This is a genomic window from Pseudochelatococcus lubricantis, assembly GCF_042432495.1.
GTDB classification, from domain to species: domain Bacteria; phylum Pseudomonadota; class Alphaproteobacteria; order Rhizobiales; family Beijerinckiaceae; genus Pseudochelatococcus; species Pseudochelatococcus lubricantis.
Genome location: NZ_JBHLXC010000024.1, coordinates 1 through 57671, shown reverse-complemented (window position 1 = coordinate 57671; position 57671 = coordinate 1). Strand labels below are relative to the sequence as shown.

47 protein-coding genes and 2 tRNA genes (1 of these 49 running past the window's edge) are annotated in these 57671 nt (G+C 66.3%); 27 read left to right on the top strand and 22 right to left on the bottom strand.

Annotation, left to right across the window (positions count from 1 at the left end):
• The 4 genes from ACFFJ7_RS19475 to ACFFJ7_RS19460 all read left to right on the top strand — a co-directional run.
• On the top strand, positions 1 to 1684 hold the 3' portion of the coding sequence (locus tag ACFFJ7_RS19475; RefSeq protein WP_377594630.1) for a hypothetical protein. It extends 1628 nt beyond the left edge of the window; 1684 of the gene's 3312 nt are visible here — the last part of the coding sequence; its start codon lies beyond the left edge, outside the window; it ends in the stop codon at positions 1682 to 1684.
• A 35-nt stretch (positions 1685 to 1719) separates the two neighbouring features.
• The gene (locus ACFFJ7_RS19470) at positions 1720 to 3036 is read left to right on the top strand and encodes a hypothetical protein (protein ID WP_377594628.1); all 1317 of its coding nucleotides are present in this window, start codon (positions 1720 to 1722) and stop codon (positions 3034 to 3036) included.
• Positions 3037 to 3059: 23 nt separating this feature from the next.
• The gene (locus tag ACFFJ7_RS19465) at positions 3060 to 5834 is read left to right on the top strand and encodes a phospholipase D-like domain-containing protein (RefSeq protein WP_377594626.1); all 2775 of its coding nucleotides are present in this window, start codon (positions 3060 to 3062) and stop codon (positions 5832 to 5834) included.
• A gap of 160 nt (positions 5835 to 5994) precedes the next feature.
• Positions 5995 to 6936 carry an IS630 family transposase gene (locus ACFFJ7_RS19460; RefSeq protein WP_377594624.1) on the top strand — a complete coding sequence of 314 codons (942 nt, stop codon included), beginning with the start codon at positions 5995 to 5997 and terminating at the stop codon, positions 6934 to 6936.
• A 152-nt stretch (positions 6937 to 7088) separates the two neighbouring features.
• Here the strand turns inward: ACFFJ7_RS19460 and ACFFJ7_RS19455 are convergent.
• The 3 genes from ACFFJ7_RS19455 to metX all read right to left on the bottom strand — a co-directional run bounded on the left by ACFFJ7_RS19455 (position 7089) and on the right by metX (position 9131).
• Positions 7089 to 7165: transfer RNA gene (locus ACFFJ7_RS19455), tRNA-Arg, on the bottom strand.
• A gap of 118 nt (positions 7166 to 7283) precedes the next feature.
• Positions 7284 to 7958, bottom strand: coding sequence for a methionine biosynthesis protein MetW (gene metW, locus ACFFJ7_RS19450; RefSeq protein WP_166955999.1), 675 nt, complete (start codon positions 7956 to 7958; stop codon positions 7284 to 7286).
• A gap of 6 nt (positions 7959 to 7964) precedes the next feature.
• Positions 7965 to 9131 (bottom strand): homoserine O-acetyltransferase MetX, encoded by a 1167-nt coding sequence (gene metX, locus ACFFJ7_RS19445; protein WP_377594621.1) that lies wholly within the window; start codon positions 9129 to 9131, stop codon positions 7965 to 7967.
• A 310-nt stretch (positions 9132 to 9441) separates the two neighbouring features.
• On the opposite strand from metX, the gene ACFFJ7_RS19440 reads away from it, so the two are divergent.
• The 3 genes from ACFFJ7_RS19440 to ACFFJ7_RS19430 all read left to right on the top strand — a co-directional run bounded on the left by ACFFJ7_RS19440 (position 9442) and on the right by ACFFJ7_RS19430 (position 12528).
• Positions 9442 to 10320 (top strand): chorismate mutase, encoded by an 879-nt coding sequence (locus ACFFJ7_RS19440; RefSeq protein ID WP_377594619.1) that lies wholly within the window; start codon positions 9442 to 9444, stop codon positions 10318 to 10320.
• 92 nt (positions 10321 to 10412) lie between these two features.
• Positions 10413 to 11525, top strand: a complete 1113-nt coding sequence (gene hisC, locus ACFFJ7_RS19435; RefSeq protein WP_166955993.1) for a histidinol-phosphate transaminase — start codon at positions 10413 to 10415, stop codon at positions 11523 to 11525.
• Positions 11518 to 12528, top strand: a complete 1011-nt coding sequence (locus tag ACFFJ7_RS19430; RefSeq protein ID WP_377594616.1) for a prephenate/arogenate dehydrogenase family protein — start codon at positions 11518 to 11520, stop codon at positions 12526 to 12528. The genes hisC and ACFFJ7_RS19430 overlap by 8 nt, the downstream gene beginning before the upstream one ends.
• On the opposite strand, the gene ACFFJ7_RS19425 is transcribed toward ACFFJ7_RS19430, so the two are convergent.
• The 6 genes from ACFFJ7_RS19425 to hemB form a co-directional block, all read right to left on the bottom strand.
• Complete coding sequence (locus tag ACFFJ7_RS19425) at positions 12522 to 13652, bottom strand: DUF2125 domain-containing protein (RefSeq protein WP_377594614.1); 1131 nt, start codon at positions 13650 to 13652, stop codon at positions 12522 to 12524. The genes ACFFJ7_RS19430 and ACFFJ7_RS19425 overlap by 7 nt on opposite strands.
• Before the next feature lie 402 nt (positions 13653 to 14054).
• On the bottom strand, positions 14055 to 14798 hold the full coding sequence (locus tag ACFFJ7_RS19420; RefSeq protein WP_377594612.1) for a lysophospholipid acyltransferase family protein: 744 nt from the start codon (positions 14796 to 14798) through the stop codon (positions 14055 to 14057).
• Between the two features lie 73 nt (positions 14799 to 14871).
• A complete protein-coding gene (locus ACFFJ7_RS19415; RefSeq protein WP_246225450.1) occupies positions 14872 to 15588 on the bottom strand; it encodes a YdcF family protein in 717 nt (238 codons plus the stop codon).
• A gap of 12 nt (positions 15589 to 15600) precedes the next feature.
• Positions 15601 to 16605 carry a cell division protein FtsX gene (locus ACFFJ7_RS19410; protein ID WP_343042628.1) on the bottom strand — a complete coding sequence of 335 codons (1005 nt, stop codon included), beginning with the start codon at positions 16603 to 16605 and terminating at the stop codon, positions 15601 to 15603.
• Positions 16606 to 16618: 13 nt separating this feature from the next.
• Complete coding sequence (ftsE, locus tag ACFFJ7_RS19405; protein WP_281351176.1) at positions 16619 to 17278, bottom strand: cell division ATP-binding protein FtsE; 660 nt, start codon at positions 17276 to 17278, stop codon at positions 16619 to 16621.
• A gap of 270 nt (positions 17279 to 17548) precedes the next feature.
• Positions 17549 to 18607, bottom strand: a complete 1059-nt coding sequence (hemB, locus tag ACFFJ7_RS19400) for a porphobilinogen synthase (RefSeq protein ID WP_166955984.1) — start codon at positions 18605 to 18607, stop codon at positions 17549 to 17551.
• A gap of 267 nt (positions 18608 to 18874) precedes the next feature.
• On the opposite strand from hemB, the gene ACFFJ7_RS19395 reads away from it, so the two are divergent.
• The 13 genes from ACFFJ7_RS19395 to ACFFJ7_RS19335 all read left to right on the top strand — a co-directional run bounded on the left by ACFFJ7_RS19395 (position 18875) and on the right by ACFFJ7_RS19335 (position 31770).
• The gene (locus ACFFJ7_RS19395; RefSeq protein ID WP_377594609.1) at positions 18875 to 19390 is read left to right on the top strand and encodes a DUF6163 family protein; all 516 of its coding nucleotides are present in this window, start codon (positions 18875 to 18877) and stop codon (positions 19388 to 19390) included.
• A 202-nt stretch (positions 19391 to 19592) separates the two neighbouring features.
• Positions 19593 to 20867 (top strand): L,D-transpeptidase family protein, encoded by a 1275-nt coding sequence (locus ACFFJ7_RS19390; RefSeq protein ID WP_377594607.1) that lies wholly within the window; start codon positions 19593 to 19595, stop codon positions 20865 to 20867.
• A 342-nt stretch (positions 20868 to 21209) separates the two neighbouring features.
• Entirely contained in the window at positions 21210 to 22517 is a 1308-nt protein-coding gene (glyA, locus tag ACFFJ7_RS19385; protein ID WP_377594605.1) for a serine hydroxymethyltransferase, read from the top strand.
• A 12-nt stretch (positions 22518 to 22529) separates the two neighbouring features.
• The gene (gene nrdR, locus ACFFJ7_RS19380; RefSeq protein ID WP_377594603.1) at positions 22530 to 23066 is read left to right on the top strand and encodes a transcriptional regulator NrdR; all 537 of its coding nucleotides are present in this window, start codon (positions 22530 to 22532) and stop codon (positions 23064 to 23066) included.
• Positions 23050 to 24201, top strand: coding sequence for a bifunctional diaminohydroxyphosphoribosylaminopyrimidine deaminase/5-amino-6-(5-phosphoribosylamino)uracil reductase RibD (ribD, locus tag ACFFJ7_RS19375; RefSeq protein WP_377594601.1), 1152 nt, complete (start codon positions 23050 to 23052; stop codon positions 24199 to 24201). Before nrdR ends, ribD begins: the two co-directional genes overlap by 17 nt.
• Positions 24201 to 24854 (top strand): riboflavin synthase, encoded by a 654-nt coding sequence (locus ACFFJ7_RS19370; RefSeq protein ID WP_166955973.1) that lies wholly within the window; start codon positions 24201 to 24203, stop codon positions 24852 to 24854. The genes ribD and ACFFJ7_RS19370 overlap by 1 nt, the downstream gene beginning before the upstream one ends.
• Positions 24855 to 24901: 47 nt before the next feature.
• Positions 24902 to 25390 carry a 6,7-dimethyl-8-ribityllumazine synthase gene (ribH, locus tag ACFFJ7_RS19365; RefSeq protein ID WP_377594599.1) on the top strand — a complete coding sequence of 163 codons (489 nt, stop codon included), beginning with the start codon at positions 24902 to 24904 and terminating at the stop codon, positions 25388 to 25390.
• Positions 25390 to 25854 carry a transcription antitermination factor NusB gene (nusB, locus tag ACFFJ7_RS19360; RefSeq protein WP_377594597.1) on the top strand — a complete coding sequence of 155 codons (465 nt, stop codon included), beginning with the start codon at positions 25390 to 25392 and terminating at the stop codon, positions 25852 to 25854. Before ribH ends, nusB begins: the two co-directional genes overlap by 1 nt.
• 53 nt (positions 25855 to 25907) lie before the next feature.
• The gene (thiL, locus tag ACFFJ7_RS19355; protein WP_377594595.1) at positions 25908 to 26939 is read left to right on the top strand and encodes a thiamine-phosphate kinase; all 1032 of its coding nucleotides are present in this window, start codon (positions 25908 to 25910) and stop codon (positions 26937 to 26939) included.
• 184 nt (positions 26940 to 27123) lie between these two features.
• The gene (locus ACFFJ7_RS19350) at positions 27124 to 29247 is read left to right on the top strand and encodes a sodium-translocating pyrophosphatase (RefSeq protein WP_377594593.1); all 2124 of its coding nucleotides are present in this window, start codon (positions 27124 to 27126) and stop codon (positions 29245 to 29247) included.
• Between the two features lie 261 nt (positions 29248 to 29508).
• Positions 29509 to 29584 (top strand) — tRNA-Lys (locus tag ACFFJ7_RS19345).
• Positions 29585 to 30113: 529 nt separating this feature from the next.
• Positions 30114 to 30545 (top strand): hypothetical protein, encoded by a 432-nt coding sequence (locus ACFFJ7_RS19340; protein ID WP_166955964.1) that lies wholly within the window; start codon positions 30114 to 30116, stop codon positions 30543 to 30545.
• Positions 30538 to 31770, top strand: coding sequence for an HlyD family secretion protein (locus ACFFJ7_RS19335; RefSeq protein ID WP_166955962.1), 1233 nt, complete (start codon positions 30538 to 30540; stop codon positions 31768 to 31770). Before ACFFJ7_RS19340 ends, ACFFJ7_RS19335 begins: the two co-directional genes overlap by 8 nt.
• Before the next feature lie 45 nt (positions 31771 to 31815).
• Here the strand turns inward: ACFFJ7_RS19335 and ACFFJ7_RS19330 are convergent, their stop codons facing one another.
• The 6 genes from ACFFJ7_RS19330 to ACFFJ7_RS19305 all read right to left on the bottom strand — a co-directional run bounded on the left by ACFFJ7_RS19330 (position 31816) and on the right by ACFFJ7_RS19305 (position 37599).
• Positions 31816 to 32940 carry a DUF2218 domain-containing protein gene (locus ACFFJ7_RS19330; protein ID WP_377594591.1) on the bottom strand — a complete coding sequence of 375 codons (1125 nt, stop codon included), beginning with the start codon at positions 32938 to 32940 and terminating at the stop codon, positions 31816 to 31818.
• A 366-nt stretch (positions 32941 to 33306) separates the two neighbouring features.
• The gene (locus ACFFJ7_RS19325; RefSeq protein ID WP_377594589.1) at positions 33307 to 33774 is read right to left on the bottom strand and encodes a host attachment protein; all 468 of its coding nucleotides are present in this window, start codon (positions 33772 to 33774) and stop codon (positions 33307 to 33309) included.
• A gap of 57 nt (positions 33775 to 33831) precedes the next feature.
• Complete coding sequence (locus tag ACFFJ7_RS19320) at positions 33832 to 34383, bottom strand: HPF/RaiA family ribosome-associated protein (protein WP_377594586.1); 552 nt, start codon at positions 34381 to 34383, stop codon at positions 33832 to 33834.
• Between the two features lie 100 nt (positions 34384 to 34483).
• A complete protein-coding gene (locus tag ACFFJ7_RS19315; RefSeq protein WP_377594584.1) occupies positions 34484 to 35149 on the bottom strand; it encodes a ceramidase domain-containing protein in 666 nt (221 codons plus the stop codon).
• 57 nt (positions 35150 to 35206) lie between these two features.
• The gene (locus tag ACFFJ7_RS19310) at positions 35207 to 37138 is read right to left on the bottom strand and encodes an FUSC family protein (protein ID WP_377594583.1); all 1932 of its coding nucleotides are present in this window, start codon (positions 37136 to 37138) and stop codon (positions 35207 to 35209) included.
• Entirely contained in the window at positions 37135 to 37599 is a 465-nt protein-coding gene (locus tag ACFFJ7_RS19305; protein WP_166955954.1) for a MarR family winged helix-turn-helix transcriptional regulator, read from the bottom strand. The genes ACFFJ7_RS19310 and ACFFJ7_RS19305 overlap by 4 nt, the downstream gene beginning before the upstream one ends.
• Before the next feature lie 198 nt (positions 37600 to 37797).
• Between ACFFJ7_RS19305 and mprF the strand changes: the two genes are divergently transcribed.
• The 3 genes from mprF (at position 37798) to ACFFJ7_RS19290 (ending at position 43677) form a co-directional block, all read left to right on the top strand.
• The gene (mprF, locus tag ACFFJ7_RS19300; RefSeq protein ID WP_377594580.1) at positions 37798 to 40416 is read left to right on the top strand and encodes a bifunctional lysylphosphatidylglycerol flippase/synthetase MprF; all 2619 of its coding nucleotides are present in this window, start codon (positions 37798 to 37800) and stop codon (positions 40414 to 40416) included.
• A gap of 34 nt (positions 40417 to 40450) precedes the next feature.
• Positions 40451 to 41872 (top strand): AcvB/VirJ family lysyl-phosphatidylglycerol hydrolase, encoded by a 1422-nt coding sequence (locus tag ACFFJ7_RS19295; RefSeq protein ID WP_377594578.1) that lies wholly within the window; start codon positions 40451 to 40453, stop codon positions 41870 to 41872.
• An 89-nt stretch (positions 41873 to 41961) separates the two neighbouring features.
• Complete coding sequence (locus ACFFJ7_RS19290) at positions 41962 to 43677, top strand: ABC transporter ATP-binding protein (RefSeq protein WP_377594575.1); 1716 nt, start codon at positions 41962 to 41964, stop codon at positions 43675 to 43677.
• 67 nt (positions 43678 to 43744) lie between these two features.
• Here ACFFJ7_RS19290 and sigJ read toward each other — a convergent pair whose 3' ends face one another.
• Together sigJ and ACFFJ7_RS19280 are read right to left on the bottom strand one after the other, a co-directional pair.
• Positions 43745 to 44638: an RNA polymerase sigma factor SigJ gene (gene sigJ, locus ACFFJ7_RS19285; protein ID WP_377594572.1), complete on the bottom strand. Its 894-nt coding sequence runs from the start codon at positions 44636 to 44638 to the stop codon at positions 43745 to 43747.
• Positions 44639 to 44664: 26 nt separating this feature from the next.
• Entirely contained in the window at positions 44665 to 45096 is a 432-nt protein-coding gene (locus ACFFJ7_RS19280; RefSeq protein ID WP_377594569.1) for a carboxymuconolactone decarboxylase family protein, read from the bottom strand.
• A gap of 58 nt (positions 45097 to 45154) precedes the next feature.
• On the opposite strand from ACFFJ7_RS19280, the gene ACFFJ7_RS19275 reads away from it, so the two are divergent.
• A complete protein-coding gene (locus ACFFJ7_RS19275; protein WP_377594566.1) occupies positions 45155 to 45301 on the top strand; it encodes a hypothetical protein in 147 nt (48 codons plus the stop codon).
• Between the two features lie 12 nt (positions 45302 to 45313).
• Here the strand turns inward: ACFFJ7_RS19275 and ACFFJ7_RS19270 are convergent, their stop codons facing one another.
• The 4 genes from ACFFJ7_RS19270 to ACFFJ7_RS19255 all read right to left on the bottom strand — a co-directional run bounded on the left by ACFFJ7_RS19270 (position 45314) and on the right by ACFFJ7_RS19255 (position 51159).
• Positions 45314 to 47407: a copper-translocating P-type ATPase gene (locus tag ACFFJ7_RS19270; RefSeq protein WP_446686894.1), complete on the bottom strand. Its 2094-nt coding sequence runs from the start codon at positions 47405 to 47407 to the stop codon at positions 45314 to 45316.
• A 79-nt stretch (positions 47408 to 47486) separates the two neighbouring features.
• Positions 47487 to 48986, bottom strand: coding sequence for a multicopper oxidase family protein (locus ACFFJ7_RS19265; protein ID WP_377594563.1), 1500 nt, complete (start codon positions 48984 to 48986; stop codon positions 47487 to 47489).
• A gap of 149 nt (positions 48987 to 49135) precedes the next feature.
• A complete protein-coding gene (locus tag ACFFJ7_RS19260) occupies positions 49136 to 49552 on the bottom strand; it encodes a hypothetical protein (RefSeq protein ID WP_377594560.1) in 417 nt (138 codons plus the stop codon).
• Between the two features lie 71 nt (positions 49553 to 49623).
• On the bottom strand, positions 49624 to 51159 hold the full coding sequence (locus tag ACFFJ7_RS19255; RefSeq protein ID WP_377594557.1) for an MFS transporter: 1536 nt from the start codon (positions 51157 to 51159) through the stop codon (positions 49624 to 49626).
• A gap of 178 nt (positions 51160 to 51337) precedes the next feature.
• Between ACFFJ7_RS19255 and ACFFJ7_RS19250 the strand changes: the two genes are divergently transcribed.
• A complete protein-coding gene (locus ACFFJ7_RS19250; protein ID WP_377594554.1) occupies positions 51338 to 52237 on the top strand; it encodes a LysR family transcriptional regulator in 900 nt (299 codons plus the stop codon).
• 7 nt (positions 52238 to 52244) lie between these two features.
• On the opposite strand, the gene ACFFJ7_RS19245 is transcribed toward ACFFJ7_RS19250, so the two are convergent.
• Positions 52245 to 55679, bottom strand: coding sequence for an acyl-[ACP]--phospholipid O-acyltransferase (locus tag ACFFJ7_RS19245; RefSeq protein WP_377594552.1), 3435 nt, complete (start codon positions 55677 to 55679; stop codon positions 52245 to 52247).
• A gap of 140 nt (positions 55680 to 55819) precedes the next feature.
• On the opposite strand from ACFFJ7_RS19245, the gene ACFFJ7_RS19240 reads away from it, so the two are divergent.
• On the top strand, positions 55820 to 56404 hold the full coding sequence (locus tag ACFFJ7_RS19240) for a TetR/AcrR family transcriptional regulator (protein WP_166955935.1): 585 nt from the start codon (positions 55820 to 55822) through the stop codon (positions 56402 to 56404).
• A 164-nt stretch (positions 56405 to 56568) separates the two neighbouring features.
• Complete coding sequence (locus ACFFJ7_RS19235) at positions 56569 to 57210, top strand: DNA-3-methyladenine glycosylase family protein (RefSeq protein WP_377594549.1); 642 nt, start codon at positions 56569 to 56571, stop codon at positions 57208 to 57210.
• The last annotated feature ends 461 nt before the right edge of the window (positions 57211 to 57671 follow it).

The following is a 57671-nucleotide window of genomic DNA, read 5'->3' as shown; positions in this document are numbered from 1 at the left end:
CAAAAGCCAGCCCACCTTCAGCAGTACGCCGGTCGAGGAGAAGGCCGATGCTGGGGCTAGGCGTATTGGCAGGCGAAGGCTGCATCGGATCTATGCCGGGATCGAGCGAACGACTTGGCTGGGCAGGAGTTCGCCCGATGGGCGGTGCTTCACATTCAATCGGGACCTGAGGCGTTTCGTCATGACCCTCGTCGCTGCGGTGCCAGAAGATCGCGCGCTTCATGAACGCACGCATGAGGCTCTGCTCGCCTATCATGCGCGCCGCCGCGATCCGCTCGATTGGGCGCTGGCCTTTTTCCATCGCAGTGTCCTCGGTCGCGAAGCCACGCTTCCGCGTGGGAACAAGGCGCTCACGATCTTGCGTGCTCTGGTCGACCAGTTCCCAGAGGATATTGCGGACGTTGTGGTGTCCGAGATTGACGCGTTGCTGCTTTCGCGCCAGCGCACGTCGATGCAGGAGCGCGCCCTCGCTGAACCATCGGGCGACCATGATGGTCCGACCGAGGTCATGAAATGGCTGGAGGGCGCGGTAACGCCAACCGCATTCGAAACCGTGCAGGTTGTTTCCAGCGACCCGCGAACAGGTGACAGGGACTGGCGTTTCCACCTCGAAGGCCGTCTGGGGAAGCCGGGACAGGGCGACCAGTTGGTCGGAGACGACCGGGCGGCCGAGGCCCTGGCGATGTATCGCGAGCGGCCGACACGCGAACCGGGCTTGCCGCCGACCTTCGTGATCCAGGCGCTGGCGGATCTGGGCCAGTGGGACGGCGGTGACGTCGATGTCCAGGCCATCGTTACGGAGGTTTTGCATACCCTCTCGCCGCGTAACGTCAACGCCGGGATCGAACGCGCCTACTGGCTAACCCGCTACGCCCTGCAGCGTGACCCTGGCAAGCTGTTGCCTGCGCATGTCGAACTGCTCAATAAGTGCGTCAACTATCTCAAGGGGCCTGGGCTTGCGACGTTTCCCCCGCTGCTGGCGGTGGTGGAAGCTCTATCCGGCGAGAGGATTTTGCCTTCCCGGATGATTACCAGCGTTCAGGGGAATGAGGGCGAGGGCCGCATCTATCTGGCGCGACGGCAAAGGATGAGCCGCGAACTTGCGGCGGGTCTGTTCGCGGTCACCCAGCATGACTGGCTCAATCGCGTCCTCCAGACTCGTGCTCTGCCGAATGCGGATGCCCTTGCGGGCATTCAGCGGCAGCTCAACGACTTGCACGGGCAGCCGATCGCGATGGTCAATCAGCAATTCCTCCGGTTCCGCCAAGCCTTCGACGTCCAGTGGAATGGTGACGACATGCCCGCCGGCGTCCTTTTGCTGCGCGGCATGACGGCCGAGTTCCTGCGTCCCCTGCGCGAAATGCTTGCGGGTGTCGCGGCAGAGAAGGGCGTGGAGACGCTGCGCCCGTCCATCGACCGGACGATTGCTGCGATGACGATCCGTCCGGCGGAGATGGAACCGGCCGTTTTCCATGAACGGCTCGCGGCGAATCCGCGAGCCTGGCTCAGCGCCTTCATCAGTTATGCCGATCGCTCGCGCCTACTGCCGATCTTCTGCGAGGATATCGCGGCCATCTTCGGCAATACGGGCGATGCCGGCAGCAACCCTGCGCGCGTCGCGCGATCCTTTCTCGCTTGGGACAAGGCTCTAGGCGGACCCAGTGATTGGCGATTGATCAGATAGTGAATTGAAGCAATCAAGCTTGAAAGGAGTGGAGCATGGCAAAGGCAGAAGATGTCGATTCTATCGTCGACGATGAAGACGGTCACACCGATCCGTGCATGTTGTTCGAACCGGCGCTTGAAGATGACGGTGTCATCGAGGAGGCTCTGCGGCCCTGGCGACCGGCCAACTCGCTCATCTCCCTGCGTGCTGCAATCAATGCCGCCTATCCCGGGCGGTCTACGAAGAGCGACGGTATAGTTGGGGATGCCGCGCATCAGTCGCGCGCCTCGGATCATAATCCCTGGGTAACCGATGGCGCCAGAGGTGTGGTGACAGCGATCGACATCACCCACGATCCCGCCTCGGGCTGCGACGCCGGACGGATCGTAGAAGCGCTGCGCGCGAGCCGCGACAAGCGCATCAAATATCTCATTTGGAACCGGCGGATTGCGAACGCGTCTGCCATCGGCGGCGTGGCGCCATGGACCTGGCGGTCCTATACGGGCAAGAACCCGCACGATCACCATTTCCACCTTTCGGTGAAGCCGGACAAAGCGTTCTATGACGATGAGAGCGTCTGGACAGTCCAGAGAATGGAAGAAGCGCTCGGCGACGGCCCGGCGGCAGATACCGATACCGATATCCTACGCGCTCTTGAGGCACTGGGGGCCAGCATCGATCCTGATGCGCCCGCGCTGCCGCAACTCGATGCTATCCAGGACGCGCTGACCCAGCTCCAGGCGAACCATCATGCCGTCTGGCCCCGCGCGGAGATTGAGGGCGTTGCGGCGGAAGCGCCAGCTTTCAGCTTCGAGACGCTGAAAGCCGGATATGAGACGCTATTCGCCCGGGCGCGTATTCTCGACAATTGGAAGGGAACGGTCGCCTGGTATGTGGCGAAGATCCGAAAAGGCCGCGCGCGCTATGAGGCGGTTGCTGAGAAGAGCGGAGTGCCCTGGTGGTTCATCGCCATCGTTCACGGCATGGAAGCGAGTTTCAGTTTCACTGGGCATCTCCACAATGGCGATCCACTTGCAGCCCGGACGGTCCAGGTCCCCAAGGGGCGGCCGAAAGTTTGGAACCCGCCGAGCGACTGGAACAGCAGCGCGCTTGACGCCTTGGAGATTGAGGGGTTCTTCCACCAGCCCGACTGGAGCCTGGCACGTGTCCTCTACCGTTTCGAGGGATTCAACGGCTACGGCTATCATGCGCTGGGCATCAACTCCCCGTATTTGTGGAGTTTTTCGGACCAGTGGACCAAGGGCAAATTCGTCGCTGATCACAAGTTCGACCCCAATGCGGCGTCCAAGCAATGCGGCGCGGCCGTGATGCTGCGCGCGCTGGTCGATGCCGGTGACGTGCAGATCTGACAGGAGACAAGAGGGGACAGGCGATGAGCAGCGAGGAAACACCTTCGATCGGAAGCCATTTGCGTGGCCTGCTTGGCGCCGCAGAGATCGGGTCGGGCGCTATGGCGGAATCAGCCGGGGTGGTCGAAGAGGCGGCGCGCGTCGCAGCGGCCAACTATGTCCCCTATGCCGTGCCCCCGGAAATGTCCGCCGACGAGGTCGCAAGCGTCGCACGCAAGGCGGTCGCCGACGAGCAATTAGACGCGCGCGAGGGCTTCATCGCAGAGGCGATCATCCTGCCCGACCTCCGGCCCGCCATCGACATCGTCTCGGGTGATTTCACGATCGATCACCCAGCATGGATGGACTACGTCGCAGGCACCCCGGCGCATGCCAATTTCGTCCGGGCGATCCCGTCTGTCGGTCGGGTCGAGCTGCCCGGCAATCCGGGCATTGCCTATGGTGGTACCTGCTTCGTCGTCGGCGACGGCCTTGTCATGACCAACCGCCATGTTGCGCAGCTCTTCGCCAGCGGCCTAGGTGCGAACGGGCTCGCCTTCCTTCCGGGGATCGATCCAGGGGTCGATTTCCTGCGAGAGGTGGGCAGTCCGCCGGGAGGTCTGCTGCGGTTCCGCAAGATGGTTATGATCCATCCCTATTTCGACATGGCGCTGGTCGAGGTCGGCGGGCTCGAAGGCCATGATTCGTTGTGGTTCGCTGCTGTCGAACCGGACGCCGCACGCCCGCGCCGGATCGCCGTCGTCGGCTATCCGGCGTTCGATCCCCGCAACCGCGCTGATGTTCAAGACAAGGTCTTTCGCGGGCTCTACAACGTCAAACGCTTTCAGCCTGGCCTCCTCAACGGTCGCCGCGACGTGGACAGTTTCGGCAAGATGCTGAGCGCAGGGTGCCATGACAGTTCGACGCTGGGCGGCAATTCGGGGTCAGTGCTCATCTGCGCGGACAGCGGCGATGTCGTCGGCCTGCATTTTGCTGGGATCTACAAGGATTCCAACTTTGCCATTTCCGCCGCCGATCTGGTGCGCGACGCACGGGTCATCGATGCGGGCGTCAACATCCGGGGCGGTGGCCAGTCCGCCTATGGCCCCTGGAGCGAGTGGTGGCGAAGCGTGGCCCCACGGGAGGATACAGCCTCTGTTGCGGCGGCGGCGGTCCCAGCGACAGCCGTCTCATCGTCCGCGATCGCTGCACTTCAAGTGCCGGAAGGAAGCGGATCAGTAACAATTACGGTGCCTTTGCAGATCACACTGTCGTTCGGTGCGCCTTTGCCTGCCCCTATCGCGCATAAGCAGGAATCTCTGTCGCTCTACGAGGCGGTCTCACGCTGGTCTCAAGTTCTACCGGACGGGGTCGTGCGGGCAAAACCTGGCTTCAACGGTCGAACCGACACGATTGTTCTGGCCGCTAGGCCTGAAAGCTATGAAGCCGTGCGCGCGGCCGCGCCCGCTGCCTTCGCGGGATATCCGGTCGACGTGCGCTATGCGACGGTCGATGAGCAACTGGGACTGGCGTCAGAAGCGACGGAGGCCCCGGCTGCGATCGCCTATGACGATGCTCGCCGCCGGGACGCTCCGTTCCGGTTCGACGTGATCAATGAGGAGATGACGGTCGTCGCACATGTCGGCCCTGAGGAGAGCTTTCATGTTCTCCAGGAATTCCTCGGCAAGACCGGGAGCACCCTTACCAGCTCGATGTACCAGTTCTTCGCCGATCATGTGATGAACGCCGTAAAGGAGCGGCTCGACACCGGCAGGGTGACCATGAAGATCGTCCTCGATCCCGCAACACGCGATTCCGGGACTGGGGCGCCAAAATCCGGCGAGTTTCGCCGCGATGCGACGTTCGATGCATGGCGGCGCGATTATGGGTTCACAAACATCTATGTGCCTGTTGGCAATGGAAAGCTGGTCACTAGGGCGTATCACATTAAGGTCAGCGTCGGCGATCATGCTCATCTCTGGCTATCGAGCGGCAACTGGACGAAGAGTAGCCAGCCAAGTCAGGTCGAGGGCAGCATTGCGCGCGGCAACCGCGAATGGCATATTGTTCTGGAGAACGAGCGACTTGCGCGCCTCTTCGAGGCCCACATCGAGGCGGACTTCGATCAAAGCGGTGAGCTGGGCGGAGGCGAGGAAGCGATCGTTCCCACGGAGACCATGGTCGATGTGCCGGAGGACCTGTTTCTTGAAGCACCGGTTGAGCGTCTTGAGCCACTGCGCATCGCTGGCCGCAAGGTCAAGGTTATGCCCATCCTGACCCCCGATCGGCGGGGTCGGGTCTATACCGATTCCGTGCTTTCGTTGATCCGCTCGGCGACACGGCAACTCGTATTCCAGAACCAGTATATCAAGATCCGCAAGGGCATGAGCGGCAACCTCGACGAGCTTGTGGAAGCCCTCATCAAGAAGTCGCGGGAAATTCCTGACTTGCGGGTGATCCTTCGCGCGGGCGACGTCGAAGACGATATCACAGAACTGCGCCGTCGAGGGATGGACGTGGTGCGTTGCGTGCGTGTCATCGCCAATACTCATACCAAAGGTATTGTCGTCGATCGGCAGCGCGTGCTCGTCGGCAGCCAGAACTGGAGCGATCAGGCCGTGTCGACTAATCGTGATGCCAGCCTGCTGTTCGATGACAGCGAGATTGCAGAATACTTTCTCAAGGCCTTCGAGATCGACTGGGCGAGAACAAGATCCGCGTTCAGCGTTGGTATCGAGCGGCCTGTGCTGCTCTCGCGCGGAAACCACCCGCCGCCCGGTTATGTCCGTATGCCCGTTTCCGAATATCGTGACTCATAGTCGAAACTAGCTCGAAGCTGTTGCCAAAATCATACCTAGATGAACTTGATTTCTTCTTTGTGTCAAAGGCGATTACTAGAGCGCTGTGCGTTCTGATAGAATTGTTTGGCCTTCCCCGTTGTCGTTTTTCATGATTCACTTCCATTGGAGGTGATTTGAGATGACGCGATCTTATTCGCTTGATCTTCGTGAGCGCGTTTTGCGGTTTGTCGGCGCTGGGGGGTCTTGTCATGCCGCGGCGGCTCATTTTGAGGTATCGGTCTCCTTCGTCGTGAAACTGATGGCGGCGTTTCGTGAGACGGGCAGTCTTGAGCCGAAGCCGGTAGGCGGTTGGCGCTATTCGAGGCTCGATCCGCACAGGGATTTCCTGGTGCGCCGGCTGGCGGAAAAGAACGACATCACCATGCCCGAACTGGTGGCTGAACTGGCGAAGCAGGGAACCGTCGTCGATCCGTCCTCGATCTCACGCTGGCTGATCCGCAACGGCTATCGCTATAAAAAAACACTGCTGGCCTCGGAACAGGATCGGTCCGACGTGGCAACCGCACGCGCGGAGTGGGCCATGCGTCGGCCGAGAATGCAGCTTGAGCCGCATCGGCTTGTCTTCATCGACGAAACCGGAACCACGACGAAGATGTCCCGCCTACGCGGCCGATGCCTGAAGGGGCAGCGGCTGCGCTCCAAAGCGCCGTTCGGCCACTGGAAAACCCAGACCTTCGTGGCAGGCCTGAGGTGTTTTGGCCTCACCGCACCATGGGTGATCGACAGGCCGATGAACCGGCGCATCTTTGAAACTTATGTCGAGACCCAGCTTGCCCCAACCCTCTCCAAAGGGGATGTCGTCATCCTCGACAACCTCTCAGCCCACAAAAGCCTGAAGGCCGAAGAAGCCATCAAGGCTCGCGGCGCATGGATGCTGTTCCTGCCGCCCTACAGCCCCGATCTGAACCCCATCGAGATGGCTTTCTCAAAGCTGAAGGCTCATCTCAGAGCGCGCGCCATCCGCACCATCGAGGCTCTATGGAAGGCTATCGGGGACATCTGCGACCTCTATTCAACAGCCGAATGCCGAAACTATTTCAAAGCCACCGGATACGTCTGAATGCACGATGCTCTAGCCGGTGGCGATTCGAACTTTTTCACCGCCAAACGCCGCCGTTTCTACGCGTTTTTCAGGCGCGGGCCATCTGTTGCTCTTCTTGCGGTAGTGGCTTTGGCGGCTATCGACGGCTTTAGAGGGAAATCGGCGATATTTGGCGCACCCGACACGATTCGAACGTGTGACCTTTGCCTTCGGAGGGCAACGCTCTATCCAGCTGAGCTACGGGTGCATCGTTCCCGAAGCGGAGGGGAACATATGTCAGATGCGATTACCGCATTTCTCGCCGTTGCGCCATTTCTTTTTTGGTGTTTCCACACCTTGCGGCCTGCGTGCCGTGATGCATGGCGTCATTCGTTGGTGGGATGGGCGGTTCGGTGGCCGTTTTCGTCCTTGCGGTAGAGCAGGAAGACGGCCTGTGTGCCGAAGAGGTTCCAGAACCACCAGGGGGCGTTGACTCCCGCGGGGCGCCCGCTGGCGTGAAGCGCCACGGCGCGCTCGATGCCGGCGCCGATGACGTCGCACAGTTCCACGAAGTCGCGGATCGTGCAGAAATGGATGTTCGGCGTGTCGTACCATGTATCCGGCAGATTCTTCGTCACCGGCATCGTGCCCTTGAGGGCAAGATGCGCCCGCACGCGCCAGTGGCCGAAGTTGGGCAGCGAGACGATTGCCCGGCGGCCGATGCGCAGCAGATTCTCCAGCACCTTGCGCGGCTGGCGTGTCGCCTGCAGTGTCTGCGAGAGGATTACATAGTCGAAACAATCGTCGGGATAGTCGGCGAGGTCAGTGTCCGCGTCGCCCTGGATGACCGAAAGACCGCGCGCCACGCAGCGGCTCACGCCCTCGTGCGACAGCTCGATGCCGCGCCCGTCCGCGTCGCGCTCGCGCACCAGCAGGTCGAGCAGGGCGCCGTCGCCGCAGCCGACGTCGAGCACCTTGGAGCCGGGCGCGACCATGCGCGCCACCAGCAGATAATCGGGACGCACGCCGTCGTGCTCGAAACGAGGAGAGGAAATACGCATGGTCTTTCAGATGCCCCGCATGCGCGCCGCCGCGCGCAGGAAGCCGCCGGTGGTCGCCGTCAGTTCGGGCTCGTCGAGCAGGAAGGCGTCATGGCCCTTGTCGCTCTGGATTTCCACAAAGCTGACCGAGGCGCCGGCCGCGTTGAGCGCATGCACGACGGCGCGGGAGTCGCTGGTCGGAAACAGCCAGTCCGACGAGAAGGAGGCCACGCAGAAGCGCGTCTTCGATCCCCGGAAGGCGTTTGCGAGCACGCCGCCGTGGCTGCCCGCTAGGTCGAAATAGTCCATCGCCCGCGTGACGTAGAGGTAGCTGTTGGCGTCGAAGCGCTCGACGAAAGCCTCGCCCTGATGGCGCAGGTAGCTTTCCACCTGGAAATCGGCGTCGAAAGTGAACGTCGGCGCGGCGCGGTCCTGCAGGCGGCGGCCGAACTTGCGATGCAGCGCCGATTCCGACAGATAGGTGATGTGCGCGCCCATGCGCGCCACCGCCAGCCCCTGCGCCGGGCGCACGCCCGCCTCCAGATAGCGCCCGCCGCGCCAGTCCGGATCGGCCATGATGGCCTGCCGCCCGACCTCGCCGAAAGCGATGTTCTGGGCCGAATGAATGGCAGCCGTGGCGATGGGCATGGCCGTATACACCCGCTCCGGGTAGCTGGCCGCCCATTCCAGCACCTGCATGCCGCCCATCGAGCCGCCGGCGACGCAGAACAGCGTGCCGATGCCGAGATAATCCATCAGCATCGCCTGCGCGCGCACCATATCGCGGATGGTCACCAGCGGAAAGGCCAGCGCCCACAGCTGGCCCGTCGCCGGGTTGACGGACGAGGGGCCCGTCGAGCCGAGGCAACCGCCGATGACGTTCGAGCACACGACGAAGTAGCGGTCTGTATCGATGGGCCTGCCGGGGCCGATCATCGTGCTCCACCAGCCCGGCTTGCCGGTGACCGGGTGGACGTTGGCCGCGTGCTGGTCACCCGTCAGCGCATGGCAGACCAGCACCGCGTTGGAGCGGGCAGCGTTCAGCGTGCCGTAGGTCTGATACGCGATCTGAAAAGGCGAAAGCGCCACCCCGCTGTCGAGCACGAGCGGCCGCTCGGGCCCGAAATGCGCGACGAGGCTGTCGGGCGATTCGACCTGTGAGACGGAAGCATATCTCAGTGCGTCGCCCGTCATCGAGTTTGCGATATCCAATGCAGGAAAGGGTTTGGTTCAGGTAGCGGCCGCCGGAACATGCCGTTGCTTCAGGGCCTGAGATGGCATCGGTGGGCTCATATACGGGCGGCTCATGTTCGTTATTCCGAACATGTCCGACAGAACGCGCGCGCTGTCAAGGGCGGGAACGGCGGCAGCGCGCGCCGCGCAGTGCCGGTCGCCCCCTGTCGTTCCTCCTTTTATGGACTTCAACCTTTGCATATCGCGGGACGCGGTTTACAAGAAATGCTTCCGCCTATAATCGCGGATGCAGGGGATGACGGATTCGAGGATGAGCGCTTCAACGGCGAGTACACCAGCGGCGAGCCTATCTGCAACGACCGGGAAAACCAGCGCTGCCCGCCTGGCCGAACTGCGCGGGGAGATCGACCGGATCGACGCCGAGATGCACCGGCTGCTGATCGAACGCAGCGAGATCGTCGACGCGCTGATCGCGACCAAGGGCACGCAGTCGTCCGGGCAGGCGTTCCGTCCCGGGCGTGAGGCCGACATGATGCGCCGTCTCGCGGAGCGCCATCACGGCATCCTGCCGCTCGACACGGCCGAGAACATCTGGCGCGTGATCATCTCGACCTTCACCTACGTGCAGGCGCCTTTCAGCGTGCATGCCGACGTGTCCTCCGGCGATGCGCCGATACGTGATTCGGCGCGTTTCCATTTCGGTTTCACCGTGCCCTACGTGCCGCACGCGGGCGCGGAGGCCGTGATTTCGGCGGTGGCGCGCTCGGTGGGGGATCTCGGCATCTTCCGGCCCGATCAGAAAACCGCCGTCCATCCGTGGTGGGAGGCGCTGCGCGGCCGTGACGCGCCCAAGATCATCGCGCGCTTGCCGTTCATCGAGCGTCCGGACCATCCGGCCGGCACGCCGCTGTTCGTGGTGTCGAAGCCGCTGGAAGATGCCGCCGTGCGCGAGATCGTGCTCGTCGCCGCCAAGGTGGAGCGATGGCGCGAGGACATCCAGGAGACGCTCGCCGCCGTCGGCGCGGAAATCACCGGCTCCGCCGGTGTGGAGGGCGGACTGTCGCTGCTCGTGGCCGTGGCGGGGGAGACGGGGCCCGATGCCGTTTCCAACGCGCTGGCGCAGGCGCGCGTCGGCCGTGTGGAGGCAGCCGAGGTCGGCAGCCATGCGCGCCGCTTCCTGCTGCCGTGAGGCAATCGCCGGAGCGTCCCGGTTAACGAATCATCCCCGTGAATCATCATGGCGCGTCGCGTCATTCGCCTGAGTACTGGAGCCTTTCCGTCATGAGCGCGTTGTCTGCCCGTCCCGTTCCCAAAGCCGGCGTCCTTGCGATCGATCCCTACGTGCCGGGCCGCAGCACCGCCAACGGTGTCGCGAAGGTGCACAAGCTGTCGTCGAACGAGACGCCGCTTGGTCCGAGCCCCGCCGCCCTGCGGGCCGCGCAGGAGACGCTGGCGCATGCGGAGGCCTATCCCGACGGCGGGGCCACGCGGTTGCGGGAGGCGATCGGCCGCCGCTTCGGGCTCGATCCGGCGCGGATCGTGTGCGGCGCGGGCTCCGACGACATCTTGCACCTGCTTGCCCAAGCCTATCTGGGGCCGGGCGACGAGGGCATCCTGACCGAGCACGGCTTCCTCGTCTACAAGATCTCCATCATGGCGGCGGGCGCCGAGGCCGTCGTCGTGCCGGAGAAGAACCTCACCACCGATGTCGATGCCATCCTCGCGCATGTCAACGAGCGCACGAAGATGGTGTTCATCGCCAACCCGAACAACCCGACCGGCACCTATCTGCCCTTCGCGGAGGTGAAGCGCCTGCATGCCGGCCTGCGGCCGGACGTGCTGCTGGTGCTCGACGGCGCCTATGCCGAGTATGCCCGCGCCAACGACTACTCGGCCGGCACCGAGCTGGTGTCGGAGAACGAGAACGTCGTCCTGACGCGCACCTTCTCCAAGATCTACGGACTCGCGGCGCTGAGGCTCGGCTGGTGCTACGCGCCGGCGGGCGTGACGGACGCGCTGAACCGCATTCGCGCCCCCTTCAATGTCAACACACCGGCCAGTGCCGCCGGCATAGCCGCGCTCGCCGACGAGGCGCATCTGTCGGCGTCCATCGCTTACAACACGCAGTGGCTGGACTGGCTGACGAACGCCCTGCGCGCGCTCGGGCTTGAGGTGACGCCCAGTGCCGCGAATTTCCTGCTGGTGCACTTCCCGCAGGAGCAGGGGCGCGATGCCAGTGCCGCCGATGCGTTCCTCGCCGCGCGCGGCCTGATCGTGCGTTCCGTCGCCGCCTATGGCCTGCCGCACGCGCTACGCATCTCCGTGGGAAGCGAGGAGGCGAACCGGCTCCTGATCGATGCGCTGGCTGCCTTCATGGGGCAGGCGCATGGTTGAAGGGGGGCTGGTCGAGCGCAGCTTGGCGGGGAGCAGTGTGGCCGAGGGGCTGAAGCGCCGTGCCGCGCCACTGGTGGAGCGGCTGGCGGTGATCGGGCCGGGGCTTATCGGTTCCTCCATCCTGCGCGCGGCGCGGGAAACCGGGCTGGCGCGAACGCTCGTCACTACCGACGCCAATCCGGCGGTGCGGGAGCGGGTGCGGGAACTCGGCCTTGCGGACGAGGTTGCGCCGACATCGGCGGAAGCGGCCGCGGGCACTGATATCGTGATCATCTGCGTGCCGGTGGGCGCGATTGCGTCCGTGGCGGGCGAGATTGCGGACCGCCTGAAGCCCGGCGCCATCGTGTCGGACGTCGGCTCGGTCAAGGCGAGCGTCATCGACAAGGCCGGGCCGCTGCTGCCGGCCTCCGTCCACCTGATACCCGCCCACCCGGTCGCCGGCACGGAGTATTCCGGGCCGGACGCGGGCTTCGCCACGCTGTTCGTTAACCGCTGGTCGATCGTCACGCCCCCCGAGAACGCCGATCCGTCGGCGGTGGCGACGGTCGCGGCGCTCTGGGAGGCGCTTGGTGCCAATGTCGAGTTCATGACGGCGCAGCACCACGATCTGGTGCTCGCCATCACCAGCCATGTGCCGCACCTGATCGCCTACAACATCGTTGGCACGGCGGCCGATCTGGAAGCGGTGACGCAGTCGGAAGTGATCAAGTTCTCGGCTGGCGGCTTCCGCGACTTCACCCGTATCGCCTCCTCGGACCCGACGATGTGGCGCGATGTGTTCCTCAACAACAAGGATGCCGTGCTGGAGATGCTCGGCCGCTTCAACGAGGACATCGCGGCGCTGGCGCGCGCCATCCGCTGGGGCGATGGCGAGGCGCTGTTCGACCTGTTCACGCGCACGCGCGCCATCCGGCGCAACATCATCGACCTCGGGCAGGAGACGGCCGAACCCGACTTCGGCCGCCACACGCGCGGCAAGGATCAGCAGGCGGCGGGTCAGTAAAGCGGCGACAAGCGGCCGACGGCGAGCGGGCCGACGAATACCTGTCCGTCGCGGATGTCGATGCGGGGCAGCGGCGTCAGGCCCGCGTCGGACGGGTTGCCGTTCGCGGGCCTCCCGCCGCCCAGGATGGACAGGCCGCCCAGGATCAGGCTGCTTCTGCCGCCGAGCCCGAAGCGCCCCAGCAGGCCGTCGAGCCCGGCGATGGATGCATCGATGTAACCTTGCGGGCGGTGCTGCTCGTCCACGGAGAAGCTGCCTTGTGCCTGCATACGCTGCGGACCTTTGGCGGCGCTCAGCTCCTCGATTTCGAGCCGCCCGCCGGCGGCGCGCCAGCGTTCCAGCTCGACGGACGGCGCCTTTGCCGTAAACGGCGCTGCCTCCGTGATCGCGCCCTGGAAGACGATGTTGGCCCTGTCCTGCGTTCCGACCAGTGCGTCGAGTGCCGGGATGCGTGCCTCGCGCAGCGTGAAGGCGATGTCGTAGGCGTGTTCCTCCGGCGGCCGCTCCGGGTCGATGCGCAAGTGCGACTGCCATGATCCGGCGCGCAGCAGCTCGATGCCGTCCGGGTGCTCGCTTGTGCCGTCGCCCATATGCGCGGTCGGGCCTTCCACCACCACCGAGAAACGGTCCAGCCGGTTGCCCGTGAAGATGGCGCTGGCATCGAAGGACTGCCAGTTGAGCGTCAGACGCTCGCCACCGTCCTGCGGATCGGCGACCAGCGGTCCCGTCGCCTCGACGATGACGTGGTTCGGCTTGTAGACCTGCGCCACGGCGACGAACTGCGCGACGGAGCCGGTCACCGCGCCGGCGGGCGTCGTGCCAACGAAAAGCAGGTTCGTACAGCGCACCTCGAAGCGGAAGGGAAAACCGCCGATGCTGCGGTCCGGGCAGGACCATTTGCGCTGCTGCTCCGCTTCCTGCGCCAGCCAGATGGTGATGGCATCGTGCACCCGCGCCCTGGCCACGAACCAGAATGACGACCAGCCGGCGAGCAGGACGACGAGGAACGCGACCGGCAGAAACAGCCCGAGCCGGCTCCTGCGCCGCGCCGTGCCGCGAGACGGCGTTCCGTCATTGGCATTTTGCGGCGCGGGCGGGGGGCTTGGGGGCTGGCTGACAGTCACTGTTTCACTCCGATATCTGTTGAACGAACGGGAGCCCGGCACCTTCGGCGCGAAAGCGGGCATTTTCGGGATCGGCCGCTGCAGCGTTTCCGGTCGCTCGGATGATTCCATCTGAGCGGGAAGCGCGCCAGAGCGGCGACGGCTGAAGGCGGATCGGCATCTCCCTATATCTATTTGCTAAAGAAAGATATTTTCAGGATATCACATCCGCCTCACGCAATCGTGCACAGGAGTGGCGGGCGTGAAGCCGGAATCGCGCTGCTGTTCTGCCCATTTGTTTTCGCATCAGACTCATCCAGGAAACCGGTAACCGTACCGGAACCCTCGTTTGGCCTGATTCTAGATCTCTTATTTTGAGCGAATTCTGATCGATCAGATGATTCCATCTGATCGGAACGCGCTCTAAGCCTTCCGGCGCGCATCGCCATCGGGCGGGTGGGCGCCTTCGAGAAGCCGGTTGGTTTCCGTCTCGATGCGCCGTTCCAGTTCCGCGATCACTTGCCGGCGCGGAATGCCTGCCGGCAGCGGCGGCAGGATGCTGACCACGACCGTGCCCGGCTGCCGCAGGAAGCTCTGCCGCGGCCAAAAAAGGCCGGAGTTCAGCGCCACCGGCAGGCACGGCGTCTTGAGGCTGTCGTAGAGGAAGGCGACGCCGGTCTTGTAGTCCGGCGGAGCGCCGGGCGCGCGGCGCGTGCCTTCCGGAAAGATGATGACCTGGTGCCCTTCCTGCACCTTCTCCCGCGCCATGCGGGCCATGCCCGCGAGCGCCGAGGCGCCGGCCGAGCGGTCGACCGGGATCATGCCGATGCGCTGCAGGAACCAGCCGAAGAGCGGCAGCCGGATCAATTCCTGCTTCAGCACGAAAATCGGCCGCTCGAACACGGTCATCAGGGCGAAGGTCTCCCATGCCGACTGATGCTTGGCCGCGACCAGCAGCCCACCCTTGGGGATGTTACCGAGGCCGCGCCATTCCACCCTCATGCCGACCACGGTGCGCAGCAGCCACAGGTTGCTGCGCGCCCAGGCCCGCGCCACGGGGAACAGATAGCGCGGCGGCACGGCGAGCAGGGGCAGGCACGCGAGCAGCCACAGCGTCAGGTTGCCGTAGAACAGGATCGAGAACAGAAGCGAGCGAACGAACAGCATGTCGAAAGACTTTACCGCAAATGGGCGCCGGACCGGACGGACCGGCGGTCGGGAAGCGAACGCGCGACCGCCATCAAGATAGCGGCTTGCGCCCGCCAAAAAGCACCGCGAACGGCGAATGTTCGGGATCGGCCTCGACGGACGTGCGGGTGAAGGCCGCGAGGTACTTGATATACTCCCATATCAGGAAGCGCAGCGCCTCGCCGTCGGTCAGCCACCGTCCGCCGTCCGACTGTGCCGCCACGACGGGATAGGGCAGCAGCTTCATGCCGGGCAGCGCATGCTCCAGTTCGAGCAGGGTGCGCGGCATGTGGTAGGTCGAGGTGACGACGATCAGCGAGCTGAAGCCGTGGCTCTCGGCCCAGCGCCGTGTCTCGATGGCGTTGCCGATGGTGTTGCGCGCCCGGTAGTCGAGGTCTACGCAGCAGTTCGTGCCCGCGATGACGGGGTGGGTGACGGCGATTTCCGCGCGCGTCGTCGCCTCGTTCACACCGGTGATCAGCATGCGCTTCGCGCGGCCCTGCGCCAGCAGCGCCGCCGCATCCGCGATACGCTGCGCGCCGCCGGTGAGCACCACGATGCCGTCGGCGACAGCCTTGCTGTCCGCCGGATAGGTCTCGACCGTGCGCACGAAGGCGAGAAACCCGCCGCCCAGCAGGAGGGCCGTAATCACCGCAGCCATCACCGCGCCGCGCGATACAAGCGCTGCCAGTGAAATCAGCGTGCGCCGGCTTGCCGGTGCGCCTTGCCGGTCATCGTTCGAATCGCTGCCCAGTCCGCCCGAGGTCAAACGCAATCCCCGTCATTGCAGCCGCGTCAGGTAGCGGCGCACGGTGAAGCCGGATACAGCGGCTGTCACGATGGCCACGACAGCCGCGACGATAAACATGGAAGCGTATCCCTTCCAACCCATGTCGAAGGCGCCGAACAGCGCCTCCAGTTGATCGCCGCCGGGGCTCGCCCGCCACCACGAGGATAGCAGACCCGCGCTTGCGATAAAGAGCACGGCGGCGACGCTCCCCAGAAGTCCGCCCCGCAGCCCCATGCGGAAGAACCGCGACTGATACTCGCGGACGATGAATCTGTCATCCGCGCCGACGAAATGCAACACGTCCAGAATTTCGCGATCGCCCGCGACGGCGCCCCGCGTCGTGGTCGCGATGGCGCTAGCCGCCGCCACCAAGACCAGCGCCACGATGACGATTGCCACGAAAACGACGGTTCCCGCCATGACCGCCAGCCGCTCGATCCAGTTGCGATGGTCGTCGAGCGACGCGCCCGGCACGGCGTCCGTCAATTGCTGGCGCAGCTCCGCGAGATCGGTCTCCATTGTCTCGCTGCCTTCGGCGAGGCGTAGCACGACGATACGCGGCACCGGCAGTTCCACGAACGACACGCCCCGGCCGAGCCACGGCTCCAGCAGGCGCTCCGCTTCTTCCTTCGAATAGATTTCCACGCCGGCGATGGAGGGATAGGCGCGGGCGATCTCGGCCGCCTGAGCCGCGTCCCGGTCGGCGTCGCGTCGCGCGTCGGGCTTGATCTGGATGGTCGCCTCGCGGGCGATTGTGCTCGTCCAGTTGTGGGAGGCGGCAGCGACGAGCTGCGCGGTGCCGGCGGCGAGCGCTGCGAGGAAGGTGAGGATCGCGACCACGGTCACGAGCGCCCGGCCGGAGGTGGAGTCGGGCGGTACGAGCGGCTGGTTGCGCGCCAGGTTGTCGGGCAGTCCGGCGTCCGCCGACATGTCTGCGGATGGTGTGGCCGCTGTCGCCGGTGCGTCGTAAGCGGTGTTGCTGGCGGGATCGCTCACGTATGGCTCCGTTTCAGTCGAAGATGTGCAGCCGCCCGTCGCCCAGCACGAAGCGGCGGGCGTCGACGAGATCCATCAGGGTCAGGTCGTGGGTGGCAATGACGACGGAAGTTCCGAGGCGGTTCAATTCGACGAAAAGCCGCAGCAGCCGGCGCGCCAGCGCCGGGTCGACGTTGCCGGTCGGCTCGTCGGCGAGCAGCAGTTCCGGCCGCGCGATCAGCGCGCGCGCAATCGCCGCGCGTTGCTTCTCGCCGCCGGAGAGCACCGGCGGCAGCACATGCATGCGCTCGCCCAGCCCCACCCAGCGCAGCAGCTCCACCACCTCCGAGCGGTACTGCGCCTCTTCCTTGCCCTGCACGCGCAGGGGCAGGGCAACGTTCTCGAACGTGGTGAGGTGGTCGAGCAGGCGAAAATCCTGGAAAACGATGCCCATGCGCCGGCGCATCGCAGTGAGTTCCTCGCCGGTGATGGAGGAGACGTCGCGTCCGAACAGCGACACGAGGCCGCGCGTGGGCTTGAGCGACAGCAGGATCAACCGCAGCAGGGTTGTCTTGCCCGCGCCCGAAGGGCCGGTGAGAAACTGGAAGGATCGCGGCTCGATGGAAAACGTCAGATCCCGCAGGATCTCGGGTCCCATGCCATAACGTAGGCCGACATTCTCGAAGCGGACCAACAGCCCTTTCTCCCGATTCTGGCGAAACCGCCGATTCTGGCAAGACCGCCCCTGCCGGAAGCGGCGCGACATCGCACGGATGGACAGGAGCCAAGGTCTAGCACGCTTCGGTAAAGCATGTTCAAACGAAGTCGCCGTGCCCACATGAGAATTCACGCGGGACCGTCGACGCCCGACAACCGCGACGCCCGGTCGTTTGCGACTGTTCCGCGTTGTCGGGGCAATTTTGTGGCGGACTTGCAGCGGCGCGGGCAGGCGTCGCCCGATGCCTCAGAGACGGCCCTGCTTCAGCCGCTGGGCGACGCGCAGCGCGAAGTAGGTGAGGACGCCGTCGGCGCCCGCGCGTTTGAAGGCGATCAGGCTTTCCAGCATCGCCTTTTCGCCGTCGATCCAGCCCTGGCGCGCCGCGCCCTCGATCATGGCGTACTCGCCCGAGACCTGATAGGCGAAGGTCGGCACACGGAACGCTTCCTTCACGCGGTGCACCACGTCGAGATAAGGCATGCCCGGCTTCACCATGACCATGTCCGCGCCCTCGTCGAGGTCGAGCGCGACCTCGCGCAGCGCCTCGTCGCCGTTGGCCGGGTCCATCTGGTAGGTGCGCTTGTCGCCTACGAGCGCGACGTTCGAGCCGACGGCGTCGCGGAACGGGCCGTAAAAGGCCGAGGCATATTTGGCCGCGTAGGCCATGATCTGCACATCGCGGAAACCCTCGCGGTCGAGCGCGGCGCGGATGGCGGCCACGCGCCCGTCCATCATGTCGGAGGGGGCGATGACGTCGGCGCCCGCCGCCGCCTGCACCAGCGCCTGCTCGACGAGCGCGGCGACCGATTCGTCGTTGAGGACCACGCCGTCGCGCATCAGGCCGTCATGGCCGTGGCTGGTGTAGGGATCAAGCGCGACATCGGTGATGACGCCGATCTCCGGCACCGCCGCCTTGATCGCGCGGGTGGCGCGGCACACGAGGTTGCGGCTGTTGTGGGCCTCGCTGCCCAGCTCGTCGCGCAGCAGCGGATCGGTATAGGGAAAGAGCGCGATCGCCGGAATGTCCAGCGCCGCCGCCTTCTCGGCCTCGCGAACGGCGGCCTGGATGCTGAGGCGGCTCACGCCGGGCATGGCGTCCACCGCGATTTCGGAATCACCCTCGATGACGAAAAGGGGCCAGATCAGGTCGTTGGCCGTCAGCTCCACTTCCCGCACGAGCCTGCGCGACCAGTCCGCACGGCGGTTGCGGCGGGGGCGCTTGCTGAGGCCCAGATCGCTGACGGGAAGGTTATCGGTGTGAACGTCCTTGCGACGCTCGAACGGAGTTACGACGCGGCTGGCCATTGCCCTCATATCCTGTCGGTGGCACCATTACCGGAGGGGTGCGGTGCTTCTTATATACCGTTATCACATAGGAACCGTTCAAAAAAAGATGGATAAGTCGTCGCAGGGGAAGAAATAGCGCTGCGGGCTGGAATCGGCCCAGGCGGCATTCGCCCGCCGGCCTTTCGCGGTGCTGCGGGCGGGAGCGGTTTTCTTTTGGCGCGCGATGCCGTAATCGGCATCGTCCCCGGCGGTGGGGAAGGCGCGGCGAAGACAGGACGAGGCAAATTGACCAGCGAGCCAGCGGCAGGACAGGTTCTCGAACGGAATACCCCCGGTGATTCGCAGGATCGGGAGTTGCCCGCGCGCTACCCGCCGGCGAGGGACCTGCCTGCGGGAGGAAGCAAGCGGCAGCGCGACGAGGAGCGCCAGCCGTTCCGCTGGGACCTCGCGCTCGTCTGGTTCATGCGCGTGGCCGCGATCCTCTGGATCGCCAAGGGGCTTGCGTATTGGGTCGTGCTGCTCGGCTTCCTGCCGCAGACGCCCGTCTTCGAGACGCAGACCCTGCAATGGCAGTCGGCCATCGTGTATTTCGCGGTCATCGACCTCGTCGCCGCGGTCGGGCTGTGGCTGACGAGCACGTGGGGCGGCGTGATATGGTTGCTGGCAGCGTTGAGCTATCTGCTGATCGGCTTCTTCGTGCCTCACGCAGTTGTGAGCGGTCCTGTGGCACCGGGAATCCTCGGCTTTCTCGTGGTCACATACTTCGTATTATCCTGGCGCGCCTCGCGAATCGCGCCCTGAACGGCCTTCAGCAGGGCGGCGGCTGGTGTGGCGTGCGGACACCGGCGGGCGGGCGCAATGCGCCGGACGCTCACGGTTGCTTAACTTCAACGCTGCTAACGTGTACAAAACCATGATACATGGTGGCGCAGTCGGCTGCGGGGGCTTGGGGGGCTTCACGCAGGCAGGTTGTGTCAGGCCGGCAGAATTCGAGGTCAAGTCCGTGAAAATTCGTATCGCCCGTTTGCCCGCGGCCGTCGCCGGGGGTCTCCTCCTCGCAGGTTCGGTGGTTGCAGTCACGCCTTCCGCCGCGCAGCAGCTCGCTTTCGGTCAGGCGGAATGGCAGCAGAATTACGACTCGGCGCAGCGTGCGCGCGTGTCGCGCTCCAACACGCCGACGCTGTCGCCCGACGCCGTCGCGGCGACCGAGCAGGCCATCATCCACTACCGCGCCCTCGCTGACCAGGGCGGCTGGGGCCGCATCGGCAACGACAGGCTGCGTCTCGGCTCGCGAGGGCCGGCGGTGCAGGCCCTGCGTCAGCGGCTCGTCGTCGGCGGCGATCTCGATGCCTCGGCCGCGCGCGGCGAGGTCTTCGATTCCTACGTCGAGGCGGCCCTGCGCCGCGCGCAGGAGCGTTATGGCCTGAGCCCCACGGGCTCCCTCAACCCCGGCACCGCCGCCGCGCTCAACGTGCCGGCGGACGTGCGCGTGCGCCAGCTCGAACTCAACCTCGTGCGCCTGCGCTCCTACTCGGGCAATCTCGGCAACCGCTACGTCGTCGTCAACCTGCCGGGCGCGGTGGTCGAGACGGTGTCGAACAACCACGTCGTGACCCGCCACGCGGCAGGCGTGGGCAAGGTCGACCGCCAGTCGCCGATCTTCAACTCCAAGGTGACCGAGATCAACTTCAACCCGTTCTGGACGGTGCCCGCATCGATCATCCGCAAGGACCTGATCCCGAAGATGCGCAAGGACCCGAGCTACCTGACGGACCAGAAGATACGCATCTACAATCAGCAGGGCCAGGAAATCCAGCCGAGCCAGGTCGACTGGAACACCTACGAGGCGACCAGCTACCGCTTCCGTCAGGATCCGGGCGCCGACCTCAACTCGATGGGCTTCGTGCGCATCAACATCCCGAACCCCCATGGCGTGTACATGCACGACACGCCGGCCAAGGGTGTTTTCGGCGACGACTTCCGCTTCGTGTCGTCGGGCTGCGTGCGCATGCAGAATGTGCGCGACTACATCGCCTTCCTGCTGGAAGACACGCCCGGCTGGGGCAGGGACCAGATCCAGGCCGCGATCGACTCCGGCAAGCGCATCGACGCGCCGCTCGCCAATCCGGTGCCGGTGTACTGGACCTACATCACCGCGTGGGCGACGCCCGACGGCCTGGTGCAGTTCCGCTCCGACATCTACAACCGCGACGGCCTCGGCCTCGGCGGGCAGATCGCGGCGCTTGAGGCGAACGATTCCGAAGCATCGCAGTACTGAGCCGCTGTCCGGGGCGCACGCGCCCCGGCTGCAGGCCGGAAAGACGGGTCACGGTGTCGCAGGCATCGTGGCCTTTTTCATGTCTGCCGTGTTCGCGCTTGCCATGCGCCGCGCCGTGGGCGGCCATGGCAGCGGCGGGCTTGCTGTTGGCGCGGAACCGGGCGCATGCTAGCTTCCCTGCCGATTCGACGGCGGACGGGGGAAATGGCGGGTCGCGCAGCAATGCGCCGGCGTCGCTTTCGCCCGGCCCGCGGTGCGCAATCGCCAGCGAACCGGCCGCGGGCCGGTCCATGACCCTGCCGATAGAATGGGGAACATCTCTCCCCGATGCGGAGCCTGTCCATGAGCGCGAACGATATTTCTTCCCGGTACACACTCTCCAACAGCTTCTTTTCCGCCCCGCTGGCGGAGGCTGATCCGGAGATCGCACGCGCCATCGATCTCGAACTCGGTCGCCAGCGCGAGGAGATCGAGCTGATCGCCTCGGAAAACATCGTTTCGCGCGCGGTCATCGAGGCGCAGGGCTCCGTGCTGACCAACAAGTATGCGGAAGGTTATCCGGGCCGGCGCTACTACGGCGGCTGCCAGTTCGTCGACATCGCGGAAAACCTCGCCATCGAGCGGGCCAAGAAGCTGTTCGACGCAGGCTATGCCAACGTGCAGCCCAATTCGGGCTCGCAGGCCAACCAGGCGGTGTTCCTCGCGCTGCTCCAGCCGGGCGACACCTTCCTCGGGCTCGATCTCGCGGCGGGCGGGCATCTCACGCACGGCGCGCCGCCCAACCTCTCGGGCAAGTGGTTCAAGCCGGTTTCCTACACCGTGCGCGAGGACGATCACCGCATCGACTACGATCAGGTCGCCCGTGTCGCCGAAGAGCACAAGCCGAAGCTCATCATCGCCGGCGGCTCGGCCTATTCGCGCTTCTGGGATTTCGCCCGCTTCCGCGAGATCGCGGACTCGGTGGGCGCCTATTTCTTCGTGGACATGGCGCATTTCGCCGGCCTCGTCGCGGGCGGCGTGCATCCCTCGCCGTTCCCGCATGCGCATGTCGCCACCACGACAACCCACAAGACGCTGCGCGGCCCGCGCGGCGGCCTCATCCTCACCAATGACGAGACCATCGCGAAGAAGATCAATTCGGCGATCTTCCCCGGCCTGCAGGGCGGCCCGCTGATGCACGTGATCGCGGCGAAGGCCGTGGCGTTCGGCGAGGCGCTGCAGCCGGAGTTCCGGCTTTACGCACGCGCCGTGGTCGACAACGCCGCCGTGCTGGCGAAGACCATCGCGGACGCCGGCTACAGCATCGTCTCCGGCGGCACGGACAACCATCTGTTCCTCGTCGACCTGCGCAGCAAGGGCCTTAACGGCAAGGCGGCCGAGGCGGCGCTGGGGCGTGCGCATATCACCTGCAACAAGAACGGCGTGCCGTTCGACACGGAGAAGCCGACCATCACCTCCGGCATCCGTCTCGGCACCCCGGCCGGCACGACGCGCGGCTTTGGTACGGAGGAGTTCCGCGAGATCGGGCGGCTCATCGTCACGGTGCTCGACGGCCTCGCGGCGAACGGCGAGGACGGCAACGCGGCTGTGGAGGTGCAGGTGAAGGACAAGGTCCACGCGCTGACGGCCCGCTTTCCGATCTACGCCTGATCGGGTTCATCCATGCGTTGCCCCTATTGCGGAAGTCTCGATACGCAGGTCAAGGATTCCCGGCCGGCGGAGGACAGCACCGCAATCCGGCGGCGGCGCGTCTGCCCCGATTGCGGCGGCCGCTTCACGACCTTCGAGCGCGTGCAGTTGCGTGAGCTGACGGTGATGAAGCGCTCCGGCAAGCGGGAGCCGTTCAACCGCGACAAGCTCGCCCGTTCGGTGATGGTGGCGCTGCGCAAGCGCGCCGTCGATGCCGAGCGGGTCGAGCGCATGATCAGCGGCGTCGTCCGCCAGCTTGAGCAGACGGGCGAGGCCGACGTCACCAGCGAGCAGATCGGCGAACTGGTGATGGAGGGCCTGCGTCAGCTCGACAGCGTTGCCTTCGTCCGCTTCGCGTCCGTCTATCGCAATTTCCGCGAGGCGAGCGATTTCGAGGCCTTCGTCGGTGAACTCGCCGGCTACAAACCGGAGCTTGCAGGAACGGCGGAAGACGCCGATGATGCGCCGGACAGCGCAGGGCAGGCGAAATCCGATGACTTCAAGCGATGACGGAAGGCAAGGCGCCATCGACGGGCGCTTCATGCGCGAGGCGCTGGCGCTGGGCTGGCGCCAACAGGGGCTGACATCGCCCAACCCTTCGGTCGGCTCCGTTATCGTGCGGACGGTGGAGGGCGCGCCGGTCGTCGTGGGGCTCGGCGCGACTCAGGAAGGTGGCCGGCCGCATGGCGAGCCCGTCGCGCTCGCCATGGCCGGCGAGGCGGCGCGCGGTGCGACCATGTATGTCTCGCTCGAACCCTGTTCCCACCACGGCCGGGCCGGCCCGTGTTCGGATGCGATCATCGCCGCCGGCGTGGCGCGCGTGGTGACGGGCGTCGAGGATCCCGACCCGCGCGTCGCCGGACAGGGCCATGCGCGCATGCGTGCCGCGGGCGTCACGGTGCATACCGGCGTGCTCGCGGACGATGCGTTTCGCATGCATCGGGGGCATATCCTGCGTGTGACGCTGGGGCGGCCGCTGGTGACGCTGAAACTCGCCCGCACGGCGGACGGCTTCGCCGCGCGCGCGGCTGGCGGCAGACTGCTGATCACGGGGGCCGCGGCCAACGATCAGGTGCATCTCATGCGCGTTCACGCGGATGCCATCATGGTGGGCGTCGGCACGGTGCTCGCCGACGATCCGCAACTGACCGTGCGGCTGCCCGGCCTCGATGCGCGCTCGCCGATCCGCGTCGTCCTCGACAGCACCCTGCGCCTCCCGCCCGACGCACGCCTTGTCGCGGGCGCGTCGCAGGTGCCGACATGGGTCGTGACGACCGACGCCGCGCCGGCCGATCGCGAGCAGAAGCTCGCCGCGGCCGGTGTCGTGGTGATCCGCGTCGCGGCGGAGCGGGACGGGCGCGTGTCGTTGCCGGCCGCGCTGGCCGCGCTGGCGCAACGCGGGATCGCGCGGGTATTTTCCGAAGGCGGCCCTGCGCTCGCGGAAGCGCTGGCCGGCGCCGGCCTCATCGACGAGGCGCTGATGCTGACCGGGCCGCAGGCGTTGCCGGCCGGCGAGGAGGGCTCCGGCCTTCGGGCCATCGGCCCCGCGCTCGCGGTCGCGCTCGCCGATCCGGCGCAGTTCAGGCTGCATGAGACAGGCTATTGGGGGCTCGACCGCTTCGAAAAATTCGAAAGGCCATTCTGATGTTTACAGGCATTATTTCAGATGTCGGCGAGATTGTCTCGGTGCAGTCCTTCCAGGGCACGCTGCGTCGTCTGCGCATCAATTCCCGGTTCGATCCCGAAACCATCCAGCTTGGCGCATCCATCGCCTGCGGCGGGCCGTGCCTGACGGTGGTGGCCTTCGGCCCGCGCGAGGGTGGCGCGTGGTTCGAGGTCGACGCCGCCGCCGAAACGCTGGCGCTCACCACGGTGGGCGACTGGCAGGCCGGCACGCGCGTCAATCTGGAGCGGGCGCTGAAGATCGGCGACGAATTGGGCGGCCATCTCGTCTCCGGCCACGTCGACGGCATCGCCGATCTCGTCGCCCGCGACGAGATCACCGAACGGGAGGAGGGCGCGGGCGCACAGAGCTGGGGCGAGACGGCACGCTTCACGCTGCGCGCGCCGCGCGAACTCGCGGCCTTCATCGCCGCCAAGGGATCGGTGACGCTCGACGGCACGTCGCTGACCGTCAACACCGTGGAGGACGACCTGTTCACGGTGCTGCTGATTCCGCACACGCTGCAGATCACCACCTGGGGCGAGCGGAGGGCAGGCGACCGCATCAATATCGAGGTCGATCTGATGGCGCGCTATGCGGCGCGGCTTGCGCAGGCGCGGGCGGCGGGTTACTGACAAGGTTGACGCGGCGTCTTTGCGCCAGAAACTGAAGGAGCGTTCAGATGGCACAATCGGTCCGGATCGCTGATGATGATTTCTCCGCCGTTTTCGGCGCGAAGGTTCTGATCGTCGAGGCCCGCTACTACGCGGACATCGCCGACGAGTTGCTGAAGGGCGCGCGCGCCGTGCTTGAGGCCGCCGGCGCGGAAGTCGAGGTGATCACGGTGCCGGGCGCGCTGGAGATTGCTCCCGCCCTCGCCATCGTGCTGGAGGAGGGGCCGGAGGTCGACGCCGCCGTGGCGCTTGGCACTGTCATCCGCGGCGAGACCAGCCACTACGACATCGTGGCGGGCGAAAGCGCGCGGGCGCTGACGGATCTGGGGCTCGAATTCCTGCTGCCCATCGGCAACGGCATTCTCACCGTGGAGAACGAGGAGCAGGCGTGGGCGCGGGCAAGGGTGACGGGCGAGGACAAGGGCGGCTTCGCCGCACGCGCGGCGCTCGCTGTGCTCGGCATCCGGCGCCAGATCGCAAACAGGGTTGAGGATTGATGTCGAAAACGGAAAAGCGCAGCGCGGCGCGGCTCGCCGCCGTGCAGGCGCTGTACCAGATGGAACTGACGGGGGCCGGCGTCCTTGACGCCACCGTCGAGTTCGAGCGCTTCTGGAACGGCAAGGAAATCGAGGGGCTGACGTTCAAGCCGGTCGAGGACGCTTTCTTCCGCGACCTCGTCGCGGGCGTGGTGCGCGAGCAGAAGACGATCGACCGGCGCGTGGACGAGGCGCTGGCGAAGGGCTGGCCGCTGAAGCGAATCGAGACGGTTCTGCGCGCCATCCTGCGCGTGGCCACCTTCGAGCTGCTGTTCCGCACGGACGTGCCGCCGCGCGTGACCATTTCGGAATATGTCGATGTGGCGCGGGCCTTCTATGACGATGACGAACCCGGCCTCGTCAACGCCGTGCTCGACACCCTGGCGCGCAGCGACCGCGCGGAGGAGCTGGCCGCCCGCAACTGATATCCGCGCGGGCACCGGCCACGCGGCCTTTTGCCACTTGGAAGGGGTGCGACATGACGGTTGCCTCGCTGAGCGAAGACGCCCTGATCAGCCAGTTGTTCGCGCCCATCGCCGGGGCAGGTTCGCTCGATCTGCGCGACGACGCCGCGCTGCTGCCGGCGCCGGCAGGCTCTGAACTGGTGCTGACCGTCGATGTCGTGGTCGCGGACGTGCACTTCTTCCGCAACGATCCGCCTGGCACGGTGGCGCGCAAGGCGCTGCGGGTCAACCTGTCCGATTTGGCCGCCAAGGGCGCCGAGCCGCTCGGTTTCCTGCTCGCGCTCTCGCTGCCGAAGGATACGTCGCTCGCCTGGATCACGGCGTTTTCCGAGGGGCTTGGTGCGGACGCGCGGGTCTACGGCTGCCCGCTGCTCGGGGGCGACACCGTGCGCACGCCGGGGCCGCTCACCGTCTCCATCACGGCGCTCGGGCGCGTGCCCACGGGCTATATGGTGCGGCGCACGGGCGCGCGGGCGGGCGATATCCTGGCGGTGACCGGCACCATCGGCGACTCCGCGCTGGGCCTGCGTCTGCGGCTCGCCGAACGTGACGCCGGATCCCCCGCAGGCGAGGGGGCACCGCAGGAAGCCGGCTGGCGCGATGTGCTCACTCCGGCCGAACAGACCCATCTCACGCAGCGTTATCTGCTGCCGGAGCCGCGCAATGCAGTGGCTCTCGCCCTGCGCGAACATGCCGGCGGCGCGATGGACGTGTCGGACGGGCTGATCGGCGATGCGCGCAAGTTTCTGCGCGCTTCTGGCGTTTCGGGCGATATCGATCTCGACCGGGTGCCGCTCTCGGCAGCGGTGCACGCGGCCGTGGAGGCGGCGCCGGAGATGCTGCTCGCGGCGGCGACGGGCGGCGACGACTACGAGGTGCTCTGTTCCGTCGCGCCGGAGCGGTTCGGCGCGTTCCAGCGCCTGTGCGAGGGGGCGAATGTGCCGGTGGCCGCCATCGGCCGCGTCACGGCTGGCGACGCGCCGCTGACGGTGCGCCGGGACGGCGTGGAGATTACTGTCGAACACGGCTCGTTCTCCCATTTCTGAGCCCGGCCGCATCCGGAGCGGCGGGGCCGACGAAAATTCATCCTGCTACAAACCGCCATTTGCCAACGGCGTGTAATTCTGGTGCATTGAAAGGAGCGCATGATCCCATGCCGCGCAGGCGTGCGGACGAACCGTGTCGTCCGGGCCCGTCGCGAAAACCTTGGGACGCCAGAGGGGGAACAGTATGCTCGCACTCTCCATCGTTATTGCCGCAGGCGCCTTATCCATCATCTACGGCATCGTCACCGTCCGCGCGGTGATGGCGGCCGACACCGGCACGCAGCGCATGCGCGATATCGCCGACGCGATCCGGGAGGGCGCGCAGGCCTATCTGCGCCGCCAGTACACCACCATCGCGCTCGTCGGCATCGTGCTGTTCGTGCTGCTCGGCTTCGTGCTCGGCTGGATCGTGGCGGGCGGTTTCGCCGCCGGTGCCGTGCTTTCGGGGGCGGCGGGCTTCATCGGCATGAACGTTTCGGTGCGTGCCAACGTGCGCACGGCGCAGGCGGCCACCAACTCGCTGGCTGACGGGCTCGACATCGCCTTCCGCTCTGGTGCGGTCACCGGCCTGCTGGTGGCGGGGCTTGCGCTGCTCGGCGTCGCAGTGTCGTTTGCGGTGCTCGTCCATGGCATCGGCTACGCGCCCGACAGCCGCACGGTCGTCGACGCGCTGGTGGCCCTGGGCTTCGGCGCCTCGCTGATCTCGATCTTCGCCCGTCTGGGCGGCGGCATCTTCACCAAGGGCGCGGACGTCGGCGGCGATCTCGTCGGCAAGGTCGAGGCGGGCATTCCGGAGGACGATCCGCGCAACCCGGCGACCATCGCGGACAACGTGGGCGACAATGTCGGCGATTGCGCTGGCATGGCCGCCGATCTCTTCGAGACCTATGTCGTCTCGATCGTCGCCACCATGGTGCTCGCCATTGTTGCCTTCGCCGGCTCGCCCTCGCTCGGGGCCGTGCTGCTCTATCCGCTGGCGATCGGCGCAGCGTGCATCGTCTCTTCCATCGCGGGCACCTTCTTCGTGCGGCTTGGCGTGACCGAATCCATCATGGGCGCGCTGTACCGCGGTTTCATCGCTACGGGCGTGCTGTCGCTCGCCGCGCTGGCGCTGGTTACCTGGCTGGTGTTCGGCGACCCCACGGCGGCGCTGACCACGGCCGGCGGCGAAACGTTCTCGCCCCTGGCGCTTTTTGGCTGCGGCGTGATCGGTCTGCTGCTGACGGCTGTGATCGTGGTGATCACGGAATACTACACCGGCACGCAATATCGGCCCGTACAATCGATTGCCGCCGCCTCCCGAACGGGGCACGGCACCAACGTCATCCAGGGGCTCGCCGTCTCGCTGGAGGCGACGGCGCTGCCGGCGCTGGCGATCATCGCGGCGATCATCGGCGCGAACGCGCTTGCCGGCCTCTTCGGCATCGCGATCGCGGTGACGGCGATGCTGGCGCTGTGCGGCTTCGTGGTGGCGCTCGACGCCTTCGGCCCGGTGACGGACAATGCCGGCGGCATCGCGGAGATGGCCGGCCTGCCCGCTCGGGTGCGCACGGCGACGGACGCGCTCGACGCGGTGGGCAACACCACCAAGGCAGTGACCAAGGGTTACGCCATCGGCTCGGCCGGGCTCGGCGCGCTGGTGCTTTTCGCCGCCTATACGTCAGACCTCGCCCATTTCACCGCTCATCCAGACCTCTATACTTATTTCGCGGGTGTTACCGTCGATTTCTCGCTGTCGAATCCCTTCGTCGTCGTGGGCCTGCTGTTCGGCGGCCTGTTGCCTTTCGTGTTCGGCGGCTTCGGCATGACGGCGGTCGGGCGCGCGGCCGGCTCGGTAGTGGAGGAGGTGCGCCGTCAGTTCCGCGAGAAGCCGGGCATCATGACGGGCGAATCGCGTCCCGACTATGGCCGCGCCGTCGACCTGCTGACGCGGGCGGCGATTCGGGAAATGATCCTGCCTTCGCTGCTGCCGGTGCTGTCGCCGCTGGTGTGCTTCGGTGTCGTCCTGCTGGTAGCGGGCCGCAGCGATGCCTTCGCGGCCGTGGGCGCGATGCTGCTCGGCGTGATCGTCACCGGCCTGTTCGTCGCCATATCCATGACCTCCGGCGGCGGTGCGTGGGATAACGCCAAGAAATTCATTGAGGAAGGCCACTTCGGCGGCAAGGGCTCAGAAGCCCACAAGGCGGCGGTGACCGGCGACACCGTGGGCGACCCCTACAAGGACACCGCAGGGCCGGCGATCAATCCGATGATCAAGATCACCAACATCGTCGCGCTGCTGCTGCTGGCCGTGTTGGCGCACGGGTGAGACGTCGCCTGTGCACGGACGGCAGAGCACTGTGAGCAGTGGATAAGTTACATGTTATTGATATGAAAAGAGAATATCTCCATCCACTGCTGGCTCCAGCGGTGGATGGCCAGTTGAAAGCGCCGGGAGCAGCCAAAAAATAGGAAAATTGCCGGCAAGGTACTGGACAGCACCGCCGCGGTTTGCTAATTCAGCATCCACACGAGGCGCTGTCCTGACGGGCTGCCGCCGGGATGCGGTTTTATCCGCTCCAGTGTCGATGGGCGCATAGCTCAGTTGGTAGAGCAGCTGACTCTTAATCAGCGGGTCCTAGGTTCGAGCCCTAGTGCGCCCACCATCGACAAAGTCTGTTGCATCAACAGCTTTCGTGTAGGCGTCCGCTATATTCTCCTCCGCGAGTTCTTTCAATCAACAAGATCGTTAATCGATGGATGTCGTATCCAGTCGATATGTCGCGTTCTGATGAGCCGTCTGAGCGCAGGGTTGCGGATACGTCATGCGGAGACGTCGATAGCGCACAGGTTATGCGCTAGAGTCATAAGTATCGCAACATGTTTTTATTCATATTAATAAGAAAAAATTCCTAATATATGAATATTAGCAAGAAATTTTCCTTGTAGAGGCCATCTCTCAATTGCCGTCAATTGGCAGCTCCTAGCAATTGTGCCTTTTATATGCAATAATATACTGTATTGGGTCATCGCGTCCCACACGCGACACCTGCGAGGAAGCGCCCATGACCGATGATGCTCTCAACATGCCCCCTGCGGCCGAAGTCGCCACGCGCGCAGTCAGACAATCGGAAAAGCCAACGACTGCTCCCTGAAGTATTTCACGCCATACATGCAATATATGGGACGACCGATATGACTGCATCACTCCATCCGGCGGCTCCACATGCTCTGCCTGTTTTCATCGCGCCGCCTGGAGAGACTGATGTCCTCATGGTGGTCATGGCGGTATTTCTGATCCTTGTCGTGCTTGGCGCCGGCACCCTGTTCCTGCGGCTGCATACCATGCCCGAACGTATTGCCCACAGGGGACGCAAGCTCCAGTTCGAGATCGTTGCGGTGCTGGGCTTGCTGGCCCTTTTCACGCATGTGCATCTCTTCTGGGTCATTGGCCTGCTGCTGGCTCTGGTCGATATCCCGGACTTCGCCAGCCCACTCCGCAGGATGGCGGGAGCGCTTGAGAAGATCGCCGGCCTGAAACAGGGCGAGGGCGCGCCGGAGCAGTCGGATGAAAACGCCGATGATTTGCTCGTTGCCGGCGCTTCAAAGGAGCAGTCCCATGTTTGAGCTTCTTCTCTGCTCCTTCCTGACGATTCTTCCGGATTATCTCTACCGCCGCTATGGACAAGGAAAGCGGATCGGCAAGGAAATCACCTTCTACTCGGTATGGTTCGAGTTGCGATGGGGCATCGTCGCATGCCTGATGCTGACAGTAGGGCTGATTACGGTAATTTTCTACAATCACCCATCGACAACGAACGCCACTGCTTTCTTCAGGACTGTTCCGATATTGCCGGAAACAAACGGTCGTGTCGCTGAAATCTATGTGGGCATCACCGACGAGATCAGGCAGGGGCAGCCGATATTCCGGCTCGACAGCTCTAGGCAGGAGGCCGCGGTCGAGCTGGCCAGACGCCAGATCGCCGAGGTCGAGGCCGCGCTGATCGTCTCGCAGGCGGACATCCAGGCAGCCGAGGGCCGGTTGCAGGAGGCGAGGGGCGCCCATCAGCAGACTGTGGACGAACTGGAGGCCAAACAAGAAATTCAGCGCCGCAATCCGGGCGCTGTCGCGACGCGCGATGTCGAGAAGCTTCAGGTCGCCCTCCAGAGCCGTCAAGGCAGCATCAACGCCGCCCTCGCCGCCAAGGCCCAGGCCGAAGCGCGGATCGCCACCCTGCTGCCCGCGCAGAAGGCCAGCGCCGAGGCAGCCCTTGCCCAGGCGCAGGTGGAGTTCGACAAGACCGTCGTCCGGGCCGGTGTGGACGGACGGGTGGAACAGTTCACGCTGCGGGTCGGCGAAATCGTAAATCCTTTCATGCGGCCGGCTGGCGTGCTCATTCCCGAAGGCGCCGGAAGGGGGCGCCTCCAGGCGGGGTTCGGGCAGATCGAGGCGCAAGTCATCAAGCCCGGCATGGTGGCGGAAGCTACCTGCGCATCGAAGCCATGGACGGTCATTCCCATGGTGGTGACGGACGTGCAGGATTTCATCGCCTCCGGTCAGGTCCGCAGCGGCGAGCTATTGATGGACGCTCAGCAATCGAGGCAGCCAGGCACGATCCTGGCCTATCTTGAGCCGCTCTACGAAGGCGGCTTTGACGGTGTGACGCCCGGTAGCAACTGCGTCGCCAACGCCTACACCAGCAATCATGACCTGATCGCTTCGGGCAACGTGGGCACGCTGAAGAAACTGGCTCTTCACGGAGTGGATGCCGTCGGGCTGGTGCACGCCATGCTCCTGCGTATCCAGGCGCTGGTGTTCCCCATCCGGACTCTCGTACTTGGCGGACACTGAGACGCCGGACGACCGGTCGGGACTATTCGTGCGAGTCGGAGGTGGTCAGTCCCGGCGTGTGTCGTCGCCGTTGGCGCCGCGGCGCCAATAGGCGGCAACCTGGTATTTTTCGCGCGGAAGTCCTTCCTCTTTCAACAGGAACTGCTTGATTGCGCGCGTTTGCGCGTGTTCGCAGCCAGTCCACACGAAGGGCGTGTCGCCGCCGTCGCGCAGCCATGGGTGCTGGCGGAGAGCCTTTTCCAGCAGGTCGGTGCCGCCCGCTCCGGCGCCATGCCGGTGCAGCCAGCGCAGATCGAGGCGGGCAGGGCATGGCAGCGCCTGCTCCTCCGATGCATCGGCGACTTCCACGAACGCCGCCACCTCGGCCTCAGCCGGCATCGTCTCCAGCAGCCGGCCGATGGCGGGCAGGGCGGTTTCGTCGCCGAGCAGGATATAGCGCCGCGCCTCGCCGATGGAACCGCCGCCGGGGCCGGTCATGCCCACCACATCGCCGGCCTTTGCGCGCAACGCGAAAGCCGCGCCCGGGGCATGATCGTGGTCCGGATCGCCCCCGGGGCTGGCATGCAACACCATGTCGACGACGACTTCGCCCTTCTCCGCGTCGATGCTGCGGATGGTGTAGACGCGCGCGGCGGGTTTCGCCGCGCCTTCCGGCCATTGCGGCCGTCCGTCCTCGCCGCTCACCGGCCACTGCGGCGTTTCGGCGCCGGGCGGCGGAAACAGCAGGCGCACGTGCAATCCGCCGTTCGCGAAGCGGCCGAGATCGTGGCCGGCCAGCACGACGCGGCGCATGAGCGGCGTCACGTTGCTCGCGGACAGAACGCGCATCTCGCGGAAATAGGGCAGGGGCTCGCCGGCCTTGCCGTCGCCGCTCCAGCGGATGACCGGCTTCTGCCCGTCGGCAAGCGCCAGGATGTGGTCGGCTACGATCAGCTTGAGGAACGACAGCCCGGCCGCGTCGGCGCTATCGATGGCGATTGCCAGCGCGTCGTCGAGCACTTCGGCCTGCGCCGTGCCGTAGTCGGAGGTGAGCCGCGCGCCTCCCTCGAAGCGTTCCACCGGCACGTGCTCCGCCAGATGGGCGCACAACCCGTCGAGTATCGCGCGGGAGTCCTCCAGCAGAATGCGGGTGCTGGCTGTCAGACGGGCAGGATGACGCGCTTCGCTCATGGTCGGTACTCTGTATGTCATTGGCCCGCGCGCCGATTCAGACGCGCAAGGACATCCGGATAAGCTGTTCTTGCTGTATCGGCGTTGATTTGAATAAATATAAATAAATAAAAACAACACCTTGGCAGCAGTGTTTATTTATCATGGTGCAGCGGAAAGACAAGCGGGCATAAATATTTTAATTATTATAAATTATAAAAATTAAAAAGAAATTTTCTCCGATATTATAATTCGATTATTGCTCAGTATTCTTGCGACGGATGCAGGTTTTCGTCGAAGGACAAGGGTCGATAAACGGCAACGAAGCCCGATCCGATTCGGGGCGGGCTCCATGGCGCCTTGTTTCGGGCGTGCGTGCCGGTGACTTCAGACGGGGCGGGGACGGCCGATTCCGAGTTCGGCGATTGCTTCCCGCAGTTCCCGGTTCGGCAGTTTGGTCAGGTCCTTGGAGATCTCGTTGACGACCGTCTCACGCAGCGCGGCGGGAAGTATACGGCGGATGACGCCGAGCAACCGCGGCTCCGCGATGATGGCGAGCTTGTCGAACTCGTGCGTGGCGTGGCGCCGTTCAAGCTCTTCGAGCAGCGTCGCGGCGAACGCCGCCTCCTGCTCCTGAACGGGATCGGAAGTATATTCCATCGCCGAGCGCCGCACGCCGTGGGACGAAAAGGCGCGGCCCGGTTTGTCCGCCATGATCTCGCGCAGTTGCTTGTGATCGATCTCGAAGACGAGGTCTTCCGGCCGTTCCCCGGCCTCAAGGCTCGTTCCGAGATCGCGGACGATGCGCGCGCGTGCGCCGTCTGCTACCAGGACCCAGGTTTTTTCTGCTCTCATGGCTCATACCTCCTGCCGCATCCGCCTCCCCGCTGCAACGCGGGATCGTCCGTGCGATCAGACGAGGGCGATGGCGGAAGCGTATGGCCCCTGTTCGCCCTCATGCTCCGAAAAGCTTACTTCTGCACCCTCCGCGAGCGTCAGCCATTGCTGGTCGGACGTCATGCTCTCGCGGCGGAAGAAAAACTCGCGCCCGTCCTGCCCGGCGATGAAGCCGTAGCCCTCGTCGGGAACGAGCCGCGCGACCTTCCCGCGCAGGGTCTCGGGATGCGCCTTGACACGATGGCCGCTCATCTTGCGGACAATGTCTTCAAGCTGGCGCTGCGCGGAATTGAAGCTGTCGCGAATGGCGACATAGACGTCCTCGTGCGCGTGCTCGTCCTGCTGGGGTCTGCCCGTCACGATTTCCGCCCCCGGCACAGTGAGGTTTACCTGCACGCGGTAGAGCCTGCCCTGCTGGCCGTGCCGGTGCGGCGCTTCGATCAGGACGGCGCATGACGTAATCCGGTCGTGAAAGCGTTCCAGACGGCCGATCCTCTCGCGCACCACTTCTTCCACCGACGGCGAGGGTTCCATTCCGCGGAACCGGATTTGCGGCTCGATCTGCATGGCAGACCTCCGACTGCTCTGCTGAACTGGCTACATTCTGGAACGCCTGCCGCGGCGCTACATTGATTCGCATCAACAACGGCACGGGACGGCGCCCGCATCATGCGGCGGGCGGCGGGAGCCTGTGTCTCAGCGCGACGGCGAGGAGAAGGCCGAGCATCGTCGCGTTGAGCAGGTGCCACAGGAAATGCGTCCCGAGCGGCAGATGAGCGCAGGCCGCCAGATCGACGGAACGGAAAAACAGCGACAACGCAAACACGAGGCCAGCGCTGACGATGAGGCGCGCACCCGGCCGGCCGGACCACGCGAACGCCGCCGCGAAAGCGACAAAGATCAGCACGGCGGGGAGATATTGTGTCGACTGGTTGGTGCGCTCGCCGATTCCGTCCGGCAGCAGCCGCATCACAAGTGCAATGGCAGCGAGGCCGATGGCCAGCACCCCGCCGGTCGCCGGCCATCCGAGGGCGAAGGTGCGCCGCAGCGTGAAGACGACATAGACGGCGACGAAACTCCAGATCGGCAGGACGTCCGCGAGCGCGGACCAGCGGTTGGCGAACGTATGAAACAGGAAGGAGCCGACGCCGATCGCGGCCACCCACAGGCAAAGGATGCGGATCCAGATGTCGGCCCCGTCTGAGCGGGCCCGGTGCAGGGCGACGAGGCCGGCCAGCACGAAGGCGGCGTTGGAAAAGGCGTTGACCGGTTCGGCCCAGAAGCCGGGTCCGGTGCGTTCGCAATAGATATCGACGGCTTGCATCCAATGCATTCCGAACTCCTCCGGCTCGCCGAACCCGCGAGGTTTTGTCAGGGGCTCGTGACCCTATCACGTGCGGGCGCGCGTGTCCGGCTGCAGGAATGCGGCGCGACTGGACAGTTCCGCCGCAGCCTCGCGCAGCAGGCCCGTATCCACGGCCGGATTGCCGGCGAGGCTTGCGGCGGTGGCGGCGAGGGCGCGGGCGGCACGGTGCGGATCGCGTCCCACCCGGCGCAGCCGGGCCAGCGTCATGTCAAGCCGCCGCGCGGCTCCCGGCGCCAGTTCCGGTTGCTGGAGAAGGCTGTCCAAGTGCAGAATGGCGGAGCCCAGCAACAGGATGGCGAAGCTGCCCTCGACCGCCTCTTCCTTGTCGGAGCCGGTTTTGTCGGCCCAGCGCACCAGCCGCAGCAGGCGGTGGTAAAGCCGCGCGCGCCACACGGGGCGGCGGCGGGAGGCGCCCCGGCGGCCGGCCATGGCCTCGATCTCGCGCACCATCATGGCGACCAGCGTCCGCAACCGCCGTTTGCCGTCGACGGGAAAGATCAGCCGGAAGGCGACCAGCCCGATCGCCGGCCCCAGAACCACGGCGACGCCGGCCATCAGGGAATGCGGAAAGCTGCCGGTCAGCGGCCATACCGGCTGGAGAAGCAGCAGGACGACCATGTTGTAATCGAAGCCGATCGGTCCCGACGCGCGGCGGTGCGCGAAGAGGAAGCCGCCGAAGACGATGAAGGGCATCATCGACAGCACGAGGCCGGTCTCGCCGCCCGCCAGCGGCCAGACGAGCCACCGGCAGGCGAGCGCGCCCGCGACGCCCAGCGCCTGGCCCACGATGACCTGACGCAGGAGCCGGACCGGATTGTCGGCCGTGGAAAACACGGTTGTCATGATGGCCGTGCCCAGCAGCATGAAGGCGCCGGCCTCCCAGTCAGTCGCCAGCCAGATTCCGCCGACGGCGAGAATGGCGAGCATCGTGCGAAGCAGAGCCTGCCGCGCGCCGATCCAGTCGCGGTGCAGGGCCGCCGCGTGCGTTCCGGCCGTCTGCCATGCACCCTCGGCGGCGCGTTCGCGGGCGGCCGCCGTGGTCAGATCGGCAAGGGCGCCTTGCAGCACGGGATCGAATGCGGCGAGCCCGGCAGCCCGGTGCAGGGCCGCATCGGCGTCCTGCGGCCGACAGGGCTCGTTATAAGCTTCGGCGGCCTCGCGCAGCGCCGCGGCCAGCGGCCCGTTTTCCGCCCGCCGTAGCGGGCGACGCATCCACAGCAGAATGGCGACCTGTGCCAGCAGCAGCCGGCGCACCGCCCGCACGGCCTCGCGCGAGCGCAGCGAGCCGGCCGCGCGGCCGTCCAGCCTGTCTTCTATCGCAGCCATCCCGGAGAGCAGCACGTGATGCGCGGCGTGGTCCGGCGGCGCCTTTCCGGCGAGACAGGCCGCGAGATCCGCGAGAATCCGCCGTGACAGCCGGCGCGGCCCGTGGGTGAGATCGTCCGGATCGTCTCCGGGCGCGGCAAAGACCCAGCCAATGGCGAGCGCCACCAGCAGGCCGAGCAGGACCGTCAGCATGCGGTCGACGCCGACGGCGAGCGGGCTCGCCGATTGCGCGCTGTGCAGCAGCGTCACCATGGCGGCGGAATAGCCCGCCAGCATGGCTCCGTAGGAGGCGAAGCCGCGCAGGATGTTGCCCGCTCCGGCGCACAGGCCTATCCAGAGCGCGAGGCCGGGAACGATCACCCACGGCCAGCCGTGCGACGCCAGCAGCAGGCCCATGCCGAAGATCGCGCCGAGCACGGTGCCGAGCGCCCGGAAAAGGCTTTTCTCGACCAGTTGACCCCGCACCGGCTGCGACGCCGCCCACACGGTCATCGCGGACCATTGCGGATGTTCGAGTCCGAGGAGCCACGCAATGAACAGGGCGCAGCAGGCCGCGATGGCCGTTCGCAGGGTGAAGCCAAGGCGTGCCGCATCGAGCCCGAGCCGTTCCGGAATCTTGGACGCGGTCATGGACGGCCGTCTCCGCCCTCGCGCAGGGTCCTGAGCTGCGTGTCGATCCGGTCGAGCGACGCGATGAGCGCTTCCATCTCCGTATCGTCGATGCCGGCCAGCATCTGCCCTTCGACCGCTGTCAGCACCTGCTGGATTCCTGCCACCGCTTCCTCGCCTGCGCGCGTCAGGAACAGCAGGTTGGAGCGCCGGTCGGACGCATCCTGACGGCGCTCGATCAGGCCCTTGGCGGCGAGGATATCCAGCAGCCGGACGAGGCTCGACCCATCGATGCCGACGCGCACCGCCAGATCCTTCTGGCAGATGCCGCCGCCGGAGCGGCCGATATGGACAAGGGGGCTCCAGGTGGCGTCGGACAGGCCGACGTCGGCCAGGCGGGCATCGAGCGCGGCGCGCCAGCGGCGGGCAACGCCGACAAAGAGCATACCGAAGCGCTCGCGGGGAGGGGCGGGGTCGTTCATGAGAAGATGCAATTCAAATAATTTGTATTCAAATCATATAGCCGCAATGCTTCCCCGTTGCAATGCTCCCTCGCCGGAGGAGCGTTTCGTGCGCTGCGCAGCGGCCACCCCTGTTGCAACAGGACGCCCGCCCCCATGTGAGCGGCCGCGAGTTGTGATATGTAGGCGGCGGCGTTCAACAGGCGGGTCATCATCATCGTGCAAGTGAAGATCGAGGCAGGCGCTCCTGCCGCGCGGCAGGAAGGTGTGCTGGCCGTCGAAAAGAGACGTGCCTTCCTCGTCCGCGCAAAGCCGTTTCTGGTCGCTTTCGCCATCTGCGCGACGCTGGGGCTTTTCGCGGCGCTGATCGCGGAAATCGATCCAGGCGCGGTGATCGCCAGCGCAGCGAAAACGCCCGGCTGGCTGTTCGCTCTCTCGCTCGGCCTCAGCCTCGTCAGCTATGCCGCGCTGATCGGCTACGACCTGTGCGGCCTCCGGGCCGCGACCGAGAAAAGGGTGCCGATGCGGACCGTCGCCTTCGGCTCCTTCACCAGCTATGCCATTGGCCACGCGCTCGGCTTCCCGCTGCTGACGGCGGGTGCCGTGCGCTGGCGTGTGTACGGCCGTGCCGGGCTGTCGCTGGCGGAGGTGGCGAAGCTCACGGCGGTTGCCGGCGTCACCCTTTGGCTCGGCATGGCGGCGGTTCTGGGGCTCGGCGGGGTGATTGCACCACACACGATAGCCGCGTTCGACGGGCTCCCTGCCGCGCTCAACCGGTCCATCGGCGCCGCGCTGCTGCTTGCGCTTGCGGCGCTGGTGATCTGGTGCGGACGCCGCCAGCGTTACTTCGGCCGGAATGAGGCGCGCGTGCGCCTGCCAGGCGGCTGGAGCGCGCTCGGGCAGATCGGCCTCGGGGTCGTGGACGTATCGGCGGCGGCGGCCTCGCTATGGGTGCTGATGCCGCCGGAAACCGGCGCCGCCTTTCCGGCTTTCGCCGTTGTGTTCGCCGCCGCCATCATGTTCTCGGTGGCGAGCCACGCTCCGGCGGGTCTGGGCGCCTTCGAGGTGACGATGCTGCTCGCCTTCCCGCACGTCCCGTCGGAGGAGCTGCTCTCCGCGTTGCTCGTGTGGCGGCTCACCTACACGCTTATTCCCTTCATGGTCGCGGCGGCCATGTTCGGCGCGTACAATGCAAATCTGCACCGTCCCGACAGCAGGGTGATGCGCGCGATGCGGAAGTTGTTGCGGGTCGTTTCGCCCGTCATTCCCGCTTTTCTCGCGCTGCTGACGTTCATGGGCGGCCTTGTCCTGCTGACGTCCGGCGCGCTGCCGGCCGACTATTCGCGTATCCGCGCGTTACGCCATCTCGTGCCGCTGCCTTTCGCCGAGGTGTCGCATCTCGTCGGCAGCGCCGCCGGCGTGGTCCTGCTCGTGCTCTCGCGCGGACTGTTGCGGCGGCTGGAGAGCGCCTGGACGGTGACCATCGTCGTCATGGGCGCCGGTATGGTCGTCTCCCTGATGAAGGGGTTCGACTGGGAGGAGGCGCTGATCCTGGGGTCGGTGGTCGGCCTGCTGTTGCTGTTTCGGTCCTCGTTTTACCGCAAGGCCGGGCTCCTGTCGGAGCCTCTGGAGCCATTCTGGCTGATCGCGGTCGCCCTTGTCATCGGCTTCACGATCTGGCTGGGGTTTACCGCCTTCGAGGACCTGGACTACAGCCGGCAAGCCTGGTGGGAGTTCGATTGGCACGACGACGCCTCGCGCTTTCTGCGCGGCAGCCTCGCGGCGGTGGTCGTCGGCGCCGGCCTGTTGCTGTATGCCATGATCCACGGCGCCAGAGCCCCGCACCGCACCCATCCGCCCCTTCCGGACATGCTGGAAAAGGCATTGACCTTTGCCGACAGGGCCGATGCGCAGCTCGCCTTCCTGGGTGACAAGCAGTTTCTGATGCATCCGGCGGGTGATGCCTTCATCATGTATGCGGTGCGCGGTCGGAGCTGGGTCGCCATGGGCGATCCCGTCGGGAACCCGACGCGCGCTTCCGAACTGATGTGGCTCTTTTTCGAAGAGGTTGACAGGAACGACGGCTTGCCCGTCTTCTATCAGGTGAGCCCACAGTGCCTGCCGCTCTATCTCGACGGCGGCCTGTCCCTCACCAAGCTGGGCGAGGAGGCGCACGTGGACCTGAAGGCCTTCTCGCTCGACGGGCGCGCGGGACGGGACTGGCGCAACGCCCTGAACCGCGCGGCGCGCGACGGGCTGTCGTTCGCCATCATTCCGGCGGCGGAGGTTCCTTCGCATTTCGCGGAACTCAAGGCGGTGTCCGACGCCTGGCTGGCAGAGCGCGGCTCCCGCGAGAAAGGTTTTTCCATCGGCTTCTGGTCGGAGAGCTATCTGTCGCGCTTCGATATCGCGGTGGTGCGGCGCGAGGGCCGGATTCTGGCCTTCGCCAATCTGTGGTACGGACAGAAGGGCGGCGAGATAACGGTCGACCTCATGCGGCGCCTGCCGGACATGCCGGCGGTGATGGATCTGCTTTTCGTCAGCCTGATGCTGCACGCGAAGACCGGCGGCTACGGCTGGTTCAATCTGGGTATGGCGCCGCTGTCCGGCCTCTCCGGCCACAGGCTGGCGCCGGACTGGCACAAGTTCGCCGCCTTCGTGGCGCGGCATAGCGAGCGGTTCTATGGCTTTCACGGCTTGCGGGCATACAAGGAAAAGTATCATCCCGTATGGGAACCGCGCTATCTTGCAAGTCCCGGGGGGTGGGCCCTGCCGCAGATTCTGCTGGATGTGACGACGCTGGTTTCGGCCGGGCCGAACGGCGCCACGACGGCATGATTTTCCGGCAAACGACAACGAAAGACGGGCGGCGATGAAATCCATTGTGCTGTTTCGCATCCTTGCCAGCCTTGTCGCGGCGGGAATGCTCGCCATCGGCGTGGTGCTCTTCGGCAGCAGCATCCTGTCACATATCCTGCCGCCCCGGTTGACGGTCTCCGAAATCGATACCGCGACCTTCGGCAAGGTCTCCGTCACGCGCCCGGAGGTGGACGTGCGCGGGCTCGCGGTGCTGGTGACGGATGCCGCCAGCGCCTCCGCGCGCGATGACGACGTGCAGGCGCTCGCGCGTGCCGGGCTCATTACCGTGACGCTGGATTTCGACGACGTGCGGGCGCGGCTCGCCGCCGCCCCGGCGGACAACGAATGCCACTACGTCTCGGACGACCTGAAGGACCTTGCCCGCGAGATCGAGAAGGATCTGGGCCTCAGGCGCTATTTCTATCCGATCATCATCGGCCGCGGCGAGGGTGCCGCGTTCGCCTACGTCGCTGCGGCGCAGGCGCCGGTCAATACGCTGGCGGGCGGCATCAGCGTCGGCTTTCAGCCGGTGATCCGCGCGGACAGGACCTATTGCTTCGACACGCCCCTCACTTCCGCCGGCGACGGGCTGTTCGCGCTGCCGCCGCCACGGGCCCCGCTGCCGGATGCGTGGCGCGTGATCGCGCCGGAAAGCGACCGCCGCCGAATCGAGGATTTCCAGTCGGCGCTCGACGACGCGCGCTTCATTCCGGCGGGGGACGACGACGCGGTGCGGTCCGCGATCGTCGACAACGCCCTGAAACTGGGAGGCGGAGGAGACCGAGGTGCCTCGGGATTGCCGGTTTCCGTCATCGAGCCGGAAGGGAAGGCCAACGCGCTGGCCATCATTGTTTCCGGCGACGGCGGCTGGCGCGACATAGACAGGGAAATCGGCGAGTGGCTGGCGCAGCGTGGCGTGGCCGTCGTCGGGCTCGACTCCCTGCGCTATTTCTGGGCCAAGCGGGATCCGCGCGAACTGGCCGCCGATCTGGGGCTGCTGTTCGATCATTACGGCCGGGCGTTCGGCGTGAACCGTTATGTGCTGGCCGGCTTCTCCTTCGGCGCGGACGTGATACCGGGTGCCTGGCCCTCCATGACGAAGGCCGTGAAGGACAACGTCGCGCTGGTGTCGCTGCTATCGCTGGGGCTGACGGCGGATTACGAGGTCACGCTGGAAGGCTTCATCAGCGCGGGCACGTCCTCCGGCGCGCCGATCCCGCCGCTGCTCGCCGGCCTGCCGCTGGACCGCACCCAGTGCATCTACGGCAAGGAAGACGCCGACAGCGGCGATACGTCCTGCACGGCCGCGGAGCTGGGGCCGGCGCAGCGCGTGCCGTTAGAGGGCGGCCATCATTTCGACGGCGATTACGCGCATCTGGCCGAACTGATCTGGCAGCGCCTCCAGCCGGCGGGGCAAGGGGCGGCCGCGCCGTGAGGCGGCGGGAAGTTCTTTGTCGCGCCACGGACGGGCGATAAGCTGCGCGTGCAAGTCCGGGTCGCCGATTCCATCTGGAGAAAATCGCCGTGAATGACTGGGGCCTCATCCTGACTCCCGTCCGGCATATCTATGCCCGGTTCTGGCGCGTGTCGCGCTGGTATCTCATGGGCATTGCCGTGGTGGTGGCGTTGTCCGCCGTTGGCAATGTCGTGGCGCCGACGTTGTTTTCCCGCCTGATCGACGATCTCGGCGGCGAGACGCCGCCGGCGCTGATGATCGCCTTCTTCATCGGTTATGCCGTGCTGCGCGGGGTGACGACGGCGCTGACCTACGCCCTCAACTACATGTCGCTCATCGCCGCGCAGAACCTCAACTTCATCGCCGGCACCAGTTTCTTCGAGCGCCTGCTGCGCAAGAAGATCGGCTTCTTCATCGACCACAACCCCGTCGAAATCCAGAGCGCGCGGGAGAAGGGCGAGCAGGCGATCTTCATCATCGTCCAGCTCGCGCTGATCGTCTTCCTTCCGGGTGTCATCCAGATTCTGCTCAGCATCGGCGTGCTGGGCGCGGCGATCAATCTGGAGATGGTGGCGATCGTCATCGTCTACGGCGCCATCTTCATCACGCTCACGCATTTCGCCAACCAGTGGACGCGGGCGCTGCTGGACAAGGCCGTCGCCGCCGGCCAGGAAAACGCGAAATACATCGGCAATATCGTCAACGCCATGGAGACGCTGCGCTATTTCGGCGGAGACCGCTGGATCACGGAGACGTTCTCCGCCAGGGCCGGCGAGGCGCGCACCGCGTGGACGCGATGGGCCGGGCGGCGTATCGCGCTCGCCGTGCTGTTCGGCGCGGCGCTCGCCGTGCAGCTATCCGTTACCTTCCTGCTGCTGCTGCCGCGCTACTACGCGGGCGAACTCACGGTGGGCGGCGTGGTGCTCATCAACATGCTGATGATCCAGCTCAACCAGCCGTTCGAAATGATCGGCTCGGCCATCGACGACGTCGCGAAGGCCTATGCCGGCTGCCTGCCCTTCGCGCGCATGTGGACGGCGGCGGAAGAGCCGGAAACGGAGCACCGCCGCACCCTGCGAATCACGGAAGGGCGGCTGTCGTTCGAGGACGTCGCATTCGCCTACGGGCCGCGTACCATCGTTTCCCATGTCGGCTTCACGGCGGACAGGGGGCGCATCACGTTCCTGACCGGGGAAACGGGTGCGGGCAAGTCGACCGTGTTCAAGCTGGCGCTGAAGGCACTGGAGCCGGAGAGCGGCCGCGTCATGGTGGACGATGTCGACCTCGCCACCGTTTCCCGGCACGACTGGTACGAGGTGGTCGGCGTCGTGCCGCAGGACGTGCTGCTGCTGAACGATACCATCGCCGCGAACATCGCGCTCGGACGTCAGATCGACGAGGAGCGCCTGAGGCGGGCGACCGAGCGGGCTTCGGTGACGGACTTCATCGGCCGCCTGCCGGATGGCCTGCAGACGAAGGTCGGGGAGCGCGGCCTCAAGCTTTCCGGCGGCGAGCGGCAGCGCATCGCCATCGCCCGCGCGCTCTATGCCGATCCGCAGTTCCTGTTCCTGGACGAGGCCAGCTCCGCGCTGGACGAGGCGACGGAAACGGAAATCATGACGGAAATCAGAAGGCTGGCGGACCACATGACGATCGTCGCCATCACCCATCGCCGGGGCGTCATCGCGCCGGACGATCAGGTGATCGAAATCGTGGACGGCACCGCAAGAATCCTGCCGAGGGGAAGCCTCGCCCACTCTCCGCGGGAGGTTGTGCCGCCGTGAGGCATACCGCCGCGAGGCCGCCGCCCGGCGGCCAAGGCGGCTGCCGCGCCGGCAAACGATGGATCGTTCATGAAAGCCGTGTTCCCGTCTCCCGAATAAGCGCGAGCTTGTCGGGGTTGCGCACGATGTAGATGCCCGCCGCGCGATCCTGCTCGTCGCAGGAAAAACTCACCGCCGCGATGAGGCGCCCGTTCTCGAAGAGCAGCACGCCCAGCAGGCCGTTGATGGGGGCGATCCGCCATTCGTAAGTGCGCCACCACTGCGTGAGGCGCGCCGCGACGAAAGCCAGCACCTCGGCCCTGCCGGAAACCGGCTGCCCGATGGCCGCTGCCTTGCCACCGCCGTCCGCCGCGAGCACGATGTCGTCCGACAGGAGAGTGGCGAGCGCGCCCGTGTCGCCGGTCGCCACCGCGTGCTGGAAGGCGGCGAGCAGCCGTTCCTGACGCGCCCGTGGCGCGACATGGCGCGGCTTCTCCTCACCCACGCTTGCCCGCGCCCGCGAGACCAGCTTGCGGCAGGCCGCCTCCTGCATGCCGAGCGCCGCGGCGACGGCATCGTAGTCGAGATCGAAGATATCGTGGAGCAGATAGGCGGCGCGCTCCTTCGGCGTCAACCGTTCGAGAAGAAGCAGGAAGGCGGTCGACAGGCTCGAAGCCAGCGCGACGGCGTCCTCCGGCGTTTCGTCGCTGGCAAGCTGGATAGGCTCCGGCAGCCAGACGCCGACATAGTCCGTGCGCGCCCGCTGCGCGGAGCTGAGGAGGTTGAGGCAGCGGCGCGTGCAGGCGGTGGTGAGCCAAGCCGCCGGGTTCGCGATAGCAGCGCGGTCGGTGCCGCGCCATTTCAGGAACGTGTCCTGCACCGCATCCTCGGCGTCGGCGTGCGAGCCGAGGATGCGGTACGCCAGCCCCAGAAGGAACGGCCTCTGGCGCTCGAACAGGGCCATGTCATGCGTGTCGTCCATGCCGTTGCCTCCTTCCGGGGCATGCTTCAATGCGCGGAAACCTGCAGGCGGTTCCACAGATTGATCATCCCCACCGTCGTCGTGAGGACGCCGATCTCGCTGTCGCTGAAGTGCCGGCGCAACCCGGCGCGCAGTGCGCCGTAGTCGGTCTTGCGGTCGAGGGAGGTAAGCGCCTCCGTCCATGCGAGCGCGGCGCGCTCTTTGGGCGAGAAGTCGTCGACCTGATCCCAGACCACCAGCCGGTCGAGCCGTTCGTTGGTCTCGCCGTCCTCACGCGCTTCCCGCGTGTGCATCTTCACGCAATAAGCGCAGCCGTTGATCTGGGAGGCGCGCAGCAGGACGAGATGATGCACGGTGCGGTCGAAGCCGGTCGCGTCCAGCACCTCGTGGACGTGCAGCAGCGCCTTGAACGCCTCGGGGATGGTCTGGGAATGGTTGACGGGTTCGCTGGTCGTCATAACATGATGCTCCTGTGGGAGGGGTTGACATCTTCATGACCGGCGAGCCCTCCGGTTTGTGACGTCCGGCGCAAGGAAATTCGGCTGCGATATCGCAGCCATCGCACCCGGCAGGCAGGCCCATCCCCTCCACGATCATCAGATGAACGACGCGGTGTTTCCCGTCCGCGAGGGCGAAAGCCTGAACGGCAGGGAAGGCGAGTGATCATGCGGCCGATCATCCGGCTGCCCCGGCAGGCTGGCTGCGGTAGAACCTGAGCAACTGCGCGTTGATGGCCACGATGACTGTGCTCGCGGACATGAAGACAGCGCCGACCGCCGGCGTCATCAGGAAGCCCGTGCCGAAAGTGAGCCCGGCCGCCATCGGAATGGCGAGGGCGTTGTAGGCGGTTGCCCAGATCAGGTTCTGCACCATCTTCCGGTAGGTGGCGCGCGACAGGCCGATGATCGCGGCGACGTCGCGCGGGTCGCTGCGGACCAGCACGACATCCGCCGATTCCACGGCGACATCCGTTCCCGCGCCGATGGCGACGCCGAGGTCAGCCCGCACGAGGGCGGGGGCGTCGTTGACACCGTCGCCCACCATCGCGACCCGCAGGCCACGGGCCTGAAGCTCGCGGATGCGGGCCGATTTCCGGTCGGGCAGGACCTGCGCGAAATACTCGGCGATGCCGAGTTCGGCGGATACGGCCTTCGCAACGCCTTCCGCGTCGCCCGTCAGCATCACGGACCTGACGCCGAGACGCTTCAGCTCCGCGATAGCTTCCTTCGATTCCGGCCGGACGATGTCCGCCAGCGCGAACAGGGCGCGCGGCTCCCCGCCCCGCACCAGCACGACCACCGTCTTGCCCTGCGCCTCAAGCTGCACGAGCCTTTCGCCGCCGACGGCCTTGCCCTGCCGCAGCAGATGGCCGGGACTGACGACGCTCACCTCTTCTCCCTCCACGAGCGCCACGATGCCTTCACCGGTGATGTTCCGGACGTCTGCGGCCTGCGGCAGCGCGAGCCCTCGCTTTTGCGCCTCCGCAACAAGGCCACGTGCGACGGGATGCTCGGATCGGCTTTCGGCGGCGGCGGCGTAGCGCAGTTCCTGCGTCTCGTCGCCCTCCGCGAGCAGCACGATGTCGCTCACGCCGAACCGGCCTTCGGTGAGCGTGCCCGTCTTGTCGAACACCACCGTATCGAGGTGCCGCGCCCGCTCGAAGGCGGCGCGGTCGCGGATCAGCAAGCCGTTGCTGGCGCCGAGCGCGGTGCTGACGGCCACGACGAGCGGAACCGCGAGGCCCAGTGCATGAGGGCAGGCGATCACCATCACGGTGACCATGCGTTCGAGCGCGAAGGTGAAGGACGCCCCGAGGAACAGCCAGACGACGAGCGAGCCAATGCCCGCCGTCAGCGCGATGCCGGTCAGCCATGCGGCGGCGCGGTTCGCGAGGTCCTGCGTGCGCGACCGGCTGGCCTGTGCCTCGCGGACGAGATTGATGACCTGCGAGAGATACGTCCTGTCCCCGGTCGCGGTGACGTCGATCGTCACGGCGCCAGCGCCGTTGATCGCGCCACCGATGGCGCTGTCGCCGCGGGCCTTGGAGACGGGCCGCGATTCGCCCGTCAGCATCGCCTCGTTGAAGGAACTCGCGCCCTCGACGATTGTCCCGTCCACCGGCACCTTGGCGCCGGGGCGGATGAGGATGCGGTCGCCGGGCTTCAGCGCGGAGATGGGCACCTCCCGCGCCGCGCCGGCCGCGTCAATGATCGTCGCGGTGTCGGGAAGCAGCCGGACGAGTTCCTCCAGCGCGCGCGAGGCGCCCATCACGGAGCGCATCTCCAGCCAATGGCCCAGCAGCATGATGACGATCAGCGTCACCAGTTCCCAATAGAAGGATTCGCCCGGCAGGCCGAAGGTGACGGCGGCGGAGTAGAAGTATGCCGCCGAGATCGCCAGCGCGATCAGTGTCATCATGCCCGGTTGCCGGTCGCGCAGTTCGGACACGAACCCCGTCAGGAACGGCCAGCCGCCATGGACGTAAATGACCGTGGACAGAGCGAACAGAAGCCAGCCGCTGCCGGGAAAGGACAGCGTATCGCCGAGCCCGAACCAGTGCTGGATCATCGGCGACAGCAGCAGCACGGGCGGAGTCAGTGCCAGCGCGCCCCAGAAACGGCGCCGGAAATCGGCGACCATGGCGGCATGGTCGTGGCCAGCGTGGCCGTGGTTCCGGTGGGTGGTCTGCGTGGTGGTGGAAGAATGATGGGCATGCATAGGGCCTTCATGCTGGCCGCGATGCTCCGCATGGGAATTGTGTTCGGTCATCGGCCTCTGTCTCCGGCGCGGATGGAACGCTGTTGTCAATCCGGAAAGGGCGGGGGGCCTCGCCCCTCGCCCCGGCGCTTCAGGCGGCGTACGCGACGAACGCCATCATCCCGGTGACCATATGGTAGAGATGGTGGCAGTGGAGCGGCCAGTGGCCGGGATTCCCGGCGTCGAAGGCGACGGTCACGGATGCGTGCGGCGGCACCAGAACCGTGTCGCGCACCGCACCGGCGATGGCCACGCCGTCAATGGCGGTCACCTGGAAATGATGCCCGTGCAGGTGCATCGGGTGCGCCATCATCGTTGCGTTGACGAACGCGACCTCGATTCGCTCGCCCGGCGCCACCTGCAAGGCGTCGCCGCCTTCGAGGCCCCAGACATAGCCGGCCATGCCGCCCGTCAGCGTGAGGGTGAAGCGGCGGTCTGGCGCGCGTGCCGCCAATGGCCGGGCGGCCGACAGCCGCTGTTCGAGGTCGAGACCGAGCACCGGCCCGGCGCTTTCTCCTCGCACGGGGAGCTTGCGCACCTCCGCGCCCGCGGAGGCGAGGATGATGCCGGCGCGTTCGGCCGCTCCCTCGCGCAGCGCGAGGATCGGATACGCACCGCCTTCCGGCGGCAATCGCAGGCGGATGTCGAGGCGCTGGCCCATGGAGACCGGAAACGCATTCCCGTCGACCGGCTGCACCTGCTGCCCGTCGACGGCGATCAGCGTGCCCGCGAGGGCGCCGGTATCGATGGTGAAGGCAGTCGCCGTTGCGCCGTTTATGATGCGCAGCCGCACCCGCCCGCCCTTCTCCACCGGAACGACCTGCGGGTCGTCGAGGGTGCGGTCGTTGGCGAGATAGGCATCGTAATCGATGTCGTTGAGGTCCATCCCGGCCATGGCCCCGTGATTCATCATGCCTGCATGATTCATGGCTCCCTGGCCCATCGCTCCCTGGCCCATCGCTCCCTGATCAGGCATGCCGTGCCCCATCATGGTACCGTGCCCCATGCCGCCGCCTGCGGCGGATGTTCCCCGGAGGCGGGCGAGGAGTTCCTCCGCGGGGGTGAAGGAGAAGTCGTGCAGCAGGATCACGACTTCCTGCTCGTCGCGCTGCCGGTCCTCGTCCGTGCGGACGATCAGCGGCGCGGCCAGCAGGTTCTGCTCCTGTAGCGTGTGCGCGTGCATCCAGTGCGTGCCGCCGGCGCCGGCCGGGAACGTGTAGCGGCGGGTTTCCGCCGGTCGCAGGGACGCGGCCGGATTATCCGGCACGCCGTCCATTCCCCACGGTGGCGTCAGGCCGTGCCAGTGGATCAGCGTCGGGGCATCGATGGCGTTGGCAAGCGTCACATCGAAGCTGGTGCCCGCGTTGAGGACAAGCCCCTGCGTGCCGTCCGGCTGGGTGAGGCCGAAAACGCGCGCGGCGCGGCCGTTGATATCGAGCGTCCGGCTGACGACCGTGAGCTGGCGCGAACCGGCATTCGGAGAAGGGGCGGCCGTTTGCGCCGGCGCTGAGGCGGGCAGCGAAAGGCCGGCGGGCGCGGCGAGCGTAGCCGCGCCGCTCATCAGCCGGGTGAGAAAGTCACGACGATTCATGATGGAACTTTCGTTTCCGTGCCGGCGCGAGGCCGGCGAATGGGTCTGGAAGCGCCTTCGGTGCATCGGGCCCGAGAGCCGTTGTTTCCGGGGCAGGCGATGCACAGACAGCGGGACGAGATGGCGCGCCGGGGGCGGCCCGGCCTGTCTCAGACCCGGAATCGGGGAGGGGCCAGAACTGGCGGAATCGACCGGCCATGGCCGGTCTGGTCGGCCCATTCGTATGGCCCGCCAAGGGAAGACAGGTCGGGGACGTCCGCTCCCGCCGGATTGACTGCGACGATGCAGACGCCGCAGGCGACACTGCAGCAGGATTTGTGATCGCCGGCTCGGGTGTGACCGGCGTGAGAGTGATCGCTCCGGGGCTGGTCCGCGTGGTCATCCGGCGCGGAGGCGTCGGCGTGATGCGGCTGACCGGTGTGATGCGCCTGCTCGGCGTGATCGCGGCAGGGTACGGAGGCCGGCATGGGCATGGCCGATGCCGAAGGCGCGGCCAGCAGCGCTGCCGCGACCAGCAGGGCCGCGAGCAACCGTGCCTGCATGACCATGCGCCAGACTTTCGCCATCGGCCGAATCAACTCCCGCTCCAGCGACAGTCTATCATCCCCGGCCGGCCGACGCAGCGCCGCGATTCACATCAGCGCCGGCTGGCCCGGCCCGCGCGCATGAGCCGCCAGACGACGACGGCGGAGAGGCCCGCGATGAGGGCGGCGGTGAGCAGCGCCGCCGAGAAACCGGCCGAGTATGCCGTCCGGGCCTGCGTGATCGCGATGTCCGCCGATTCCGTCAGGCTGGCCGCCTGCGGCAGGTCGCCGGCCACGACGGCATCGGCAAAGGCGCGGGCGAGGGCGCATGCCTCGGCGCCATCGCACGGCCCGGTGGCGAGCATGCCGCGCACGGCGGTAGCCAGAATGCCGCTGAGCATGGCGAAGCCGAGCAGGATGCCCGAAAAGCGCGCGGTCGTGCTGATTCCGGATGCCATGCCGGCGCGCTCGCGCGGCACGACGCCCATGATCGCTTTCTGGGTCTCGCCGTTGAGCAGGCCGCCGCCGCTTCCGAGCACCAACATGCCGAGCATGACGACGGACCAGGCGCCGAGCTGCGCCCCCCATCCCGTCAGCGCGTTGCCCAGCCCCACGACGACAAGGCCGACGACGAGAATGGACGCCGGGGAGAGGTAGCGGCCGAGCAGGCGGCCGACATGCGGGAACGTCAGCATGGCGAGGGCGAAGGGCAGCATCGCGAAGCCGGCCTCCAGCGGTGGGCGGCCAAGACCGTTCTGCAGGAACAGCGGCAGGAGCGAGGCCATCACCTGTGCGCAGGCCGCATAGGCGAACATGGCCCAGACCGCGCCGACCAGCCTGGGATTGCGGAAGAGCCCGAGGTCCAGCATAGGCCGCGCCTGAAGGCGTTCTGCGATCACGAAGGCCACGAGCGCGCCTGCGCCGCCGGCAAAGCCGGCAACGGCGTTAATGGAGGTCCAGCCGTGCGCCTGCCCGTTAATGAGCCCCCATGTCAGCCCGAACATCGCCGAGGCAAAGAAGAGGATGCCGGCGGGGTCGAGCCGCCGGGCAGCCTCGTCTCGCGATTCATCCACGAACAGGAAGGCTGCGCCGGCCAGGGCGGCGCATATCGGGACATTGACGTGGAAAGCCCACCGCCAGCCGAGCAGATGGGCGATGACGCCGCCGGCGATCGGCGACAGCACCATCGTCAGGCCCATGATGCCCCCCCATATCGCCCACGCGCGGTTCCTTTCCGCGTCGCCGTGGAAGGCGTGGGCGATGACGGCGAGCGCGGGCGCCAGCAGGAACGCGGCCGCCGCACCCTGGAAGGCGCGCGCGAGATAGAGGCCGGCGGCGGACGGCGCGAGCCCGCACAGGAGGGAGGCGAGGGCGAAGGCGCCGATGCCGACGAGGAACACGCGCCTGCGCCCGAACCGGTCCGCGACCGCACCGGCGGGCAGCAGCAGCGAGGCGAAGCACAGCACATAGGTGCTGACGACCCATTCGATCTCGGCGAAGCTCGCGCCGAAATCGCGGGCGATGGTCGGCAGCACGATGGCGACGATATTGGTGTCGAGCACCGTCATCGCGCAGCCGGTCGACGCGGTCAGCAGGAGGGGCAGAGGCCGCGCGGCGCTGCGTGCGAGGGAGAGCCCGACGGTCATCATACGGACCCGGCAGGCGTGGCGGCAAAGGCTGGTTGGCCCGGCGCGCGGTGCGGTCTCGGCATGGTCATCCTCCTGCGGGTGCGGTCACGCGCCAGTGAACAGCAAGCCGGAATTTCTTTCATTCGCGATTTTCTCGCTTATTATTAGGCATGGACTAATATGAAACGATGGGAGCGGGATGGAGCTGAGGCATCTTCGATACTTCGTGACGCTGGCCGAGGAACTGCACTTCGCGCGGGCGGCCGAGCGGCTCAACATCGCGCCGCCGACGCTGACGGTGCAGATTCAGGAAATCGAGCGTACGCTGTCGGCGCGTCTCTTCCTCCGCACGAAACGCTCCGTCACGCTCACGCCGGCGGGCGAGATCTTTCTCGCGGAGGCGCGCAATGTCCTTGAACAATATGCACGCGCCGAAAGTGCGGGCCGGCGCGCTGGCCGGGGCGAGATCGGCCGCGTCGAGATCGGCTACGTCGGCTCTGCCGCCTATGCCGGCGTGCTTCAGGACCAGACGAGCCGCTTCCGCCTGTCGTGGCCGGGTGTGCATCTCGATGCCCGCGAGTTTCCGATGGACGAACTGCCCGGGCTGGTCGCCGACGGGCATGTGGATATCGGCTTCGTCCGCCTGCCGATGGCGTTGCCGCGTGAGCTGAAGGTGCATGTCCTGCTGCGCGACTATTTCTGCCTCGCGCTGCCCGGCGGCCATCCCGAGGCCGGGGAGACGCGCCCGCTGCGGCCGGCCCTGCTCGCCGGGGAGGCGCTCATCGCGCCCGAGCAGCAGGCCGGAACCTACGAGGTTGCCCGGCGAGGCAGGTTCGCGCCACGGATCGTCTCGTCACCCGGCAGCCTGCTCGCCGTGCTGACGCAGGTCTCGCTCGGCACCGGGATATCGGTCATTCCGGGCATCGTGCGAGACATCATGCATATGCCGAACGTCGTTTTTCGCCCCGTTGCCGGCGAGCCGATTCCCTCGGAGGTCGCCGCCGTTTTCCGCGCCACCGAAAGCGCGCCGACGGTGAAGACGCTCATCCGGCAGATCGTGCAGTCGCCCGCCATCGAACTGGATGCGGGCGACCGATGAGGGGGCGTTATGCCTGCGCCGGCTCCGCTGCCCGGCGTTCCTCGACCATCGTCTTCAACGCCACGTAATCGGGCTTGCCGGAGCCGAGAAGCGGGATTTTCCCGACGATCACCTCCGCCGGCACGGCGAGTTCGCTCACGCCCTTTCCGCGCGCGAAGGCGAGCAGCTCGCTCCGGCTCGCACCCTCTCCGTCGATGACGAGAACCAGTTTCTCGCCCTTGCGCGGGTCGCTCACCGCCGTCACCGCCAGCGGCAGACCCGGCCATCGTTCGGAAGCGAGCGCCTCCACCGCCGCGAGCGAGATCATTTCCCCGCCGATCTTCGCGAAGCGCTTCGCGCGGCCGAGGATCGTGACGAAGCCGTCGTCGTCGATGTTGACGATATCGCCGGTGTCATGCCACCCCTCCGCCGGCGGTTCCAGAACGCCCGGTTTTTCCGCCCTCAGATAGCCCGCCATGATGTTTGGGCCGCGGATGAACAGGCGTCCGCCGTCCTCGACGCCTTCCACCGGATCGAGGCGCGCATCGATCCCCGGCATCAGCTTCCCAACGGTGCCCGGCTTGCTGTACATCGGCGTGTTCAGCGCTATCACGGGCGAGGCCTCCGTCACGCCGTATCCCTCAAGGATGCGCAGGCCGAACTTGTCCATGTAGGTGTTGCGTGTCGACGCCTTCACCGGTTCCGCGCCGGCGAAGCAGTACCGCACCGAGCGGAAGTCGTAGGGGTGCGCGGTGCGCGCGTAGCCCGCGAGGAAGGTGTCGGTGCCGAAGATGATCGTCGCGTTAGAGGAGTAGATGGCCTCCGGGATGATGCGGTAGTGCAGCGGCGAAGGATAGAAATAGACCGGAACGCCCGACACCAGCGGCAGCACGGTTCCCGCCGTCAGACCGAAGGAGTGGAATACCGGCAGGACGTTGAACACCTTGTCGCCCTTGTGGAAATCGACCCGCGCCGCCGCCTGCGCGGCGTTGGCGAGCATGTTCGCGTGGGTGAGCACCACGCCCTTCGGCGTGCCTTCGGAGCCGGACGTGAACAGGATGACGGCCCGGTCGCCGCTCCGCCTGGCTACCAGCGGCCGCCGTCTGTTCAGCCGGGCCAGCACCTTGCCCCGCAGGCCGATGGCGGCCCGGATGTCTTCGAGCCAGACGATCCGCACGCCGTCCAGCGTCAGTGCCTCGACCACGTCGCCGAGGCGCGCTCTTTCGACGAAGGCGCGGGATGTCACGACGCTCCTGATCTCGGCGGCCTTGCAAGCCGACCTGATATTGAGGAGCCCCGCCGAGAAATTCAGCATCGCCGGCACCTTGCCGGCCGACAGCAGCGCGAGCCAGGTGACGGCGACGCCGTTCGCGTTCGGCAGCAGCACGCCGACGGCTTCCTCGTCCGCCAGCGCATGGCGCAGTTCGTGGCCCAGAGCCCGTGTCGCTGTCAGCAACTCGCCGTAGGTCAGCGTGCCGGACAGCGGGTCCTCGACAGCGACGCGGCCCATGCCGAAGTCGTCGGCCGCCCGCACGACCTCCTCGAACACGGTTCCCGTTTTGCCGGAGGTGGAGAACACGAGGTTGGACATGATCGTGTAGAGCTGGGCGCCTGCGGCCATGCGGCGCTTGCGCCCCGTGATGCCGGGTTCTACCTCCAGCCGCTCCGGCGGGTTGATCATCACCCGAACCTTGGGGAACAGCCGCCGGCGCGTCTGCATCGACGAGAGATGCGAGACGAAGGTCTGCTCCAGCCCGTCGATCTTGATCGGCACCACCATCGCGCCCGTCCTGTCGGCGACCATGGCAGCGCCGTCGTAGACCTTCATCAGGCTGCCCGTCACCGTGATCCGGCCCTCCGGGAAGATGACGAGGGGATTGCCGGCCTCGACAAGCCGAATCAGCGTGCGCGTCCCCATCGGTTTCGTCGGGTCGAGCGGCACGGCGTCAACGAGAGGCAGGAACGGCTTCACCCACCATTTCTTCGCCACGCCCGCATGGATGGCGAACACCGGCCTGCGCAGCGAGCCGTTTTCCGTTATCGCCAGCGCCAGCACTGCATCCAGATACGACACGTGGTTGAGCGCGAGTATGGGCGTGGGGCCGGCCTTTTCGAGGTTCTCGATGCCGCTCACCTCAAGCCGGAAAAATGCCCGGAAGAGGATGGAGATGAAATCGCGCAGCGGTCTCGTCGGCAGGAAGCGGAACATGAGCACGCCGGCGGCGACCGACGCCAGCCCCAGGCCGAACGTCACCATCGCCAGCGAGGCGCCGACACCCTGGACGCCGGCCACGATCAGGCCGCCGGCGGTCGTGAAAAGCGCGTTCATGATATTGTTCGCCGCAACGGCCCGTGCCCGTGCCTCCGGCCGCGCCCACGCCTGGAACGCAGCGAACGCCGGCACGATCAGGAAGGCGCCCGATATCGCGGCGAGCGCCAGCGTGACGACCAGATTGAGCGCGAAAGGCTGAAGAAAGAACGCCAGCCCGCCGGCGGGCGATTCCGGCGCTGGCAGCGAGGCGATGAGCCGCGACAGGTTGAGGCAGGCCAACCCGAAGCCGATGGTGCCGACGACGGCCTGCAGCAGCACGATACGGCCCGCCGAAAGCCAGGCCGCGATGGCGGAGCCGACGCCGATCGACACCGCGAAGACGGCGAAGCAGATGGCGATCGCCACCTCGTCGCCTCCGGCGGATTTCACGAAGGGCGGCACGATCGACATGACGATGGCGCCGCATAGCCAGAACCACGATACCATCAGCGAGGTGATCAGCAGCCGCCGCTCCGACACGACATCCTGCAGGATGCGCCACGACGAGGCGGCGATGTTCCGGCTCACGCGCAGGCCCGGCGCGGCCGAGCCCGTGCGCGGCATGAAACAGCTCGCCAGAAAGGCGAGGGCGGAGAACCCCCCCAGCAGCGCACCGAAGATGTAGGGATTGTCGCCGCCGCCCGCGAACGAGATGCCGGCGAGGATCGTGCCCGTGAGGATGGCGATGAACGTTCCGCCCTCGATCCACGCATTCGCCTTCGGCAGCTCGCTGCGATCCAGATAGTCGGGCAGGACGCCATACTTGATCGGCCCGAACAGCGCCGAGCCGGTGCCGAAAAGGAACAGCGCGGCCATCATCACCGGGATCGAGCCAATGCCGATGCCTACCGCCGCGAGGAAGGCCACACCGATCTCGGCGCCCTTCAGCCAGCGCGACACGGCGGCCTTGTCGTATCTGTCCGCGATCTCGCCGCCCGGCGCGGAAAACAGCAGGAAGGGCAGCATGAACACCGCGCCGGCCAGCGTCACCGCCGATGCGGCCGCGTCCGCCGCCATTGTCGCGAGGATGACGAACACCAGCGTGTTCTTCAGGAAATTGTCCGAAAAGGCGGCAAAGAACTGCGTCCAGAACAACGGTGCGAACCGCCGCGATCTCATCAGCGGCGTCGGGTCTTTCGGTGCGGGCATCATGCGCTCCCAGTCCTTCCCGGCGTCACGCGCCGCGGAAATGGATTGAACATCGTCCGGAAATCAGCATACTTATTATCGAACAATGTTCAATATTTTTTCTGAACATTGTTCATGTTTTTTGACGGGCAGGAGAATGCCGGATGGGAGTTCGCGAAGAGTCGAACGAGCGCAGGCGAGGCGACATCCTCGATGCCGCCGAACGCATCGTGAGCGAGAAGGGGATCGGGCACCTGAATATCCGCGATGTCGCCCGGGCGTCCGGCTGCTCGACCGGCACGATCTACACCCACTTCGCAGACCTCGACGCGCTCGCCCTGCACGTCAACGCCCGCACACTGTCCCGGCTCGCCGGCGCGCTGGACACCATCGAGCGGGAGGATGGGGGCAGCGGAATTGCCGGCCAGCTATGCGCCATGGCCTATGCATACATGGATTTCGCAGCCGGCCACTATCACGCCTGGTCGGCGCTTTTCGAGCACCGGATGTCCCGGCCGCTGCCCGACTGGCACCGGGAGGATCATTTCCGCCTGTTCCGCCGAATCGCTGGCAAGCTGCAGATGCTCCATCCCGGCCTGCCGGACGAGGCGGCCTTCCTGCAGGCACGCACGCTTTATGCAGCCATTCACGGCATCGTCTCCCTCGGCATCGCGGATCGCCTCGGCCGCCTTCCGGACGAGACGCTCAGGGAACAAATCCGCGCGGTCGTCCTGAAGCTCGTGTCGTGACCGGAGACGATCGTGCCCGAGCTGCACCGGGGCTCGTCATGCCGGACACGCCGCTTGCGCCGGCGACGTTTCCGTTGTGCTATCGGATCTGACAGAGCGTGCTTGCCGTGCCTCCCGGCTGCCGGACGCGGCCGCGCGGACGAATCCCGAGGGGCGGTGCCGACATGAGGCTGATCGAATCGGAAGCTGACCTTTCCGAGGGGGTTGCGTGGCTCGCGCAAGCCGATCCGGTGATGGCCGCGATTTTCCAGGCAGCGGGGTTGCCGCCCCTCCGGCGCCGCGCCGGCGGTTTCGAGGGGCTTTGTTCCATCGTGATTGCCCAGCAGGTGTCTGTGGCGAGCGCCCGGGCGATCTGGAACCGCACGCTGACGGTGTTGGGGGAGCTGACCGTGGCGCGGGTGCTCGCGGCCACGGATGACGATCTGAAACGATGCGGCCTTTCCCGCCCGAAGCAGGCGACGCTGCGGGCCTGCGCCGGCGCGATCGCCGACGGGCATCTCGATCTGGCTGCCCTGGCGACCATGGCGGCGGACGACATTCGTAGCGAGTTGACCGCGATTCGCGGCATCGGCGGCTGGACCGCCGATATCTATGCCTTGACCTGTGTGGGGCATGGAGATGCCTTCGCTTCGGGCGATCTGGCGCTGAGGGAGGCCGCGCGCCAGGCCTGCGGTTTTCCCGAGCGGCCGCAGCCGCGCGAGCTGGAGGCCCATGCCGAGCGCTGGCGACCATGGCGGGGCGTCGCGGCGCGGCTGCTCTGGTCCTATTATGCGCTCGCGAAGGGGCGGGAAGGACTGACCGCATGAGGCAGGCTTCTCAAGCGATTCGAGAGTGAGCGGATCATATTGAACCGTCGCGCGGTCCTTCACGGTATTTCCGCGCTCGTCCTGATGCAGGCCGTCGCGGATGGACGTGGATGTGGACGGACGTGGCTACAGACTGCTCCAGGTGCTGCCGAAGACGGAGGCGCCCGGGCGAAGATAGGGCTGGAGAATCGGTTTATTCCGAAAACAGCCTCTCCGACCCTCCCTCAATGCGGGGGAGGGGGAAAAACACGATCGGGCGGCAACGCAAGATATCATTGCCAATCAAGGGACTATGACTGACGAATGATGACGGTTTAAAAAAAGTTGGCCATTCTGCCTGTGGATAATTATTTGAGGGATTGACGTGAGTGGGGGTGTAACTTAGATAGGGGTCACACCGGCGCTGCGGGCGGTTTGAGAGATTGGTTGCGGCGGCTGGGTTTTATTTTTCTGTGAGCGGA

Coding starts and splice junctions, on each gene's coding strand:
- ACFFJ7_RS19470 (WP_377594628.1), top strand. CDS start 1,720: ATGGCAAAGGCAGAAGATGTCGATTCTATCGTCGACGATGAAGACGGT.
- ACFFJ7_RS19465 (WP_377594626.1), top strand. CDS start 3,060: ATGAGCAGCGAGGAAACACCTTCGATCGGAAGCCATTTGCGTGGCCTG.
- ACFFJ7_RS19460 (WP_377594624.1), top strand. CDS start 5,995: ATGACGCGATCTTATTCGCTTGATCTTCGTGAGCGCGTTTTGCGGTTT.
- metW (WP_166955999.1), bottom strand. CDS start 7,958: ATGCGTATTTCCTCTCCTCGTTTCGAGCACGACGGCGTGCGTCCCGAT.
- metX (WP_377594621.1), bottom strand. CDS start 9,131: ATGACGGGCGACGCACTGAGATATGCTTCCGTCTCACAGGTCGAATCG.
- ACFFJ7_RS19440 (WP_377594619.1), top strand. CDS start 9,442: ATGAGCGCTTCAACGGCGAGTACACCAGCGGCGAGCCTATCTGCAACG.
- hisC (WP_166955993.1), top strand. CDS start 10,413: ATGAGCGCGTTGTCTGCCCGTCCCGTTCCCAAAGCCGGCGTCCTTGCG.
- ACFFJ7_RS19430 (WP_377594616.1), top strand. CDS start 11,518: ATGGTTGAAGGGGGGCTGGTCGAGCGCAGCTTGGCGGGGAGCAGTGTG.
- ACFFJ7_RS19420 (WP_377594612.1), bottom strand. CDS start 14,798: ATGCTGTTCGTTCGCTCGCTTCTGTTCTCGATCCTGTTCTACGGCAAC.
- hemB (WP_166955984.1), bottom strand. CDS start 18,607: ATGGCCAGCCGCGTCGTAACTCCGTTCGAGCGTCGCAAGGACGTTCAC.
- glyA (WP_377594605.1), top strand. CDS start 21,210: ATGAGCGCGAACGATATTTCTTCCCGGTACACACTCTCCAACAGCTTC.
- nrdR (WP_377594603.1), top strand. CDS start 22,530: ATGCGTTGCCCCTATTGCGGAAGTCTCGATACGCAGGTCAAGGATTCC.
- ribD (WP_377594601.1), top strand. CDS start 23,050: ATGACTTCAAGCGATGACGGAAGGCAAGGCGCCATCGACGGGCGCTTC.
- ACFFJ7_RS19370 (WP_166955973.1), top strand. CDS start 24,201: ATGTTTACAGGCATTATTTCAGATGTCGGCGAGATTGTCTCGGTGCAG.
- ribH (WP_377594599.1), top strand. CDS start 24,902: ATGGCACAATCGGTCCGGATCGCTGATGATGATTTCTCCGCCGTTTTC.
- nusB (WP_377594597.1), top strand. CDS start 25,390: ATGTCGAAAACGGAAAAGCGCAGCGCGGCGCGGCTCGCCGCCGTGCAG.
- thiL (WP_377594595.1), top strand. CDS start 25,908: ATGACGGTTGCCTCGCTGAGCGAAGACGCCCTGATCAGCCAGTTGTTC.
- ACFFJ7_RS19350 (WP_377594593.1), top strand. CDS start 27,124: ATGCTCGCACTCTCCATCGTTATTGCCGCAGGCGCCTTATCCATCATC.
- ACFFJ7_RS19340 (WP_166955964.1), top strand. CDS start 30,114: ATGACTGCATCACTCCATCCGGCGGCTCCACATGCTCTGCCTGTTTTC.
- ACFFJ7_RS19335 (WP_166955962.1), top strand. CDS start 30,538: ATGTTTGAGCTTCTTCTCTGCTCCTTCCTGACGATTCTTCCGGATTAT.
- ACFFJ7_RS19330 (WP_377594591.1), bottom strand. CDS start 32,940: ATGAGCGAAGCGCGTCATCCTGCCCGTCTGACAGCCAGCACCCGCATT.
- ACFFJ7_RS19325 (WP_377594589.1), bottom strand. CDS start 33,774: ATGAGAGCAGAAAAAACCTGGGTCCTGGTAGCAGACGGCGCACGCGCG.
- ACFFJ7_RS19320 (WP_377594586.1), bottom strand. CDS start 34,383: ATGCAGATCGAGCCGCAAATCCGGTTCCGCGGAATGGAACCCTCGCCG.
- ACFFJ7_RS19315 (WP_377594584.1), bottom strand. CDS start 35,149: ATGCATTGGATGCAAGCCGTCGATATCTATTGCGAACGCACCGGACCC.
- ACFFJ7_RS19310 (WP_377594583.1), bottom strand. CDS start 37,138: ATGACCGCGTCCAAGATTCCGGAACGGCTCGGGCTCGATGCGGCACGC.
- ACFFJ7_RS19305 (WP_166955954.1), bottom strand. CDS start 37,599: ATGAACGACCCCGCCCCTCCCCGCGAGCGCTTCGGTATGCTCTTTGTC.
- ACFFJ7_RS19295 (WP_377594578.1), top strand. CDS start 40,451: ATGAAATCCATTGTGCTGTTTCGCATCCTTGCCAGCCTTGTCGCGGCG.
- sigJ (WP_377594572.1), bottom strand. CDS start 44,638: ATGGACGACACGCATGACATGGCCCTGTTCGAGCGCCAGAGGCCGTTC.
- ACFFJ7_RS19280 (WP_377594569.1), bottom strand. CDS start 45,096: ATGACGACCAGCGAACCCGTCAACCATTCCCAGACCATCCCCGAGGCG.
- ACFFJ7_RS19270 (WP_446686894.1), bottom strand. CDS start 47,407: ATGACCGAACACAATTCCCATGCGGAGCATCGCGGCCAGCATGAAGGC.
- ACFFJ7_RS19265 (WP_377594563.1), bottom strand. CDS start 48,986: ATGAATCGTCGTGACTTTCTCACCCGGCTGATGAGCGGCGCGGCTACG.
- ACFFJ7_RS19260 (WP_377594560.1), bottom strand. CDS start 49,552: ATGGCGAAAGTCTGGCGCATGGTCATGCAGGCACGGTTGCTCGCGGCC.
- ACFFJ7_RS19255 (WP_377594557.1), bottom strand. CDS start 51,159: ATGATGACCGTCGGGCTCTCCCTCGCACGCAGCGCCGCGCGGCCTCTG.
- ACFFJ7_RS19250 (WP_377594554.1), top strand. CDS start 51,338: ATGGAGCTGAGGCATCTTCGATACTTCGTGACGCTGGCCGAGGAACTG.
- ACFFJ7_RS19245 (WP_377594552.1), bottom strand. CDS start 55,679: ATGATGCCCGCACCGAAAGACCCGACGCCGCTGATGAGATCGCGGCGG.
- ACFFJ7_RS19240 (WP_166955935.1), top strand. CDS start 55,820: ATGGGAGTTCGCGAAGAGTCGAACGAGCGCAGGCGAGGCGACATCCTC.
- ACFFJ7_RS19235 (WP_377594549.1), top strand. CDS start 56,569: ATGAGGCTGATCGAATCGGAAGCTGACCTTTCCGAGGGGGTTGCGTGG.